This is a genomic window from Rhizobium sp. 42MFCr.1 (assembly GCF_000377185.1).
Classification (GTDB): Bacteria; Pseudomonadota; Alphaproteobacteria; order Rhizobiales; family Rhizobiaceae; genus Rhizobium; species Rhizobium altiplani.
The window spans coordinates 56,529-111,600 of sequence record NZ_KB897830.1 but is presented as its reverse complement, the minus strand read 5'-3'; the positions used below and the strand labels follow the sequence as shown (position 1 = coordinate 111,600).

At 59.4% G+C, this 55,072-nt stretch carries 61 protein-coding genes and 1 tRNA gene (2 of these 62 only partly in view); 28 read left to right on the top strand and 34 right to left on the bottom strand.

The window, feature by feature from the left end; translation table 11 throughout:
* Positions 1-176 carry the start of a DMT family transporter gene (locus C934_RS0114960; protein ID WP_018857468.1) on the bottom strand. Its footprint begins 730 nt before the window's first position, so the window shows 176 of its 906 coding nt (coding positions 1-176); it begins with the start codon at positions 174-176; its stop codon lies off the left edge, out of view.
* 146 nt (positions 177-322) lie between these two features.
* Between C934_RS0114960 and C934_RS0114955 the strand changes: the two genes are divergently transcribed.
* Positions 323-796 carry an Lrp/AsnC family transcriptional regulator gene (locus C934_RS0114955; RefSeq protein ID WP_018857467.1) on the top strand — a complete coding sequence of 158 codons (474 nt, stop codon included), beginning with the start codon at positions 323-325 and terminating at the stop codon, positions 794-796.
* A 30-nt stretch (positions 797-826) separates the two neighbouring features.
* Here C934_RS0114955 and mgtE read toward each other — a convergent pair whose 3' ends face one another.
* Together mgtE and C934_RS0114945 are read right to left on the bottom strand one after the other, a co-directional pair.
* Positions 827-2,203 carry a magnesium transporter gene (gene mgtE / locus C934_RS0114950; protein ID WP_018857466.1) on the bottom strand — a complete coding sequence of 459 codons (1,377 nt, stop codon included), beginning with the start codon at positions 2,201-2,203 and terminating at the stop codon, positions 827-829.
* Between the two features lie 319 nt (positions 2,204-2,522).
* Positions 2,523-3,743, bottom strand: coding sequence for an MFS transporter (locus C934_RS0114945; protein WP_018857465.1), 1,221 nt, complete (start codon positions 3,741-3,743; stop codon positions 2,523-2,525).
* Between the two features lie 315 nt (positions 3,744-4,058).
* On the opposite strand from C934_RS0114945, the gene C934_RS0114940 reads away from it, so the two are divergent.
* Positions 4,059-5,003 (top strand): diacylglycerol/lipid kinase family protein, encoded by a 945-nt coding sequence (locus C934_RS0114940; protein ID WP_026371815.1) that lies wholly within the window; start codon positions 4,059-4,061, stop codon positions 5,001-5,003.
* A gap of 70 nt (positions 5,004-5,073) precedes the next feature.
* Here C934_RS0114940 and C934_RS0114935 read toward each other — a convergent pair whose 3' ends face one another.
* Positions 5,074-6,570, bottom strand: a complete 1,497-nt coding sequence (locus C934_RS0114935; protein ID WP_018857463.1) for a glycosyltransferase family 39 protein — start codon at positions 6,568-6,570, stop codon at positions 5,074-5,076.
* Complete coding sequence (locus C934_RS0114930; RefSeq protein WP_026371814.1) at positions 6,563-7,579, bottom strand: glycosyltransferase family 2 protein; 1,017 nt, start codon at positions 7,577-7,579, stop codon at positions 6,563-6,565. Before C934_RS0114930 ends, C934_RS0114935 begins: the two co-directional genes overlap by 8 nt.
* Before the next feature lie 69 nt (positions 7,580-7,648).
* Here C934_RS0114930 and C934_RS0114925 point away from each other — a divergent pair, with 69 nt between their 5' ends.
* On the top strand, positions 7,649-8,611 hold the full coding sequence (locus C934_RS0114925) for a lysylphosphatidylglycerol synthase domain-containing protein (RefSeq protein WP_018857461.1): 963 nt from the start codon (positions 7,649-7,651) through the stop codon (positions 8,609-8,611).
* Here C934_RS0114925 and C934_RS0114920 read toward each other — a convergent pair.
* The 6 genes from C934_RS0114920 to C934_RS35170 all read right to left on the bottom strand — a co-directional run bounded on the left by C934_RS0114920 (position 8,579) and on the right by C934_RS35170 (position 13,069).
* Positions 8,579-9,823, bottom strand: a complete 1,245-nt coding sequence (locus tag C934_RS0114920; protein ID WP_018857460.1) for an RNA polymerase sigma factor — start codon at positions 9,821-9,823, stop codon at positions 8,579-8,581. The two genes, C934_RS0114925 and C934_RS0114920, sit on opposite strands and share 33 nt — an antisense overlap.
* Before the next feature lie 3 nt (positions 9,824-9,826).
* The gene (locus tag C934_RS0114915) at positions 9,827-10,186 is read right to left on the bottom strand and encodes a YciI family protein (RefSeq protein ID WP_018116256.1); all 360 of its coding nucleotides are present in this window, start codon (positions 10,184-10,186) and stop codon (positions 9,827-9,829) included.
* A gap of 4 nt (positions 10,187-10,190) precedes the next feature.
* A complete protein-coding gene (locus C934_RS0114910) occupies positions 10,191-10,550 on the bottom strand; it encodes a YciI family protein (protein ID WP_018857459.1) in 360 nt (119 codons plus the stop codon).
* A 10-nt stretch (positions 10,551-10,560) separates the two neighbouring features.
* Complete coding sequence (locus C934_RS0114905; RefSeq protein WP_018857458.1) at positions 10,561-10,920, bottom strand: YciI family protein; 360 nt, start codon at positions 10,918-10,920, stop codon at positions 10,561-10,563.
* Positions 10,921-11,302: 382 nt separating this feature from the next.
* Positions 11,303-12,799 (bottom strand): AMP nucleosidase, encoded by a 1,497-nt coding sequence (locus C934_RS0114895; protein ID WP_018857456.1) that lies wholly within the window; start codon positions 12,797-12,799, stop codon positions 11,303-11,305.
* A 93-nt stretch (positions 12,800-12,892) separates the two neighbouring features.
* On the bottom strand, positions 12,893-13,069 hold the full coding sequence (locus tag C934_RS35170; RefSeq protein ID WP_018116339.1) for a hypothetical protein: 177 nt from the start codon (positions 13,067-13,069) through the stop codon (positions 12,893-12,895).
* Positions 13,070-13,221: 152 nt separating this feature from the next.
* Here C934_RS35170 and C934_RS0114885 point away from each other — a divergent pair, with 152 nt between their 5' ends.
* Positions 13,222-13,920, top strand: a complete 699-nt coding sequence (locus C934_RS0114885) for a glutathione S-transferase N-terminal domain-containing protein (protein WP_018857455.1) — start codon at positions 13,222-13,224, stop codon at positions 13,918-13,920.
* Positions 13,921-13,992: 72 nt separating this feature from the next.
* On the opposite strand, the gene C934_RS0114880 is transcribed toward C934_RS0114885, so the two are convergent.
* Complete coding sequence (locus C934_RS0114880; protein WP_018116338.1) at positions 13,993-14,331, bottom strand: DUF2147 domain-containing protein; 339 nt, start codon at positions 14,329-14,331, stop codon at positions 13,993-13,995.
* 436 nt (positions 14,332-14,767) lie between these two features.
* On the opposite strand from C934_RS0114880, the gene C934_RS0114875 reads away from it, so the two are divergent.
* A complete protein-coding gene (locus tag C934_RS0114875; protein WP_018857454.1) occupies positions 14,768-15,034 on the top strand; it encodes a sel1 repeat family protein in 267 nt (88 codons plus the stop codon).
* Positions 15,035-15,167: 133 nt separating this feature from the next.
* Here the strand turns inward: C934_RS0114875 and C934_RS0114870 are convergent, their stop codons facing one another.
* The gene (locus C934_RS0114870) at positions 15,168-16,280 is read right to left on the bottom strand and encodes a pyridoxal phosphate-dependent aminotransferase (RefSeq protein WP_018857453.1); all 1,113 of its coding nucleotides are present in this window, start codon (positions 16,278-16,280) and stop codon (positions 15,168-15,170) included.
* Positions 16,281-16,374: 94 nt separating this feature from the next.
* Entirely contained in the window at positions 16,375-16,770 is a 396-nt protein-coding gene (locus C934_RS0114865; protein ID WP_018116335.1) for a hypothetical protein, read from the bottom strand.
* Positions 16,771-17,046: 276 nt separating this feature from the next.
* On the opposite strand from C934_RS0114865, the gene C934_RS0114860 reads away from it, so the two are divergent.
* Positions 17,047-17,493 (top strand): baeRF12 domain-containing protein, encoded by a 447-nt coding sequence (locus tag C934_RS0114860; protein WP_018857452.1) that lies wholly within the window; start codon positions 17,047-17,049, stop codon positions 17,491-17,493.
* A gap of 81 nt (positions 17,494-17,574) precedes the next feature.
* Here the strand turns inward: C934_RS0114860 and C934_RS0114855 are convergent, their stop codons facing one another.
* Positions 17,575-17,901, bottom strand: a complete 327-nt coding sequence (locus C934_RS0114855) for a hypothetical protein (protein ID WP_026371813.1) — start codon at positions 17,899-17,901, stop codon at positions 17,575-17,577.
* A 146-nt stretch (positions 17,902-18,047) separates the two neighbouring features.
* On the opposite strand from C934_RS0114855, the gene C934_RS0114850 reads away from it, so the two are divergent.
* Both C934_RS0114850 and C934_RS0114845 read left to right on the top strand, forming a co-directional pair.
* A complete protein-coding gene (locus tag C934_RS0114850) occupies positions 18,048-18,236 on the top strand; it encodes a hypothetical protein (RefSeq protein ID WP_018857450.1) in 189 nt (62 codons plus the stop codon).
* A gap of 4 nt (positions 18,237-18,240) precedes the next feature.
* Positions 18,241-18,681, top strand: a complete 441-nt coding sequence (locus C934_RS0114845) for a glyoxalase superfamily protein (RefSeq protein WP_018857449.1) — start codon at positions 18,241-18,243, stop codon at positions 18,679-18,681.
* A gap of 99 nt (positions 18,682-18,780) precedes the next feature.
* Here the strand turns inward: C934_RS0114845 and iolB are convergent, their stop codons facing one another.
* From iolB to C934_RS0114820, 5 genes are all read right to left on the bottom strand, one after another.
* Positions 18,781-19,578, bottom strand: coding sequence for a 5-deoxy-glucuronate isomerase (gene iolB, locus C934_RS0114840; protein ID WP_026371812.1), 798 nt, complete (start codon positions 19,576-19,578; stop codon positions 18,781-18,783).
* Positions 19,579-19,623: 45 nt separating this feature from the next.
* Complete coding sequence (gene iolE, locus C934_RS0114835) at positions 19,624-20,541, bottom strand: myo-inosose-2 dehydratase (protein ID WP_018857447.1); 918 nt, start codon at positions 20,539-20,541, stop codon at positions 19,624-19,626.
* A gap of 65 nt (positions 20,542-20,606) precedes the next feature.
* Positions 20,607-22,457, bottom strand: coding sequence for a 3D-(3,5/4)-trihydroxycyclohexane-1,2-dione acylhydrolase (decyclizing) (gene iolD, locus C934_RS0114830; protein WP_018857446.1), 1,851 nt, complete (start codon positions 22,455-22,457; stop codon positions 20,607-20,609).
* A 23-nt stretch (positions 22,458-22,480) separates the two neighbouring features.
* Positions 22,481-24,415 carry a bifunctional 5-dehydro-2-deoxygluconokinase/5-dehydro-2-deoxyphosphogluconate aldolase gene (locus tag C934_RS0114825; RefSeq protein ID WP_018857445.1) on the bottom strand — a complete coding sequence of 645 codons (1,935 nt, stop codon included), beginning with the start codon at positions 24,413-24,415 and terminating at the stop codon, positions 22,481-22,483.
* Positions 24,416-24,521: 106 nt separating this feature from the next.
* Complete coding sequence (locus tag C934_RS0114820; RefSeq protein WP_018857444.1) at positions 24,522-25,385, bottom strand: MurR/RpiR family transcriptional regulator; 864 nt, start codon at positions 25,383-25,385, stop codon at positions 24,522-24,524.
* A 205-nt stretch (positions 25,386-25,590) separates the two neighbouring features.
* Between C934_RS0114820 and C934_RS0114815 the strand changes: the two genes are divergently transcribed.
* From C934_RS0114815 to C934_RS0114800, 4 genes are all read left to right on the top strand, one after another.
* On the top strand, positions 25,591-26,706 hold the full coding sequence (locus C934_RS0114815; RefSeq protein WP_018857443.1) for a Gfo/Idh/MocA family protein: 1,116 nt from the start codon (positions 25,591-25,593) through the stop codon (positions 26,704-26,706).
* Positions 26,707-26,790: 84 nt separating this feature from the next.
* Positions 26,791-28,008 (top strand): NAD(P)/FAD-dependent oxidoreductase, encoded by a 1,218-nt coding sequence (locus C934_RS0114810; protein WP_018857442.1) that lies wholly within the window; start codon positions 26,791-26,793, stop codon positions 28,006-28,008.
* Positions 28,009-28,088: 80 nt separating this feature from the next.
* A tRNA-Ser gene (locus C934_RS0114805) sits at positions 28,089-28,179 on the top strand.
* A gap of 568 nt (positions 28,180-28,747) precedes the next feature.
* Positions 28,748-29,797, top strand: coding sequence for a porin (locus C934_RS0114800; protein WP_018857441.1), 1,050 nt, complete (start codon positions 28,748-28,750; stop codon positions 29,795-29,797).
* 90 nt (positions 29,798-29,887) lie between these two features.
* Here the strand turns inward: C934_RS0114800 and C934_RS0114795 are convergent, their stop codons facing one another.
* Both C934_RS0114795 and C934_RS0114790 read right to left on the bottom strand, forming a co-directional pair.
* Entirely contained in the window at positions 29,888-30,775 is an 888-nt protein-coding gene (locus C934_RS0114795) for an alpha/beta fold hydrolase (protein WP_018857440.1), read from the bottom strand.
* A gap of 63 nt (positions 30,776-30,838) precedes the next feature.
* Entirely contained in the window at positions 30,839-32,911 is a 2,073-nt protein-coding gene (locus C934_RS0114790) for a lytic transglycosylase domain-containing protein (protein ID WP_018857439.1), read from the bottom strand.
* A 213-nt stretch (positions 32,912-33,124) separates the two neighbouring features.
* Between C934_RS0114790 and dapA the strand changes: the two genes are divergently transcribed.
* On the top strand, positions 33,125-34,009 hold the full coding sequence (gene dapA / locus C934_RS0114785) for a 4-hydroxy-tetrahydrodipicolinate synthase (protein ID WP_018857438.1): 885 nt from the start codon (positions 33,125-33,127) through the stop codon (positions 34,007-34,009).
* 103 nt (positions 34,010-34,112) lie between these two features.
* Positions 34,113-34,592, top strand: a complete 480-nt coding sequence (gene smpB / locus C934_RS0114780) for an SsrA-binding protein SmpB (protein WP_018857437.1) — start codon at positions 34,113-34,115, stop codon at positions 34,590-34,592.
* A gap of 32 nt (positions 34,593-34,624) precedes the next feature.
* Here the strand turns inward: smpB and C934_RS0114775 are convergent, their stop codons facing one another.
* Entirely contained in the window at positions 34,625-35,206 is a 582-nt protein-coding gene (locus tag C934_RS0114775; protein ID WP_018857436.1) for a LabA-like NYN domain-containing protein, read from the bottom strand.
* Positions 35,207-35,491: 285 nt separating this feature from the next.
* Between C934_RS0114775 and rpoZ the strand changes: the two genes are divergently transcribed.
* The 12 genes from rpoZ (at position 35,492) to C934_RS0114715 (ending at position 45,629) form a co-directional block, all read left to right on the top strand.
* The gene (gene rpoZ / locus C934_RS0114770; RefSeq protein ID WP_018857435.1) at positions 35,492-35,896 is read left to right on the top strand and encodes a DNA-directed RNA polymerase subunit omega; all 405 of its coding nucleotides are present in this window, start codon (positions 35,492-35,494) and stop codon (positions 35,894-35,896) included.
* A gap of 100 nt (positions 35,897-35,996) precedes the next feature.
* Positions 35,997-38,237 (top strand): RelA/SpoT family protein, encoded by a 2,241-nt coding sequence (locus C934_RS0114765; protein WP_018857434.1) that lies wholly within the window; start codon positions 35,997-35,999, stop codon positions 38,235-38,237.
* 180 nt (positions 38,238-38,417) lie between these two features.
* Entirely contained in the window at positions 38,418-38,567 is a 150-nt protein-coding gene (locus C934_RS33670) for a hypothetical protein (RefSeq protein ID WP_018857433.1), read from the top strand.
* A 141-nt stretch (positions 38,568-38,708) separates the two neighbouring features.
* Positions 38,709-39,293: a DUF2062 domain-containing protein gene (locus C934_RS0114755; protein WP_025659865.1), complete on the top strand. Its 585-nt coding sequence runs from the start codon at positions 38,709-38,711 to the stop codon at positions 39,291-39,293.
* Entirely contained in the window at positions 39,290-39,694 is a 405-nt protein-coding gene (gene acpS / locus C934_RS0114750) for a holo-ACP synthase (protein ID WP_018857431.1), read from the top strand. Before C934_RS0114755 ends, acpS begins: the two co-directional genes overlap by 4 nt.
* 114 nt (positions 39,695-39,808) lie before the next feature.
* Positions 39,809-40,552: a signal peptidase I gene (gene lepB, locus C934_RS0114745; RefSeq protein ID WP_018857430.1), complete on the top strand. Its 744-nt coding sequence runs from the start codon at positions 39,809-39,811 to the stop codon at positions 40,550-40,552.
* A complete protein-coding gene (gene rnc / locus C934_RS0114740) occupies positions 40,549-41,268 on the top strand; it encodes a ribonuclease III (RefSeq protein WP_018857429.1) in 720 nt (239 codons plus the stop codon). The genes lepB and rnc overlap by 4 nt, the downstream gene beginning before the upstream one ends.
* Positions 41,269-41,276: 8 nt before the next feature.
* Positions 41,277-42,215, top strand: coding sequence for a GTPase Era (era, locus tag C934_RS0114735; protein ID WP_018857428.1), 939 nt, complete (start codon positions 41,277-41,279; stop codon positions 42,213-42,215).
* Positions 42,216-42,348: 133 nt separating this feature from the next.
* Positions 42,349-43,101, top strand: coding sequence for a Crp/Fnr family transcriptional regulator (locus C934_RS0114730; protein ID WP_018857427.1), 753 nt, complete (start codon positions 42,349-42,351; stop codon positions 43,099-43,101).
* Positions 43,102-43,332: 231 nt separating this feature from the next.
* Positions 43,333-43,695: a response regulator gene (locus tag C934_RS0114725; RefSeq protein WP_018857426.1), complete on the top strand. Its 363-nt coding sequence runs from the start codon at positions 43,333-43,335 to the stop codon at positions 43,693-43,695.
* A gap of 67 nt (positions 43,696-43,762) precedes the next feature.
* Positions 43,763-44,521 carry a DNA repair protein RecO gene (gene recO / locus C934_RS0114720; protein WP_018857425.1) on the top strand — a complete coding sequence of 253 codons (759 nt, stop codon included), beginning with the start codon at positions 43,763-43,765 and terminating at the stop codon, positions 44,519-44,521.
* A gap of 106 nt (positions 44,522-44,627) precedes the next feature.
* Positions 44,628-45,629, top strand: coding sequence for an aldo/keto reductase (locus C934_RS0114715; RefSeq protein ID WP_018857424.1), 1,002 nt, complete (start codon positions 44,628-44,630; stop codon positions 45,627-45,629).
* Here the strand turns inward: C934_RS0114715 and C934_RS0114710 are convergent.
* The 3 genes from C934_RS0114710 to C934_RS0114700 form a co-directional block, all read right to left on the bottom strand.
* A complete protein-coding gene (locus C934_RS0114710; RefSeq protein WP_018857423.1) occupies positions 45,626-46,480 on the bottom strand; it encodes an MOSC domain-containing protein in 855 nt (284 codons plus the stop codon). The genes C934_RS0114715 and C934_RS0114710 overlap by 4 nt on opposite strands.
* A 9-nt stretch (positions 46,481-46,489) precedes the next feature.
* Positions 46,490-47,134 carry an HD domain-containing protein gene (locus C934_RS0114705; protein WP_018857422.1) on the bottom strand — a complete coding sequence of 215 codons (645 nt, stop codon included), beginning with the start codon at positions 47,132-47,134 and terminating at the stop codon, positions 46,490-46,492.
* A gap of 69 nt (positions 47,135-47,203) precedes the next feature.
* Entirely contained in the window at positions 47,204-49,075 is a 1,872-nt protein-coding gene (locus C934_RS0114700; RefSeq protein ID WP_018857421.1) for a putative bifunctional diguanylate cyclase/phosphodiesterase, read from the bottom strand.
* A gap of 454 nt (positions 49,076-49,529) precedes the next feature.
* On the opposite strand from C934_RS0114700, the gene C934_RS0114695 reads away from it, so the two are divergent.
* Together C934_RS0114695 and C934_RS0114690 are read left to right on the top strand one after the other, a co-directional pair.
* A complete protein-coding gene (locus C934_RS0114695) occupies positions 49,530-49,847 on the top strand; it encodes a hypothetical protein (protein WP_018857420.1) in 318 nt (105 codons plus the stop codon).
* 117 nt (positions 49,848-49,964) lie between these two features.
* Entirely contained in the window at positions 49,965-50,480 is a 516-nt protein-coding gene (locus C934_RS0114690) for a superoxide dismutase family protein (RefSeq protein WP_018857419.1), read from the top strand.
* A gap of 13 nt (positions 50,481-50,493) precedes the next feature.
* Here C934_RS0114690 and C934_RS0114685 read toward each other — a convergent pair whose 3' ends face one another.
* The 8 genes from C934_RS0114685 to C934_RS0114650 all read right to left on the bottom strand — a co-directional run.
* Positions 50,494-51,069, bottom strand: coding sequence for a hypothetical protein (locus C934_RS0114685; RefSeq protein WP_018857418.1), 576 nt, complete (start codon positions 51,067-51,069; stop codon positions 50,494-50,496).
* A 34-nt stretch (positions 51,070-51,103) separates the two neighbouring features.
* Positions 51,104-51,640: a tyrosine phosphatase family protein gene (locus tag C934_RS0114680; protein ID WP_018857417.1), complete on the bottom strand. Its 537-nt coding sequence runs from the start codon at positions 51,638-51,640 to the stop codon at positions 51,104-51,106.
* Entirely contained in the window at positions 51,637-52,242 is a 606-nt protein-coding gene (locus tag C934_RS0114675) for a YfbR-like 5'-deoxynucleotidase (protein WP_018857416.1), read from the bottom strand. Before C934_RS0114675 ends, C934_RS0114680 begins: the two co-directional genes overlap by 4 nt.
* Complete coding sequence (gene ygfZ / locus C934_RS0114670; protein WP_018857415.1) at positions 52,239-53,072, bottom strand: CAF17-like 4Fe-4S cluster assembly/insertion protein YgfZ; 834 nt, start codon at positions 53,070-53,072, stop codon at positions 52,239-52,241. The genes C934_RS0114675 and ygfZ overlap by 4 nt, the downstream gene beginning before the upstream one ends.
* A gap of 61 nt (positions 53,073-53,133) precedes the next feature.
* On the bottom strand, positions 53,134-53,880 hold the full coding sequence (locus C934_RS0114665) for a hypothetical protein (protein WP_018857414.1): 747 nt from the start codon (positions 53,878-53,880) through the stop codon (positions 53,134-53,136).
* Positions 53,881-53,897: 17 nt separating this feature from the next.
* Positions 53,898-54,155 carry a hypothetical protein gene (locus tag C934_RS0114660; protein WP_018857413.1) on the bottom strand — a complete coding sequence of 86 codons (258 nt, stop codon included), beginning with the start codon at positions 54,153-54,155 and terminating at the stop codon, positions 53,898-53,900.
* A gap of 100 nt (positions 54,156-54,255) precedes the next feature.
* Complete coding sequence (locus C934_RS0114655) at positions 54,256-54,687, bottom strand: TIGR02301 family protein (protein WP_026371811.1); 432 nt, start codon at positions 54,685-54,687, stop codon at positions 54,256-54,258.
* A gap of 60 nt (positions 54,688-54,747) precedes the next feature.
* Positions 54,748-55,072 carry the 3' portion of an NUDIX hydrolase gene (locus C934_RS0114650; protein ID WP_018857411.1) on the bottom strand. It continues 95 nt past the right edge of the window, so only the last 325 of its 420 coding nucleotides appear in the window; its start codon lies off the right edge, out of view; the stop codon is at positions 54,748-54,750.

Sequence of the window (55,072 nt, the reverse complement as noted above, 5' to 3'; positions counted from 1 at the left end):
AGCATCGGAATACCGTAGCGGATCAGGCCGATATCGATCGTGCCAAGCTGCGTCGCCGCGCTGTGACGCGTCGCCAGGATCCACGCTGCCCAAATGAGGACGGTGACGACGGCGCCGGCATATCCGACAGATGTCGACGTGGACTTTTCATTGTTCGTGAAGGTAACGGCGCTCATCGATCTCTCCTCTCGTGATCGTCCGGATTGCTGTCCGGTTGAGAGAAGAATAAGCGGAAACGGCGAGGCATGTCCTTGCTATCTATGCCGCCAAAATACTGGTATGAGCAATTATCTGCCAATCACGCCAAAGGATTTTATCGAACATGCCAAATCTTGATAAATTCGATCTGGCGATATTGGAATGCCTCCAGGAGGATGCCCGGGCGACCAACGTGGAGATTGCCGAAAAGGTCAATTTGTCGCCGTCCCCCTGTCTGCGGCGTATCCGCAATCTGGAAAAGACCGGCGTAATACGCGGCTACCGCGCCGATATCGACCGCAAGGAAGTCGGTCTCGGCCTGACGGTTTTCGTCGAGCTCAAGGTCGCCCATCACAGCCGCGAGAACGCGCAGGCGCAGGAGGCGGCATTGCTCGCCATTCCCGAGGTGGTGTCGTGTTTTCTAATATCGGGAACGGCCGACTTTCTTGCGGAGGTGGTGGTCGAGGATCTCGCAGCCTATGAGCGGCTGCTGACGGACACGCTGCTGACCCTGCCGAATGTCAGCGATATCCGCTCGAACTTTGCCATTCGCAGCATGAAAACCCACGGAGCGCTGAAGCTGCCGGAACTGAAATAGAAACGGGGCCAATCGGCCCCGTTTTCTTGCTTAGAGCAGCGTGCCACTGAGGATCAGCAGCGCGACCGAGAAGTAGATCACCAGCCCGCTCACATCGACGAGCGTGGCGACCAACGGGGCGGAGGCGCTTGCCGGATCAAGCCGCAGCCTCTGCAGGATGAACGGCAGCATGGAGCCCGCCAGCGAACCAAACGTGACAATGCCGATCAGTGCGGTAAAGATCGTGACGCCGACCAGGACCCAGTGCTCGCCGTAGTCATAGAGCCCGATTTTTTGCCAGAGCACGATGCGGGCGAAACCGACCAATCCCAGGATCGTGCCGAGCACGATACCCGTCGGCAGCTCGCGCATCAGCACGCGCCACCAGTCGGAGAGCTTGAGCTCGCCGAGCGCCAGCGCCCGGATGATCAGCGATGTCGCCTGCGACCCGCTGTTGCCGCCAGAGCTCATGATCAGCGGCACGAACAGCGTCAGCACGATCGCCTTCTCAACCTCGCCTTCGAAATGCTGCATGGCGCTTGCCGTCAGCATTTCGCCGAGGAAGAGGGCGCACAGCCAACCAGCACGCTTGCGGATCATGCCGGCAAAGCTGATCTTGGTGTAGGGCTTGCCGAGGGCTTCCATACCACCGAATTTCTGGGCGTCTTCGGTCTGGTCGGCGATCATCGTGTCGATGACGTCGTCGACCGTGACGATGCCGAGCATGTGGCCGTCCTCGCTGACGACGGGCAGGGCGAGCAGATTATGCTTGCGGATCAGCCGGGCGACATCTTCCTGCGTCATCAGCGGATCGGCACGCACAACCCCTTCCTTCTGCGCAACGGTCAGGACCGATTCGCCGGGCTCGCCGGTGATGAGGCGGCGGAGTGTGACGACGCTCGTCAGCGCGCGGCTGACCGCATCGAGGACGTAGATCGCATAGACCGTCTCGCGCGAACGCTCGACTTTGCGCACGTGCTCCAGCGTCTGTTCGACAGTCCAGGTGTCGGGCACGCTGACGAATTCGGTCGTCATGATGCTGCCGGCCGTGCGGGGCGGATACCCCATCAGGTGCTGGACGGCGAGACAGGTCGTGCGGTCCAGCCGCGAGAAGAGGTGTGCACGAACCTCCTCGTTCATTTCCTGAAAGAGGTCGGCGACACGGTCGTTTGCCACGGCGTTCAACAGCCGTGCGGCATGCTCGACCGGCATGTCTGCAAGGATCGCGGCGGCGTGATGCAACTCGGGACGTCCGAGAATGCGTACGGCCTTTTGCTGCGGCAGCGTAACCAGGATTGCTGCGGCTTCGGAAATTTCAAGTGTGTTCAGCTGTTCGACGCGCTCGGCCGTGGTGATCGGGCCGAGGTGGTCGCTGCTGAAGAAACGAGCGGCATGGCCCGCCCGCAGTGGGAAGCGATTGATGTTCATAGGCTCGCCTTTCCGTCGATCCGCCGTAGCGTCCGACGGGCGAGCCCGACGGAGTCAGGTCAGCGCACGAGGGCCGCGTACGGCAAAGGCAATCGACTGCTACTGTCGCTTGGCATCGTGATGATGGCTCCGTTGATATCCGCGGAAAATGGAGGTGATCCGCGTAAGGCTCTAGGTGGTCTCAATTGTCAAAAAAGTCAAGCGCTTGAGGTGCTTGATGCCAGAATGCCGCACCTTCCGGCGCGGCATATCGTTCGAGCAGCGTTCTTTCGAATTTGCGGGCCGCTGTCGACTGTGCGTTGGCGCCGGGGCGGCCGCGTCAGGCGCTCCGGTCTCGGCGATCGAGGCTTCGAGACGCCACGAACACAAAGATGCCGATAAACGACAGGATCGCGCCGACATAGCCTGTGGCGGCGAAGCCATAGCCCCGTGCGATAACCAGGCCGCCGAGCCAGGCGCCCAGCGCATTCGCAATATTGAATGCCGAGTGGTGAGATGCGGCAGCAAGCGTCTGCGCATCCGCCGCGACATCCATCAATCGGGTCTGGACAGCGGGACCGGCAGCAAAGCCGCAACCGATGCAGAATACGCAAAGCGCCAGCATGAACGGATTGGCAGCCGTCAGGGAAAACAGCGTCAGCACGACGATGTTGAACACAAGGCAACCACCGATCGTTCCCATCAGCGATTTGTCGGCAAACCAGGAGCCGACGACATTGCCGACGTTCATGCCGATGCCGAAGATGATCAGCATCACGGCGACCATACTCTCCGGCAGCATTGCGACCTCGGTCGTGGTTGGTGCGATATAGCTAAACATGGCGAACATGCCACCGAAGCCGACGGATGCCGTGGCGAGCGTCAACAGGACCTGCGGACGCTTGAATGCGCCGAGCTCCCGCTTAAAGCTTGCGCCCTCGGCAACTCGGTCGCATGGCACGTAGTACCAGATCAGGGCGACCGTCAGCAGGCCGATGATTCCAACGATCGTAAAGGCAAGCCGCCAGTTGAGAGACTGCCCGAAAACGGTGGCGAGCGGAGTTCCCAGGAGGGTCGCGACCGTCAACCCGAGCATCACGCGGCCGACGGCGCGAGCGCGCTTGTGCATCGGCACCATGGATGCCGCGACGATTGCGGCAACGCCGAAGTAGGCGCCATGCGGCAACCCCGTGATGAAGCGCATCAACGTGAAGCTCTCGAAGGTCGGTGCCATCGCGCTCAACAGGTTGCCGACGGCAAAGATGCCCATGACGAGGAGGAGCAGCAAGCGGCGCGCCATCTTTGCGGCGAGAACCGCGATGATTGGAGCGCCGATAACGACGCCGAGCGCATAGGCGCTGATCACGTAGCCGGCCTGCGGCGTCGTCACCGAGAAGGTATCGGCGACGTTAGGCAAAAGACCCATGATCGCGAATTCGCCGGTGCCTATGCCGAAGCCGCCGCAGGCAAGCGCCAGTTGTACGAGCGCAATTGCCGCCGGAGACGGGGCCTCTTCTGCCGCCATCGTTTCTATGGAATCGTTTACGGCGACCTGGCTCAAGAGGCACTCCTTGGCGTTCGATAGGTGACATACGGGACGGGACGCAAGATGCGGCGTGACCAGTAGGCCGAAGATGAAGGGAGATGAAGACGATGCTCCACTGTCCAATCTATCAACGATAGATTGCTGCAGGTCGAGTGCGTTTTCTGCAGTGCAGCGTCCCCCGATTTGCATACGTCCCTTGCAAATTTGGGGGCTCCGTCGCCGCTCGCGGCGGCCGTGAGGCGCGCTTCAGCTTGAAATTGCCGCTGCGGGAACCATCTGCTTTGCAGCGCCAACAGACTTTGCCTGTCGGGATGGATCAACGGGAGCCTGATGAAACTAGTTGGCTTTTTCAATCGAGATGGTGGAACGTTCAGGACCACCGACATGGAAGCCTATGAAAGGCGGGCCGAGGCGATCTTCAGGGAAGCGGGTCACGATTTCGATGCAATCGTCTTTTCCGGCAAGGAGATTGTACCCGCGATGGAGCGGGCGGCCCGCTGGGGAAACATCGATGGCATCGTCGCTGGCGGTGGCGACGGGACGATATCGGCGGCAGCGTCCATAGCCTGGAGAAACGGTATTGCACTCGGCGTTGTGCCGGCCGGGACAATGAACCTTTTCGCCCGTTCCTTGCGCGTTCCACTCGATATCTGGCAAGCGCTTGAAACACTCGCCTTTGGCGAAGTCGATCGTGTGGATATCGCTAGCGCCAACGGCAGGCCGTTCATTCACCAATTCTCGGCCGGGCTGCATGCGCGCATGGTGCGCTATCGAAATACCTACTCGTACCGCTCCCGACTTGGAAAGATGGGGGCAAGCGCGCGGGCCGCATTTGGTGTCGTGTTGAATCCACCCGAATTCGAGGTCGAGTTCGAAGCGGGGGGAGTTTATGAGAGGCGCCGGGTCTCCGCGGTCTCGGTTTCAAACAACCCTTTCGGCCAGAATGCCTTGCTTTATGCAGACAGCCTCACAGGTGGCGAACTAGGCTTCTATACCGCCAATCCACTAAAGCCGCTCGGCGTCGCGCGTCTGGCGATCGATCTCTTGCGAGGCAAGGTGAGGGAGAATGCGGACGTGATGATCATGCATCCGGCAGAAGTGCATCTGCACTTTCCAAAGCTGCCGTCAAAGGCGAATTGCGTGATGGATGGCGAGCTGCGTCCTCTGGAGCGAGACGTTGCATTGAAATTGCATCCAGGCGAACTCAAGGTATTGGTCCAGCAAGGACTTGCAGCGCAAGTTGACGAAGCGGAGCGGCGCGAAGTCGCTCCCTAGCAGCTCCTGCTGGTGGCGCATCCCAGAAATCGCTCTGGATCGGTCGGACGAGCTGAGGGGGACGCCGGAGCTAGCGCGGATATATCCAGGCGTAGCCGAAGAGCCGTTGATCCTCCGGTCGCCCGCCGATGTAACCGATGCTTGTGTACTTGGTCGCCACTGCGGAGTATTGCGGGCCGAGGTTCTGTTCAATCCAGTTAACCAGTACCGGCGGTAGCGCCGTTCGATCCTTGGAGGGAAGCCAAACCACCAGGATCGGCTTCTCCGCGGTCCAATCGTAATCGATAGCCAGGTTGCCGAAGAACGTGGACATCGTTGGAACATCAGGCAACTGCATATGCATATTTCCCGACGCCGGCCAGCTGTCGGTGAGCACCAGCCCAGGACGCTTGCCTTCCTCAGCAATGATCTTGCCGGCAAACTCCTCATAAGGCGCGTTGTAGGCCTCAGGCCGGCCGAAGAGTGACGGCGCGTGCGCGAGAACCAGACTCAGCGACGGGACGATGATCATGACCGCGAGAGGTGCGATAAAGAAGCGCCGCGCAAAATCCTGCGGTTGAATGCCTCGGGCCTGTATCTTCAGGCAAAACGCAATCGGCATCAGGAACAGGAGGGGCAGCACCCATCGGTCGCGCATGGATGTTATGCCGATGGCGAAAACCAGCACGAGAACCTGCACGCCAATCGCCAGAAATATCGTGTCGAAAAAGTGAGCCCAGATGGTCGTCGGTCGCAGACTGCGGAGGAACTTCTTGCCGAAAACGATTGCATAAACCGCAACAAGAGGCGCCATGATCACGAGCACCTGACCGAAGAACTCGGTCGGCCCCTTGATCAGTTTCGCGAGTACGCTGGTCGGCGCTTCCTGCGCCATGGTATTCAGCGTGCGGGTTGCGGCCAGGCCGATATTGTTAAGGAGCCAAAGGCCGTGCGGCGCGAAGATGAGGACCGCGACGGCAAGTGAAAGCAAGAAGCGACGGTCGAACAGGCGCTTCTGTCCCTCCGGATGCAGAAACACTGCAATGAGCGCTGCAAACACGACGAGAGTGAAGTTGTACTTCGACAGCATGCCCAGTCCCAGCGTGACGCCGATTGCCGCGTAGGAGAACAGGGATGGGGCCTTCAGCGTTTTGATGATGCTGTAGACGAAGAGGTTGATCATCAGCATCTGGGCGACTGTATGGGTCAGGTCCCTTTGTGCCTGCCAGAAAACCTGTGGAATCGTGAACAGCGAAAGCGTCGCGATGGCAGCAAACAGGCGATCATCGAGCACCAGTTTGGCCAGCTTGTAGTAGCTCAGGAAAAGAAGAAACAGCACCAGGTTCTTGGTTGCGGCAATCGTTGCGATCGACAATCCGAAGCCGGACACCACCATCGCCTGCAGCCAGTTGTAGAGCGGCGGCTGGGTGTCGTAGCCGGCCACAAGCCATTGCGAGAAGAACGCCTGCTGGGACTCATCGACCCGCAGGCCGTTTGGCACGAGGAGGCGAACGACAAAGCTGACGACAAAATATGCCGCGAGCAGCAGGACAACCGCGTCCGGCTTGCCAGCCAGCAGATTACGCATTCTCACTTCCGTCGAAGACCTGGCGGACGATGTAGTTCGGCGAGGTGTCGTCGCGATAATAGGTACGGGCAATCATCTCGGCAAGAATGCCGGTCGTGATCAACTGCACGGAGGACAGCATGAAAACGATGCCGACCATCAGCATCGGGCGGGTGCCGATGTCGTTGCCCAAGACGAACTTGTCGACGAACAGATAGAGCATCACCAGAGCGGAGATCCCACCCAGTCCCAGGCCCAGTGAGCCGAAGAAATGGCCTGGCCGTGCCTTGTAGCGCATGAAGAACATGACGGAAAGCAGGTCGAGGATCACGCGAAAAGTACGCGAGATGCCATACTTGGACTGTCCGTGCTGGCGGGCATGGTGGGTCACGACCATTTCGCCGATGCGCGAGCTTGGCACGACGCCGGCGACCCAGGCGGGGATGAAGCGGTGCATTTCGCCCATCAGCTTCACCTGCTTGATGATCGAGGCGCGGTAGATCTTCAGGCTGCAGCCATAGTCGTGCAGCTTCACGCCGGTAATGCGCCCGATCAAGTAATTGGCACACCATGAGGGAATCTTGCGTAGCAGGAGACCGTCTTGGCGGTTCCTGCGCCAGCCAACCAAAAGATCGAGCTCACGCCGCTCCAGTTCGGCGACCATGGACGGAATGTCTTTCGGGTCGTTCTGCAGATCGCCATCCATTGTGGCGATCAACCGGCCGGTCGCGGCGTCGATGCCTGCCTGCATCGCGGCCGTCTGGCCGAAATTGCGCTGCAGTTCGACGATCCTCAGCGTAAGGCCCTCGCGGCCGATGTGCTTGCGCGCATTTACCAGCGTGGCATCGGTGCTGCCATCGTCGATCAGGATAAGCTCCCAGCGATCGGAGTAGCCGGCCATGGCCAAGCAGATGCGATCGACAAGCGGGCCGACGCTCTCTTCCTCGTTGAAGACAGGCACAACGAGCGACAATTCGACCGGCCGCATCGCTTCCACGAGGCCCTGACGTGGGTCTACTGTTGTCTGCACGTTTGAATTCTCCTACAAGGCGCACGGCCAAAAGCGGCATTCGCCGCGATAGTCAGGAAAGCCTACTATATGAAGTTTCCGGTTGTTGCCAGCCGACAATCCTGGTTTATCCGCAATCGGATGACGCTGCTGACGATTGTGATCGTGGCGACTTACGCGCTTTTCATCCAGTGGTTTTGGGGCTGGCCGGTCATTCTCGGACAATGGGCCGAGGTCGGTGCTATCCCGATTATTGCCGCTCTCGCACTTCTGACCAGCACCTACTTTCTCAGGACCTGGCGCATCTACGATTATTTTCCGAGAGAAACTGCGGGACGCTTCAAGGTGCTTTTTCGCGTCACGCAGATTCACAATCTCCTGAATATCATGCTGCCGTTTCGAACGGGGGAGACAAGCTTTCCGGTGTTGATGCGCACCGAGTTCGGTATTCCGCTTGCGCGCGCCACGTCGGCGCTGTTCGTCATGCGCCTGCTTGATCTGCACGCCTTGCTGGCTGCCGCCGGCATAGGCTTCGCGATCGCGTCACCACACAACATCGTTGCATGGATCGTCTGGGTGTCCTTCCTGTCACTTCCGGTAGTCGCTTTTGCTCTGAGGCGACCGCTGTTGCGGCTTGCCGGCACGATGCTGCCGGTAAAAGCGAAGAAGCTGGTGGTTGAGGTTGAGAGGGGACTTCCGGTCGATGCCGCCGCTTTCACGCGCGCCTGGGCGATGACCGTCATCAACTGGCTCGTCAAGGTTCTGGTGCTCGCCTGGGCCCTCAACCTGATGGGCGTATTGCCGATGGCCGCAAGTTTCGGCGGGGCGCTTGGCGGCGAGCTCTCCTCTGTGCTTCCGGTGCACGCGCCGGGTGGCGTCGGCACTTATCCGGCCGGGATCACTGCCGGCGCCGTTGCCCTAGGCGCATCCAGCGAGAAGACGGCCCTTGCTGCCTTGGCGCAAGCAAGCATCAATGCGCATTTGCTGATCATCGTCTCGGCACTGACGGGCACTGCGATATCACTGCCGCTCGGCCGCAGCCGTAAGCTCTGAAATCCGTTCTCTCAGGAATGTCTGCTCTGGCGCCTGTTGACACAGCCTCAAGGCTGTCTCGTAGGCTGCAATCGCCTCGGCCTTCTGTCCCAATTGCCTCAGAAAATCGGCACGGGCCGAATGCGCAAGATGATAACTCTCCAATTCTCCTGCCTGCAGGATGGCGTCAACGAGCTGCAAACCTCTTTCTGCTCCCTCCACCATCGCCAAGGCGACGGCCCTGTTGAGTTCGGCAATCGGCGACCACTGGGCCGACAGCAGGAGATCATAGAAGCTGACGATGCGGCGCCAATCCGTACTCTCAGGCGTCTCGGCTCGCGCGTGCTCCGCAGCGATGGCCGCCTGCAGCGTGTAGATACCGACCTCGCCATTCCGCAGGGCGCCGTCGAGGCGCCCGAGACCTTCGCGAATCTTTTCACGGTCCCAAAGCCCGCGATCCTGATCGGCCAGGAGAATGAGACCTCCCTGCGAACTCCGCCTGGCGGCGCGACGCGAATCCTGAAGGAGTAGGAGTGCAAGCAGCCCCGAGACATCGGGGTGCGGCAGAAGGCGCGCGAGCAGCCGTGTCAGGCGGATGGCCTCCGAAGTGAGATCCGCTCGGACGACCTCCTCGCCGGACGAAGCGGAGTATCCCTCGTTGAAGACCAGATAGATCACATGCAGCACCCGGTCGAGCCGCTCCGGCAATTCGTCCCGCTCAGGGACCTCGTAGGGAATCTTCGCTGTGCGGATCTTGTTCTTCGCGCGTACGATGCGCTGTGCCACAGTTGGGGCGGGGACTAGAAATGCATGGGCGATCTCTTCAGTCGTAAGTCCGCATATCTCTCTAAGCGCCATCGCCATTTGCGCGTCGGCGGGTATGATCGGATGACAGCAGGTGAAGATCAACCGGAGCATGTCGTCTTGGATCAGGTCCACGTCGCCAATCTCCGTTTCATCGAAAGACCCGTATAGACTTTCCTCGATGTCCTTCGCCGACATATCGAAACGCGACCGGCGCCTGATGTGGTCGATCGCGCGAAATCGCCCGGCGGAAACGAGCCAGCCGAACGGGTTTGCCGGAACACCATCGCGGGGCCACGTCCGCGCGGCGGCTGCAAACGCGTCGTGCAGGGCTTCTTCGGCCCTGTCGAAGTCTCCAAGGAGACGGATGAGTGTCGCAAGCACCCGGCGAGACTGCGATCGGTAGATATCCTCGATCAGACGTTCCAAGGTCTACTCCGGCAATGTCAGGATCCGCACCGGGCGGATTTCCACAGCGCCAATTCGCGCACATGGAATTCCAGCGGCGATTGCCTTTGCCTCATCCATATCGGAGGCATCGATAACATACAGGCCGGCCAGATGCTCCTTCGTCTCGACGTAAGGGCCATCAGTCATGCTAAGCTCGTTGTTGCGCACCCGCAGGACGACAGCCTTATCGGGCGTTTCGAGCGCATCGGCATGAATCAGCGTGCCTCGTTCGCGCAACCCTTCGTCGAAGCCGAAATGCGCGCGAACGACAGCTTCGGTTTCTGCAGGGGCCTGACGACCGTCGACATCGGCCGAATTGTAGATCAGGCAAACATAGCGCATCGCATTATCTCCCGTCTTTGATGGAATAGGCCGGCCGTATCTCGATCGAAGCGTATTTCAATATGGGGAACGTCGAGGCGATCCTCTCGGCTTCTTCCATGTCGGCGGCGTCGATCAATACGAAGCCACCAAGATGTTCCTTGATTTCGGCGAAGGGACCGTCGGTTGCCGTCGTGACGCCCTGCCTCACTCGAAGAGTAACTGCAGATTCGGGCTCGTGCAGCGCAAGAGCGACTTGCAGGACGCCGCGGTCATGCCAGTGATCGTCGCTTGCGATGCATTCCTGCGTGACCACATCCCACTCTTCCTGCGGGACGAGCTTGCTCTTCTCGGTGTCGAACCAGACCTGGCAGAGATATTTCATGACGTCTCCCTCAACTATAAACCGGAATATCGTAGATCGGCCGGACTTCGATTGACCCTAGTCTTGCAAGCGGGATACCGGCCGCAACGCGAATGGCATCGTTCAGATCTTTTGCGTCGATAAGAATGAAGCCGCCGAGTTGTTCTTTTGTTTCTGCAAAAGGGCCGTCCGTCACTGACATTTCATCATTTCGAACGCGGACGGTCACGGCATTCTTTGGCGATTGCAGCGCCTGCGCGGCGATCATGTGCCCGCTGGCGATCAGATCATCGTCGTAAGCGAGGGACGCTCTGTCGAGGTTCCTTTTTTCCTCCTCGGTCATGGCTTCAAGCGTCGCCGGCTCGAACCAGACCTGGCAGAGATATTTCATCGTTCGCTCTCCCTGGCTGTCACGATCATTGGACGCTGAGCCTAGGGTGATTTCGACAGGAAGCGAAAAAATCTTTTTACGGAAATTTGGGTCGAAACGAGCACACTGGCTTCGACCAAGTGTCGTCAACAATATGGAGTGACGACGATGGGTTTTTTCGAGATCGTGCTGGCGAACGCCATCCGCGCAAGTCGCCAACAGAACAAACAGCCCTATCAGGCTGATACGGAACTGCCAATGATGCGGGCCACAATCGCACGCCTCGTTGCCGTCGCAGCCCTTTTTGCGATTACGATTGTGGTGCTGGATGCCGCGGGCGAGCACTATGAGCGCCAACTTGCGACTAGCGCGGTCGCAGCCACTCGCCAATAAGGGAAACGGCCTATTGGAAGGCCGTTTCGAAGAAGCTTCTGAGCTTGCGCGAATGCAGTGCTTCCGGCGGCATTGCTGCGAGTTTCTGGATCGCACGGATACCAATTTGCAGATGCTGGTTGACCTGCGTCCTGTAAAAGGCGGTCGCCATGCCGGGCAGCTTCAATTCGCCATGCAACGGCTTGTCCGATACGCAGAGCAGGGTGCCGTAGGGCACGCGGAAGCGGAAGCCGTTTGCGGCGATCGTCGCCGATTCCATGTCGAGCGCGATGGCACGAGCCTGGGACAGACGTTTGACCGGACCGCGTTGGTCGCGCAACTCCCAGTTCCTGTTGTCGATCGTGCCGACTGTGCCGGTGCGCATGATGCGCTTCAGCTCGAAGCCTTCGTAGCCGGTGATCTCTGCCACGGCGCCCTCCAGGGCGACCTGCACTTCCGCCAGTGCCGGGATCGGCACCCAGACAGGCAGATCGTCGTCAAGGACGTGGTCTTCGCGCATGTACGCGTGAGCAAGGACATAATCACCCAGGCGCTGGCTGTTGCGCAGGCCGGCGCAGTGGCCGAGCATCAGCCAGGCATGCGGGCGAAGGACGGCCACGTGGTCGGTGATCGTCTTGGCATTGGATGGGCCGACGCCGATATTGATCATGGTGATCCCGGCATGCCCTTTCTTTTTCAGATGGTAGGCCGGCATCTGCGGGAGGCGCGAAAGCGTAACGTCGGTCTCTGGCTGATTGGAGCCGGCATGCGTGATGATATTGCCCGGCTCGACAAAGGCCGTGTAGCCATCTCCGCCTTCCGCCATCAGCTTGCGTGCCCAGATGCAGAATTCGTCGATGTAGAATTGGTAGTTCGTAAACAGCACGAAGTTCTGAAAATGCTGCGCGCCGGTCGCGGTGTAATGGGCAAGACGGGCAAGCGAGTAGTCGATGCGCTGAGCCGTAAAGGCGGCAAGCGGCGAAGGTTCACCTGGCGGCGGAATGTATTCGCCGTTGGCAATCTCGTCGTCCGTTGTGTTCAGGTCCGGCGTGTCAAACAGATCACGCATCGGAATGTCCATGAACGCCGCGGCGGATGCCTCGACATGGGCACCCTCACCGAACGCAAAGTGCAGTGGAATAGGCGTCGTCGATTCTGAAACGACGACCGGCACGTTATGATTTCTCATCAACAGGCCAAGCTGCTGCTTCAGATAGTGCCGAAACAGCTGCGGCCGAGTAATCGTCGTCGTGTAAATGCCGGGAGCGGTAACGTGCCCGTAGGACAGACGAGTATCGATGTGGCCGTAACTCGTCGTCTCGATGCTAACTTGTGGGTAGAAGGCACGATAGCGCGATGTAATTGGTGCGCCCTTGGCTAGCGTTGCGAAGCTCTCAACCAGGAAATGGGTGTTGCGTTCGTAGAGTTCTGTCAGCGCGTCGACTGCCTCGACGGGATCGTCAAAGGTTTGCGGCGCGAAAGGTGACGGAGACGAAATGTCGAGAGGGGAAGAGATTCGTTTGTTCATGCGGCATTATAGGGTGTTGTTCCTAACAAGCAAACGACGCGTCTAAAGGGATTGCAGAGATTTTTGGGGGCAGCGATGTGCCGCCGCAGCCAGTCAGTTGCTTGTTCTGCAGAACGGGCGGCTGGCGTCGAAGCACGTATAGTTGGCCCCGAAGTGTGACTGCGCACCGCCACCGGCATTGCGGTTGACCGCAACCGAAAAGCTGACGGCGAAGACTGCTGCAAACAGCGTGATGATGGTGAAACGTCTTGCCAAAATGAGCATATCCATGCCTTTGCCCCGGTATCGCCTTAGCGTTGAGACAGTTTTGCCACGTTGTGGCTGAACCGGTGCTGAGATCATGGTTCATCAGGCGTTCAGGAAGCCGGGCAGCTTGAAGCGCGGCTGCTGCTTATCTCTTTGGTCCCGCAAAGGAGATTTTCATGACGGCACCGATTGAGCTTTATTACTGGCCCACCCCCAACGGCTGGAAGATCAGCATCATGCTCGAGGAACTCGGCGTTCCCTACGAGGTCAAGTATATCAATATCGGCAAGGGGGAGCAGTTCACGTCGGAATTCCCGAAGATCGCCCCGAACAACCGTATGCCGGCAATTGTCGATCCGGATGGCCCCGGCGGCGAACCGATCTCGGTGTTTGAGTCCGGCGCCATCCTCCAATATCTCGGTCGCAAGTTCGGGAAGTTCTATTCGACGGACGAGCGCACACGCGTCCAGATCGAGGAATGGCTCTTTTGGCAGGTGGGTGGCTTGGGCCCCATGGCTGGACAGGCGCATCACTTCCGCGGTTATGCACCGGAGAAGATCGAATACGGCATCAACCGCTATACCAATGAAGTGAACCGCTTATACGGCGTGATGAACAAGCTGTTGGCAGAGCGCGAATATCTCGCCGGGGACTACTCGATTGCCGACATGGCTTGCATCGGCTGGGTCGTTCCATACGAGAAGCAGGGACAGGACCTCAACGAGTTTCCCAACCTCAAGCGCTGGTTCGAGACGATGATGGCGCGCCCGGCCGTGGTCCGTGGCACGGCAATCGGCAAGGAAGAGCGCGAACGCAGCAATCTTGCCGATGACAAGGAAGCGCAGAAGATCCTTTTCAAGCAGCGCGCCCGCTGACAATTGACGCAGAAAAGCGCCCGGCTTTCGGGAGCCCGGCTTTCCGGGCGCTTCCTTTTGGAAAGCCGTTTCTTACAGGCGTGTCCAGGTCTGCGATTTGCAGAGCACGTTGAGGACGCAGCCTTTCATCTTCAGTGAATTTCCGAAAATATTGCCGGATCCGCTATAGGTTTTGTCGTTGGCTGGATCGGTGATCTGGCCGGTATAGGTAACACCGCTTCCTGCGAGAATGCCGATCTTCTTGCCGGCATACTTGCCGGATTTCAGCACGATGCAGTAGCTGCCGCCGCAAGATGCAATCTGGGCCGTATCGCCCGCAGCTGTCTTCCAGTTGCCGACGATCGGTTCGTCAGCAGAAGCTGCCCCGGCGGCAAACATCAATGCGCCAGAGAGAATAAGTGTTCGGATCATTCGTTCCTCCCTAATGTCCAGGCGCGAAAATATATGACGCGAACGTAAACGTAAATGTGTTTTTCACTGCTTCAGGCGAGCGTTTTTGCAGACCGACAGCGGCGAAATCTTCCGTTCTGGGCATTTGATGCTGATTTCGTGGTGAACGGAAGGTTGATTTTCAGATCTGAATATTCCGTAAAATTGTGTCGAAAATCCTTAATCCGCAAGGGATCCGATGTTTAACAAAAATCCAATTTTACCAAGCGTTTGCACTTTGTTTGTCTCAAATTAATCATGCATTTTAGGCGTTTTTTGAAAGCGCATCGGCATAGTGGATCCATCAAACGAGCGGGGCAAACCCGCCGAACCGAAGGGTACTTAGAACCGCGATAGACGGCAGGTCTCCGGAGGTAAAACAGGGCAAGTCGATAACAGGCAAAACAGGGATAAACCGATGGCACGTTTTGAAATGCACAATGCTGAAATGGCCACCATGGGTGGCGAGAACAACGCCGACATCTTCTGCGAAATGGGTCTGATGTATGCGACCGGCCGCGGCTGCGCTGTCGATCTGGTCGCCGCTCACAAGTGGCTGAACATCGCAGCGATCAAAGGCAACGACCGCGCCGCCGAGCTTCGGGCTGACGTTGCCGCAGGCATGGACAAGATGCAGATCGTGGAAGCGCTGCGCGCTGCCCGCGAATGGATGACGATCCACTGAGAACCGTTTGCCCGCAAAGGCGCGGGCAAGATCGATAACAACCTCAAAAGGGGGCTGGCGCGGTGCTCGGACGCGCCAATGCCAGGACATCAACCGCGACCGGCAGGAACAAGGCTGGCGCGGTTCCTTGCGTTTAACCTAATGTCTTGAGTACCTGCGGCAGGGCTTCCTCGAGAAGCGCCATGTCAGCTTCCGGTCCAACGCTGACGCGGATGCAGCGGTTGAGCGGGGCAGCGCCGGGCATGCGAATGAAGACGCCGTGCTGCATCAGGCCATCGACAATGGCACGGGCATAGGTGCCGTCACGTCCGGCGTCGATCGCAACGAAATTTGTGGCGGAGGCGAGCGGAACGAGGTTGTTGGCCTTGGCGATGGCGGCGATCCGGTCGCGCGCGCCGTGGATGCTGGCCACGACCTCGGCGAGATAGGCTTGGTCCTTGAGTGCCGCCAGTGCAGCGATCGTGGCCAGTCGATTCATGCCGAAATGATTGCGGATCTTGTCGAATGCGCGCGCCGTACCTGCTGTCGAGATGACATAGCCGACCCTGGCGCCCGCCAGGCCATAGGCTTTCGAGAAGGTGCGCGTGCGCACAACATTCGGCAAGTCGATCAGCGCGCTGATGGGGGGCAGCGATCCCACCGGGCCGGTTTCGCTGTAGGCCTCGTCGAGAATGAGCATCGTGGTTTCCGGTAGCGCACGGGCAAAGGCGACGGCACTGTCGGCATCCCACCAGCTTCCCATCGGATTGTCCGGATTGGCGAAATAGACCAGCGGCGCGTTCTCGCGTTTGACGGCTGCGAGGAGGCCGTCGAGATCTTCGCGATCGCTGGCATAGGGCACGGTCACGAGCCGCCCGCCGAAGCCGGCAACGTGGAAATTGAACGTTGGATAGCCGCCGAGCGATGTCACGACGGGTGCGCCCGGCTCAATGACGAGCCGTACGATCTGGCCGAGCAGTTCGTCGATGCCGCCCCCTATCGCGATGGAGTCGATTCCGACGCCCAGATGGTTGGCAAGTGCTTCTCTGAGCTCGTAGTTTTCAGGATCGTTGTACTTCCATATCTCGCCAGCCTGGAAGCGCATGGCTGCGAGTACGGATGGGGCAGGGCCAAAGCCATTCTCGTTGGCGCCGATACGCGCCTTGACCTGAAGGCCGCGCTGACGCTCGATTGCTTCTGGGCCGACGAACGGAACGGTGGAGGGAAGGGCGTTAGCAAGCGGCGTGAAGCGCGAGAAGGCGGACATGCTGGGGCAATTTCCTGGATGCTGTGAAAATTCGGACCGACAATAGGCCCCGCTGCCGCCAAGGCAAGAAACATTATTCCCCGGTATTCACGATTTACATCCGCACGATTCCGCGGGCTTCGATCGCTTCCATGTTGCCAATCATGAAGTCGGCGCGCAAAACGCGGCGCAGCACGTCGGGCTCGATCGTATTGATGAAGCGGACGCCGATACGTTCGTTGTTGCGATAGGTTTCCGCACAACCGATCCGATAGGCAAGGCCGAGAATGTTAAGGTAGTAGTGCTTTGGCAGGCCTGCGGTGGATGACACGACAAACGTAGCGCCACCCTGCGAGATATCGACGATCTCCGCACTCCGGACGGAGATGCCGGTAAGACAGGGCCGAACCGCAACGATCCGGGCAGGGCGCCTTACGTTGAATTTTTCCCAGCGCGTCTCGTAAACCGCGGATTTCACGGTTGCAAGGTGTGTGGCACGAAGCATCGACATTCCGCGTTTCCCTGAACCAAGGTAATCCCGGTTCTCTTCAAATAAAGCCTCACACGAATGCCTTGCACAATTGTGAACGAGGAAAATACAATTTTAGCGATGCGGCCATTTCCGCCCGCTCGGCCAGCTGGGGCGAACATCTTCTCGCGTCGAGTAGCGAATGGATCGCCGGACCGTAGTTGTCGCGAATTGTCATCGAACTCTTTGTCGATTTGCACGTTTGCCTAATTGTCGGCGGCGCATAGCGCTTCAAAATTGCAAAGCGAGGAAATCACAATGGTTGATGTCAGAGTTCCGTCGAAGTCGTGGGTCGTTGTTTGCGATGGTGCCAAGGCATTGATCCTGCGGAACGCAGGCGATGCGGAATTGATGAACCTCAAGGTTGAAGAAACCCTGAGTCAGCCCAACGAACCGGACCGCGAAATAGGCGCAGACAAACCGGGTCGAACGCACGCGGCCGATGGGCAGAGTGCCAGTGCCGTTGAGCAGACGGACTGGCACGAGCAGGCCGAGGCAGAGTTCCTGAAGCTGGTAGCCGCAAAGATGGAGGTGCTGGTGCGTGAAAAAAACGCGCGTCGCATCATTTTGGTTGCGCCGCCAAAGGCGCTCGGTACGCTGCGAGCCAACCTATCGGCCGATGTTCAGGCTGCAGTTTCGGCTGAGGTGCCGAAGGATTACATTAATCTGCCGGTCGACCAAATAGAGCGGCACCTAGCTTCTTGACGCAACCTCCTACGGCCGCGGCGCACCGCCACCAGGGAACCGGCGGTTTCGCAGACAAGATGCAAGAGCAATACATCGAGGCTAAGATTCGAAATTCAGCCTTAAGACGTGATGCAGGAATTCCGGGTTGATCAGCATGTTGAAGCTGATCGTCACGAGGTCGCCCTCGCGCTTGACCACCGTCGAGCCGATCTCGTCGTGGATGCCGAGGATTTCGAGGAAGAAGTGGTTCGGGACCTCGAGGCTCGGATTGACCTCCAGCACCGCGCCGGCAAGCGTGATCGTGCGGATCAGGCAGCGGACTTGCGTTCCCGTGCTGAGGTGATGCCCAACGAAGATGATCTTTCCGGGGCGGTCGAGCGAAAACTCCCGGTAAACCTGCTCGGGCTGCTCTGTGTCGAGGTGCATCTGAAAGGCCATGGTAGCCTCCGCTTGTTGTACGCTTCGAGATTAGCGCAAGATTGCTGACAACTTCTGAATGATCTCCCTACAATCCGAAGCTTATGCCTGTGTGGAGATCAAAATGGCTCGTTATTAGACAGGGATGGGCCTCCGTGGCATCGCTTGACAGTTCGCCGCCGTTCAAGCATATCGAGCTTGGCTCGAGGCGCCTGCCGCTCGCGGACGACAAGTCCATGGTGAAGTACTCGATAGGATCAGTCGCAGCCAATTGGTGCATGCTGACTGCAGGCAATGCGAGCACCCTTGTACAGGTCGAAATGGCATGCCTTCCGAAAGGCTGAATCCGTGACCACCGCATATCCGACAATCGAAGAATTGAAATCGCAAGCCAAGCGCCTCCGCCAGGCCATGGAAGCGCGCGGCACCGCGATCTCTCATAGTGCCGCGCTGGAACTCATTGCCCAGCAGCATGGCGTGCGTGATTGGAACACGCTCTCCGCACTCGCCACCCGGCCGAACGAGGAACCAATCGCCGCCATCTCCGTAGGCTCCCTGGTGCGCGGCCGCTATTTAAACCAGCCGTTCACCGGCAAGGTCCTGGCGCTTGCCGCTCAACCGGGCGGCGGGCTCCACAAGATCACCATCCACTTCGACGAACCGGTGGATGTCGTGACCTTCGAGAGCTTCTCCGCCTTCCGGCAGCGCATCAACGCGCAGGTCGACAGCAATGGCGAATCTCCGCGCAAGACCTCGAACGGCGTCCCACATCTCGTGCTCGAGATTTAAGTGGCCACTTAGTGTGCGCAGTGTTGGTGGCAGTTGATGGAGGATTGGACCATCAACACGCTGCCGCGCTGTCAGGCTATTTGCCGATCGTGATTTCGCCTACGCCTTCAGCAGCCATTCGTGCTCTGGCTGGTTGTGGAACTTCCATACCCGCTTCGGGCCGGCCATGACGTTAAGATAGTAGAGATCATAGCCGTGGACGGTGGCGCACGGGTGGTAACCCTTCGGCACCAGCGTCACGTCGCCATTCTCCACCGCCATCGCCTCATCGAGCGACCGATCATCGGTATAGACGCGTTGGAAGGCGAAGCCCTGCGGCGGGTTCATTCGGTGGTAATAGGTCTCCTCCAGCAGGCTCTCGTTCGGCAGATTGTCCTGATCATGCTTGTGAGAAGGGTAGGAGGATGTATTGCCGTTCGGCGTGATGACCTCGACAACCAGCAGCGAATGAGCGGAGTTGTCGTCCTCGGGCATGATGTTGGTCACGAGGCGAACATTCGAGCCCTTGCCGCGCTGGAATTGCGGGTGCACGCCGGGCGGGATGAGCTTCGCCTTGTAATCGCCGCCGCCAGGCGCCGAGCAGGCGGCAAGTTCGAGATCGGTTTCCGCCGTCACCGACCAGCTTGTGCCAGCCGGAACATAGAGCGAGTGCGGCGCACCCTCGAATGGGCTCATGCGCCCGCCGACCGAACCGAAATCCTCTCCAGCGGCGGTCGCCTTGCCTTTGCCGGCCACCCAGACGAGGCAGACTTCACGGTCGCTTGCGGCGCCGGAGACGGTCTCACCCGGCTTCAGCCGATGCATGTCGAAGCCGACATAAGTCCAGCCGGCGGTGTCGGGCGTGACGTGGGTGACGCGACCGCTGTCACCCTTGGGCTTTACGAGAAGGTTCGGCATGAACGTTTGTCCTTCATTCCACATCAATGCGCTTCAACGGGCGTGTTATCCCTTCGGAAATCCTTCGGTTTCCACCGTGTAGCCAGCGGCCGTCATCACCCGCATCAATTCGGCGTGACCGATCTCCGCCATCTTCTGCGGCGGCGCCTTGCGCGGATCCTGTTCTGCCTCGACGACGAACCATCCCTCATACCCGTAACCGGCGAACCGCTTGACAATGGCGCCGAAATCAAGCGAGCCATCGCCGGGTACCGTGAAGGCGCCGAGCGCTACCGCATCGAGGAATGACTGCTTGCTGCGGTCGAGCCCGTCGACAACGGCCTTGCGGATGTCCTTGACGTGGACGTGGTTGATGCGGGCGTGGTGGTTATCGATGGCGCGCAAGACGTCGCCGCCGGCGAAAGCCAGGTGCCCGGCGTCGAGCAGAAGGGGAATGCCTTCGCCCGAATTGCGCATGAAGGCATCGAGCTCCGGCTCGGTCTCGACGACGGCCGCCATGTGGTGGTGATAGGAAAGCGGCATGCCCTGCTCGGCGCACCATTCGCCAAACTGCGTGACCTTGCGGGCATAAGCCTTCATCTCGTCGTCGGAGAGGCGCGGCTTGGTGGCAAGCGGCTTGGAGCGGTCCCCCTGAATTGAACGGCCAACCTCGCCATAGACGATGCAAGGCGCGTTGACGGCTTTGAACAGCTCGATCATCGGCGCAATGCGCTCCTTGTTGGCGGAAAGGTCCTCGTCGACAAGCGTGCCGGAGAACCAGCCGCCGCAGAGCGTCACGTCGGCGGCGCGCAGGATCGGCAGCATCTCGGCCGGATTGTTCGGAAAGCGGCGGCCCTGTTCCATGCCGGTGAAGCCGGCGCTGCGCGACTGGCGCAGGCATTCTTCCAGGGATACGTCGTCGCTGAGCTCAGGAAGATCGTCGTTCCACCAGGCGATCGGCGACATGCCAAGTTTGGCCTTCATCAATAGTCTCCTCAAAGGCATTGCTGGAAGAGCGGGACCGCTCTTCCGAAAATTAAAACAGCCGGTTAGGCGATACGCTGGTCGGCGCGCGCCTTGACGTAAGCCGCATGCGCCTTGTTGACCTGTTCACGCGGGCTGACTTCAGGGACAGCAACGTCCCACCAATAGCCCCCAGCTTCCGTCGTGATCAGCGGATCGGTGTCGATGACGAAAACCGACGTACGGTCGTTCTTTTTTGCGTCCGCGATCGCCTTCTCGAGCTCGGCGATCGATGCGACTTTCACCGCGACGGCGCCCATACTCTCGGCATGCGCCCGGAAGTCGATCTCGGGCATCACCTCGTAGTGCGCGTCCCTCAGCAGGTTGTTGAAGTTCGCGCCACCGGTCGCCATCTGCAGCCGGTTGATGCAGCCGTAGCCACGGTTGTCGAGCACGACGATGTTGAGCTTCAGGCCGAGCATGACCGACGTCGCGAGCTCGGAATTCAGCATCATGTAGGAGCCGTCGCCGACGAGGACGAAGACTTCCTTCTCGGGCTGCGCCATCTTGGCGCCAAGGCCGCCGGCGATCTCGTAGCCCATGCAGGAGAAGCCGTATTCCATGTGGTAGCTGCCGGGTGCCGTCGCCGGCCAGAGCTTATGCATCTCGCCCGGCAGACCGCCGGCGGCGCAAAGGCCGATTGCCTTTTCGAGGTCGATCGTGCGCGTAACGGCGCCGACCACCTGGGCGTCGGAGGGCAGGGCGGCATTGGTGCTCGCCATCGCCTTGGCGGCCGCCTCCACCCAGACCTTCTTTTCCCGTTCGGCCTTTTCCGCCAGCACGGTCGGTGCTTTCCAGTCGGTAAGCCCGCTCGAGACCGCCTTCAGACCTTCGCGCGCATCGGCCACCAATGTCTGGCCGTCGTGCTTTGCGGCATCGTAGGCGGCAATGTTCACGCCGAGAATTTTCAGCTTCTCGTTCTGAAACAGTGCCCAGGAGCCGGTCGTGAAATCCTGGCAGCGAGTGCCGACAGCGATGATCAGATCTGTTTCCGCTGCAATCGCATTGGCCGCCGATGTCCCTGTGACACCGACCGAGCCAAGCGCCAGCGGATGCCGCTCGTCGATCGCCGACTTTCCGGCCTGCGTGACCACGACGGGGATCCGGTGTTCCTCCGCAAATGCCGTCAGTTCCTTGGTTGCTTGGGAGTAAAGCACGCCACCGCCCGCGATGATGACCGGCTTTTCGGATTTCTTGATGAGAGCGATAGCGTTCGCCAACTCATCGGCATCCGGGCGCGGACGACGCATGGTCCAGACGCGCTCCTGGAAGAAGCTTTCGGGATAATCGAAGGCTTCCGCCTGCACGTCCTGGCACAGCGACAGCGTAACTGGGCCGCAATCGAGCGGATCAGTCAGCACCTGCATGGCACGCTTCAGCGCCGAGATGATCTGCTCGGGGCGCGTGATGCGATCGAAATAGCGGGAGACCGGGCGGAAAGCGTCGTTGGCTGAAACGGTGCCGTCGCCAAAATCCTCGATCTGCTGCAGCACCGGATCCGGTACACGGTTGGCAAAGACGTCGCCCGGCAGGAAGAGAACCGGAATGCGGTTGACGTGGGCGACACCGGCGGCCGTCACCATGTTGAGTGCACCGGGGCCGATCGAGGTCGTGCAGGCCATGAAGCGTTGGCGGAAATTCGCCTTGGCATAGGCAATCGCCGCATGGGCCATGCCCTGTTCGTTATGGGCGCGATAGGTCGGCAATTCGCCACGCACTTGGTATAGGGCCTCGCCAATGCCGGCGACGTTGCCGTGCCCGAAGATCGCCCAGACGCCGCCGAAGATCGGCACCTTCTTCCCGTCGACTACTGTCATCTGCTTCTTGAGAAAATGCGCAACGGCCTGCGCCATCGTCAATCGTACAGTCTTGCCCATGGGGCACCTCCCAAATGCTCTAATTAATGTAGGCCGCGGGTTTTCAACCAGGCCTCGGTCAATTGGCGGAAGCGTCCGGCCATATCTGCGATCGCTTCTTCATCATTCAACTTGCCGGAAAGCCAGCCGCGGGCTGCCTCGGCAAAAATCGTGCGGCCGACGGCGAATCCCTTCACGGAAGGAGCTGCCAGCGTCGCCTCGAAGCCTTTCACCAGCTCGTTGGCCGGCGCTTCAAGGCCGAGCAACACGATGCCACGGCACCAGGGGTCGTTCTTGGCGATCACGGCATCGATTTTCTTCCAGGCGGCCGTCGAAGCTTGAGGCTCGAGCTTCCACCAATCCGGTTTGATGCCGAGCGCATAGAGTTCTTCCAGCGCCGTCGAGATCGTATCATCGGTCAGCGGTCCGTTCTTGCTTGCGATGATTTCGACGAGCAATTCGCGGCCAACCTTGCGGGCGGCTTCAAAGAGCGTCCGCAGCTTTTCCTGCTGCTCGGTCTTCAGGGCTGCCGGATCGTCCGGATGGTAGAAGCACAGGCACTTGATGCAATGATCGAGAGGCCATTCCGCAAGCTGCGAGCCGATGTCCTGGCTGAACTCGAAGCGAAGCGGTTTGGAACCCGGCAATTCCACCGGGCGACCGATCCATGCGAAGTTCTTGGTTGCCGCATCGAAGAAGGCGTCGCGTCCGAAGCGCTCGTCGATCAGCATGCCGTAACCGTTGCGGCCATCCGCGACACGGGCGGCGGCTTCTACCGCAAGGCGCTTGAAGGCGACGATCTTCTTGTAATCTACGCCGAGTTCGTCGCAGACGCTGGTGAGCTGCGACCGGTGGTCGATGGCAAGCGCCATGAGAAGCGGAATGTCGCCCTTGCGCGTCGAGGCCCAGTGAATGTGATTGATCGCTTCGTCCTTGCGCAGCGCGCGATGCTTGCTGCCGTGCTTCAGAAAGTAGTCGAGCTCCGCCCAGGTCGGATATTCCGGCGAGCAGAGCAGGCGGGAGACGGCGAAGGCGCCGCAGGCGTTGGCCCAGGTGGCGCAGGTCTTCAGCGGCTTGTTCTTCAGCCAGCCGCGCAGCAGGCCTGACATGAAGGCGTCGCCGGCGCCGAGCACGTTGAACACCTCGATGGGGAAGCCTTCGCCGACGATGCCGTCTTCCAGATTGTCGCTGATCGGACCGTCATAGACGATGCAACCCATCGCACCGCGCTTGAGAACGATCGTTGCCGGCGACAGGCGGCGAATTTCCTTGAGTGCGCCAAGGACGTCGTCGGCGCCTGACGCAATCAGGATTTCCTCTTCCGTTCCGACAATCAGGTCGCAGTCTGGAAGCGTTTCCTTCATCTTGGAGGAGACACGGTCCGACTTCACATAGCGCTCAAAGCCCTCGGCATGGCCTGCGAGGCCCCAGAGATTCGGCCGATAATCAATGTCGAAGATTACCTTTCGGCCATTGGCCTTGGCGATGCGGATGGCCTTGCGCTGTGCGGCTTCCGTGTTCGGCCGGGAAAAATGCGTGCCCGACACCAGCACGGCGCGCGACGACTTGATGAAGCTTTCGTCGATATCACCTTCATCGAGCGCCATGTCGGCACAGTCCGCGCGATAGAAGATCATCGGCGATACGCCTTCGGCTTCGACGGCGAGGAGCACCAGCGCCGTCAGGCGCTCCTTGTCGGTCTTGATGCCTTTCGTCTCGACCCCTTCGCGCGCAGATTGCTCAATGATGAACCGGCCCATCTGCTCGTCGCCGACGCGGGTGATCAGGCCCGACTTGAGCCCGAGACGGGCTGTCCCGATGGCGATGTTCGCAGGGCAACCGCCGACAGACTTGGCAAAAGAACCGATATCCTCAAGGCGCGAGCCGATCTGTTGCCCATAGAGGTCGACCGAGGAACGCCCGATCGTGATCACGTCAAGCGACGGTTCTGGCTGCGAGCCCGGGTTCGGTTGTGCCATGATGTCCTCCCGCTAGATTTTTGGCTACGGCTTGACGCCTGCTGATTTGCGAGCAATGAAACATCGGTTCCGTATTGTTGTCAATTCGGAATGTTTGTTCCATTTTTCATTTAGTCGATTTTGCGTGGGCTCGCTTGCGCCGCCGCTCGGCGATCGCCACCGGAATTGCCATTGTCAGGGCCATCGAAGCAGAAAGCGAGCGGAAGCCGGCAAAGTCTGCCTCCGCCACCTCGAACCAGCAGGTGGCGCGGGCGGCGAGGGGCGAAAAGGCCGAATCGGTGATGGCAACGACAGGCACGCCACGATCCGCCAACGCTTCCGCCTGGCTGAGGCTGTCGGCGGCATAGGGAGAGAAGCTCGCTGCGATTGCTGCATCCTTCCCCGTCGCGAACTGCACCATTTCCGGATCGACGCCATTTGGCGATGCGACGATCTGGTGCCGAATGTTCAGCTTCGAGAAGGCGTAGGTCATATGCGCCGTCAGCGGATAGGAGCGTCGCTTGGCGATCAGGTAAATCGTCTCGGCAGCCGCGAGGATATCGACTGCCTTGGTAAAGGTATCCGTCTGGACGGTAGCCGCCAGCCTGTTGACCGATTGGCTCGCAGCCGAAATGAAACCGGAAAGCAGGTTGGCGTCCTCGTCCTCGCCGCTTGCCTGCTCCAGCGTCACCAGTCGCTCTTCATATGTCAGCGTTCGGTCACGCAGGCGTTCGCGAAAGATGCTCTGCAGGTCCGAAAAGCCCTCGTAGCCAAGATGATGGGCCAGACGCACCAGGGTCGACGGTTGCACGTCGGATGCCGCAGCGATGCTTGCCGTCGTGCCGAAGGCGATTTCGTCCGGGTTGCCGAGTGCGAAAGCTGCGACCTGCGCAAGCCGCTTCGGCATGTTTGCTTTCCGTTCGATGATGATGCTGCGCAGGCTCTCGAAGTCGCGAGGAACCCTGGCGGGCGTTTTGCTGTCACTGTCCATCCACGCTGTCCATTGAACGAAATAAACATTCCATATTTATGAGCATAGATGATTTTCATTCGGGAGCCCAATTGTTTTTATTCTATTGAAATCAAAGTGTTTTGAACAGTTTTTTGAGCCGGGGCGGCAAAAGTGCGCGAGAAAGGCCGCTTGTCAAAATGATCTAAATATTCCAAAAATCCGCCCGACATCTGGAGGAGATACAATGAAAGCACTGGGAATCGGCCTGATCGGCACTGGCTATATGGGCAAGTGCCACGCACTCGCATGGAATGCGGTCAAGACCGTATTCGGCGACGTCGAACGCCCGCGCCTGGTCCATCTGGCCGAAGCCAATGCCGAGCTTGCCGAGAAGCGCGCCTCCGAGTTCGGCTTCGAAAAGGCAACCGCCGATTGGCGCAGGCTGATCGCCGATCCCGAAGTTGATGTCGTTTCCGTCACCACGCCGAACCAGTTCCACGCCGAGATGGCGATTGCCGCGCTTGAAGCGGGGAAGCACGTCTGGTGCGAAAAGCCGATGGCACCGGCTTATGCCGATGCCGAACGCATGCTGAAGACGGCAAAGGCCTCGGGCAAGATCGCCGTTCTCGGCTACAATTATATCCAGAACCCCGTCATGCGGCATATCAAGGCACTGATCGAGGAGGGGGCGATCGGTGCGGTCAATCACATCCGCGTCGAGATGGACGAGGACTTCATGGCCGATCCCGATGTCTTCTTCTATTGGAAGAGCGAGCTTTCCGCCGGCTACGGCGCGCTTGATGATTTCGCCGTGCACCCGCTGTCGCTGCTCTGGCATCTGTTCGGTCACGTTGAGGCTGTCATCACCGACATGGTAAAGCCCTACGCCAGCCGGCCGTTGAAGGAAGGCGGTCGCCGCGATGTCGAGAATCACGATGCGGCCAATGTCCTGATGCGACTTGGCGGTGGGATCTCTGCGGTGCTGATGGCAAACCGCGCCGCTTGGGGGCGGAAAGGGCGAATCGCGCTGCAGATCTTCGGCTCGAATGGCGCCATTACTTACGATCAAGAGCGCATGAACGAATTCGAACTCTATCAGGCCGAAGGGCGCGGCTCGGAGCAGGGCTTCCGCAAGATACTCGCCGGCCCGGCGCATCTCCCCTACGATCGCTTCATCCCGGCGCCTGGCCACGGGCTCGGCTTCAACGATCTGAAAATCATCGAATGCCGCGAACTGATCCGGGCAATTTCCGGTGAGCCGTCGTCGATCGTGACATTCGAAGACGGTCTTAGGATAGAGAAGTCCGTTCACGCCATGGCACAGTCATTCCACGAGCGCCGCTGGATCGAGATCGATTGAGGTCTGTCCGCTTCCGGTTGACGGCGCTGGAGGCAGGGGATACCCCTTTTCTGGAACACGCGGCTGCATGCTGGGAGTGAAAACGTGACGGACAGACTGGTGATCATCGGCGCGGGGCAGGCGGGCTTTGCATTGGCCGCGAAACTGCGTGCGCTCAAGGATATGCGCCCAATCACCATCATCGGTGCGGAAGACGCGCTGCCCTACCAGCGGCCGCCACTCACGAAGAAGTACCTGCTTGGCGAGATGACCTTCGATCGACTGCTGTTCCGGCCGGAACACTGGTACCCCGACAACAATGTCGAGATCAGGCTTTCCACCTGGGCGGAGCAGATCGTGCGTGACAAGAAGCAGGTCCTGCTACAGGATGGTTCAGCGCTCGACTACGGCACGCTGGCGTTGACGACCGGCTCCACGCCGCGCGCACTGCCTGCGTCGATCGGCGGGAATCTCGAGGGCGTTTATGTGGCGCGTGACAAACGTGACGCTGATCTGCTTGCTGATGAAATGCGGCCCGGTCGCCGAGTCCTCATTATTGGTGGTGGCTATATCGGACTTGAGGCAGCTGCTGTCGCCCGTCACCGCGGTCTCGAGGTTACCGTGATCGAGATGGCTGACCGAATCCTGCAGCGTGTCGCTGCCAGGGAGACGGCCGACATCATGCGGGTGATTCATGAGACACATGACGTTGTCATCCGGGAGAAGACCGGGCTCAAGCATCTTGTCGGCCATGAAGGCAGGGTTGTCGCTGCCGAACTCTCCGACGGATCCACGATCGAGGTCGATTTCGTCATTGTCGGCATCGGCGTCGTCCCGAACGATCAACTCGCCAAGGAGGCGGGTCTCGAGGTCGCCAACGGAATCATCGTGGATGAATTCGCCCGCACGTCCGATCCGTCGATTTTTGCCGCGGGTGACTGTGCGGCCCTGCCGTGGCACGGCGGACGCATCCGTCTCGAATCGGTGCAGAACGCCGTCGACCAGGCAGAAGCCGTCGCCGCCATCATCGCCGGCGGCAACGAAGCATACGATCCCAAGCCTTGGTTCTGGTCGGATCAGTATGACGTGAAGCTGCAGATCGCCGGCTTCAACATGGGCTATGACGATACAGTCCTGCGTCCAGGCTCGCGCGACGGCGCCCACTCGATCTGGTATTTCAAGAATGGGGCGTTCATCGCCGTGGATGCCATCAATGACGCCAGGGCCTACGTCAGCGGCAAGAAGATGCTGGAATCCGGGATCAATCCCGACAGGGCGATCATTGCGGACGCATCTACCGATCTCAAGCAACTGCTGAGCTGAGGCCGGCGGCCTCGGCATCAGGTGAAAAAGCCGAAAAAGCGCTTGCGTCACCTGTCGAATGACTCTATCAGGCTCCCACCGGAGAGGTGGCCGAGTGGTCGAAGGCGCTCCCCTGCTAAGGGAGTATACGTCAAAAGCGTATCGAGGGTTCGAATCCCTTCCTCTCCGCCACCATGATCATCGCACAAACTGTTTCGACGAATGACCGCTCTTCGAGTGCGTCGTCTTTCGGTGCGCTGTCCACGACCTCCGCGTTTGGCGTCCCGAATCTCGCGTCAGCAGAATCGAACCGAGAATCATCCTTCGTCAACAAAGCTGATTCTGCTGCGATAGCACATGAGGCCGAGGGCAGGCGCCAACACGCTGTCTCCCTCATCTCCTGTAAAAGACGCGAATCCGGCAGGAAACTGGTTCCAATGTGGCACAATCCACAGCCGCACACCCCAGCTCAGCGGCGGCAAACTCCCGCAAAATCAGGGGTTTCTTAATAAAGTATAAAGAAACGAGAGGGGCGGATGCCGCATTTGTGACCTTTCAGCAACAGCGTATGCGGAAGGCTGTCGCAAACACCCCAAACGGGCAAGTTGGTGATTGCGTGACAGTCCCGGTCTTGTATTTTCAACCTCGGAAGCAAGGGCGGTTGATCGTCCGACTTCTTGAAACATGGGGATGGGGCAGGGAACGCTGCTCTAACGGCGAAAAACCCAGACCCGATCGAAACTTTGAATTGGAGGTCAATATGAACATCAAGAGCCTTCTTCTCGGCTCCGCTGCTGCTCTCGCAGTAGTTTCCGGTGCTCAGGCTGCTGACGCTATCGTTGCTGCTGAGCCGGAACCGGTTGAATACGTCCGCGTCTGCGACGCTTACGGCACCGGCTACTTCTACATCCCGGGCACGGAAACCTGCCTGAAGATCGAAGGTTACATCCGTTTCCAGGTTAACGTAGGCAAGGACGTATCGAACGACGGCCCGATCGGCGCTCTGGAAGGCACGTCCGACTGGGACGCATTTACCCGCGGTCAGGTTCAGTTCACGGCCAAGAGCGACACCGAGTATGGTCCGCTCACCGGCGTGATCGTTCTGCAGCACAATGCTGATGCCGCCAACGCTGGTTACCAGAACTCGATCCTCGACTCGGCTTACATCGACATCGCTGGCATCCGCGCCGGTCTGTTCTACAGCTGGTGGGATGACGGCCTCTCGGGCGAAACGGACGTTCTCGCAAGCCACGAAACGCTGCACAACTCCCTCCGTTACCAGTATGAGTCTGGCGACTTCTACGCCGGTATCTCGGTTGACGAGCTGGAAGACGGTCACTTTAACTCCGACGAAAACCCGAACAACGTTGGCGTTGCTCTCGGCCTCGGCGGCAAGGCTGGCGCGTTTACCTACCAGGTTATCGGTGGCTATGACACCGACAACGAAGAAGGTGCGATCCGTGCCATGGGTACGGTTGCCGTTGGTCCGGGCACGCTCGGCCTCGCAGCTGTCTGGGCGTCTGGCGGCAACTCCTACTACGACGCTTCCGAGTGGACGATCGCAGCTGAGTACGCCATCCAGGCTACTGACAAGCTGAAGATCACCCCCGGTGCTCAGTACTTCTTCAACTATGGCATTGACGCTGACAGCGACAATGACTTCACCAACGACGACGCCTGGAAGGTTGGTGTGACGGTTGATTACCAGATCACTGACAACTTCTACGCCAAGGCTTCGGTCCAGTACCTCGATGGCGATGGCATCGACGACCAGACGCAGGGTTACTTCCGTCTGCAGCGTGCATTCTAAACTGATCTGACTTTGGTCAATCAGGAGAGCCCGGCTTTCGAGCCGGGCTTTTTGTTGTGGGGCACTGCACGCGACGTGCGTGAAGGAGTCCTACGCCTCCGCAACGAACCGTCTGATACCCGGGATCACCGGCTGCACATGCAGCAGCGGTGCGTGTCCCTGGCCAGGCGCCTCCAGAATTACGATGGCCGGACTCCGCGCGCGCATCTCGGCAAGCGTCTTGTCGGAGATCAGATCGGAGTTGTCGCCCTTGACGACCATGAGAGGTATCGTTGCGAGCCTGTCGTAATAGTGCCAGAGATCAGGCAGCGGCTGATCGAAGTCGATCATCTGTAAGTGAGCGGCAATGGCCGGATCGAAGTCCGCGATCGGCTTCCCGTCGAGTTCCCGATAGATGGCCGCTGCCATCTCCTGCCAGTCGCGCTCCTCAAGGGCGGTGAAGGAGGAGCCATGGCAGGCCTTGAGGAATGCGACTGCTTCCGGCCAGTTGCGCGGCGGCGCGGCAGAATTGAGATAGTCGCGGATGCGCTTGAGGCCGCTGGGTTCAATCTCCGGTCCGATGTCGTTGAGAATGACGGCGGCGATCAGATCCGGCCCCATCTCAGCCAGCAGATGAAGAATCAGCCCGCCCCGCGAGGTGCCGATGAAGATGGCGCGTTCAATGGCGAAATGCCGGCAGGCCGAAATGACATCCCGCGTCTCGACGCCGAGATTGTAGTTCGCCTTGTTGGCATCCCAATCGGACAGGCCGCGCCCGCGATAGTCGAGCGTGATGACGCGTCTCGGCATCGCTCGATCGGTCGACAGGAGCAGCGCCAGTTGGTGAAAGTCACGCGAGTTCCGGGTCAATCCCGGCAAACAGATGATCGGCAGCCGCTCAGTGATGTCAGGGCCACCGTAGTCTCGCGCATGGAGCGTGAGTCCGTCATCGCTCTGATAGGTTGTCGCTCGGAACCCGTCGTCTCTTGCCTCGTCCACGCTTGGTCGTCCCCCGTTGCATGGGAACAGATTAGCGAGGCCAGCAATGTTCGCCAATGGTGATCAGGAGGAGCGGCCGTAGGTCAGGTCACGAACGATGTCGCTCGGCTGACCCAACCTTGCCTTGTACACTTCGAAGTTCTCAATCACCCGCTGAACATAGTTGCGCGTCTCGGGAAAGGGGATGCGCTCAATCCAGTCGACGATGGCGTCGATCGATTGGCCGCGCGGGTCGCCATAGCGGCCGATCCATTCGGGCACCCGCTTGGGACCGGCATTATAGGCAATGAAGGTCATGATGTAGGAGCCGCCAAAGGCGTCGATCTGTTCGCCGAGATAATGCGCCCCAAGGGTCGCGTTATAGCCGGCGTCGGCGGTCAGTCGCTCCTTCGAATAGGCGATGTTGTGACGCTTGGCGACGGCCTTTGCCGTGCCCGGCAATATCTGCAGCAATCCGCGAGCATCGGCTGCCGAAACGGCCGCGGGATTGAAGGCGCTCTCTTGCCGGGCAATCGCGTAGGCGAGGGCCTTCCCGGAGCCGGAGATGTTGGCGTTCGTCGGAATGACGCCGAGTGGGAAGGCCAGCGCCGCGACATCCACGCCGTGGGAGTAAGCAATCTTCCCGATCTGCAGCGACAGATGGTGGTCGCCGGACCGTTCGGCCTGCGCGCTCAGAACCGCAAGTTCTCCAGGGCTTTGCAGTTGCTCGGCGAGCGCGAGGTAGAGGCTATTGGCCCGCCAGCCATGCCCGGCCGCGTCGAGACGGGCGATGGCCTGCACGGCCTCACGCGCCAGATAGCGCTGGCGATCCGCAGCAGTCGGAGACGGGTACGCCACGTTCAGTGTCTTGCTGCCGAGCTTGTCGCCGGCGAGCTGCCCATAGAAGGTGGTCGGATAGCTTGCGGCCTTGGCGTAAGATTCCGAGGCCTTGCCAGGCCCACCCGCCTCGGCGGATCGACCCATCCAGTACCAGGCGCGCGATACGGATATCGGCCCATTGGAGAAATCGAGAATCTTCCGGAAATGGGCCTGTGCCGCCGCAGGATCCTGCAGCCCGCGCAGCGCGTACCAGCCTGCGTGGAATTCGGCCTCGACGATGTCGGTCGGCGTCGTCGCAGCATAATTGGCAACGATTCCGTAGGCCGCCTTGAATTCCCCTTGATCGACGAGGCCGCGGCTCACGATCCGCTGCTCGTTCCACCACTCGCCGGCATTGACCAGTTCATCCCGATTGCGTGGGGCCTGCCGCAGCAACTTGGCGGCTTCCGTATACTTGTCCTGTTTTCGCAGATGCTCGATGCGCGCAAAGAGGTAACCGGCATCGCCTTTCCACTGGCCATCGACCGCGGCAAGAAGCGCACCGGCGTTGGGTGCCTTGCTCATCACAGCGGCCCATGCCTTGTAGAGGGATTGGGCCTGACCCATGTCGCCAAAGCGCTTGGCCTGCTCAGTGCGATTGCGGTACATCAGGTAGTCCATTCGCGCCTTGTGATCGGCCGAGGTCAGCAAGCCGGAGAACTCAGCCAAAATCTTGTCTTCGGTCGGTTTGTCCAGCATCTCGCCGCGCCAGACCTTGCGAATGGTCTTCGCCGCCTGGCTCTGTTTACCCGTCGCGACAAGCGCACGCGAAAGGATCATCGCGCCCGGCGTGGTCTCCGGCGCGGTCTGGCCGAAGGCCGCCAGGACAGCGGTCGGGTTAGGGTTTTCATCGTAAAGTGCCCGCTCCGAATAAGCCCGCAGCTTTGCGAGCCCGGGCCATCCCTGCAACTCCTGCGCCGCAGCCGCGATCTCTGTCGAGGGAATCCCCTTCTGCCCCGAGACCGCAATCGCCCAGGTCAGGATATGCCGGTCAAGCGTCCCACGTCCCATGCCGTCGCGAATGGATAGCGCTTGCAGGGGATTGTTGTCCGAAAGCGCGTCCAGGCCGGATTTCAAATCACTGTTAACGGGTGCAATTGCCTGGCCGCGCGGAATTGAGCCGGTAACGATCGATTCCGGTATTGTCGTCTGGGGGACGAAACCAATCGGCTTCACGTCCGGAACGGGCGCGCCCTCATTCGGAAGCGACGACGCGGCGCTGCTCCACGCGGCGACGGTAAAGCCGAGGGCGGACACGATCAGGACTGCTCTCTTCATGGGACACTCACAACGAAAACACGCCCGACCATTTGGCGGGAGCCATCTTAACGAAAGCTTACTAACGTCAGTAAACTTCGTTCACATTTGCTATCGGAATTTGCCCTAAACCGATCCATGCGCGCTTGTCGCGGCGATTTCACCGCACTATGGTGCCCCACCAATATTCAAGGAATGCGGCCGAAGCGTGGATTTGGCCATGAGGAGTTCTGCATGTTCCAGGGATCCATTCCCGCTCTCGTCACTCCCTTCACCGATGCCGGCCTAGTGGATGAAGCTTCGTTCGCGAACCACGTCGACTGGCAGATCAAGGAAGGCAGCAGCGGTCTCGTTCCGGTTGGGACGACCGGCGAATCTCCGACGCTGTCGCATGCCGAGCATAAGCGGGTTGTGGAACTCTGTATTGAAGCCGCAGCCAAGCGCGTGCCTGTCATGGCCGGCGCCGGCTCGAACAACACGCGTGAAGCAATCGAACTTGCTCAGCACGCCGAGAGGGCCGGGGCAGATGCGGTCCTCGTGGTCACGCCCTATTACAACAAGCCCACACAGAAGGGGCTGGTCGCGCATTTCTCCGCGATCGCCGAGGCAGTGAAGCTGCCGATCTACATCTACAACATCCCGGGTCGCTCCGTTATCGACATGGCGCCGGAGACGATGGGTGCGCTTGCCAAGGCGCACTCGAATATCGTCGGCGTCAAGGATGCGACGGGCAAGATCGAGCGCGTGTCCGAGCAGCGTCTTACCTGCGGCAAGGAATTCAAGCAGTTGTCGGGTGAAGATGCCACGGCACTCGGGTTTAATGCCCACGGTGGCGTCGGGTGCATCTCGGTGACCGCCAACGTGGCGGCGCGCCTTTGCGCCGAGTTCCAGGCTGCGACGCTTGCAGGTGATTATGCGAAGGCGCTGGAATATCAGGACCGCTTGATGCCGCTACACAAGGCCATCTTCATGGAGCCCGGCCTCTGCGGAGCGAAGTATGGCTTGTCGAAGCTTGGGCGGATGAGCCGCAACGTGCGTTCGCCGCTGATTTCGACACTGGAACCTGCGACGGAAGCGGCGATTGACGCAGCCATGCGCCATGCCGGCCTGCTGAACTGAGGCAAGCCATTCGGCCCGCCTTCACAGGCGGTCGATGTTCCCCTACATAGGGGAGAAGAGAGAAGGGCGCGGTCGTCGCGCCCCTAAGCATTTGGAATGTGTCATGGCCCCCAAAGGCAGCGAGCGCGTGATCAAGAAGATCGTGGCGGAAAACCGCAAGGCGCGCTTCAACTACGAGATCATCGATACCTACGAAGCTGGGCTCGTGCTCAAGGGCACCGAGGTCAAGTCGTTGCGCGAGGGCAAGGCCAATATCGCAGAATCCTATGCCTCGGATGAGGATGGTGAGATCTGGCTGATCAATTCCTATCTGCCGGAATATCTGCAGGCGAACCGTTTCAATCATGAGCCGCGCCGCCGCCGCAAGCTCCTGCTTTCCGGCCGCGAGATCAACCGTCTGCGAGCGGGGATCAATCGCGAAGGCATGACCCTGATACCGCTGAAGATCTATTTCAACGATCGCGGCCGCGCCAAAATGGAACTGGCGCTCGCCAAGGGCAAGAAGCTGCACGACAAGCGCGAATCCGAGAAGGAACGCGATTGGAACCGGCAGAAGAGCCGTCTTCTCAAGGATAACGGCTAGTCAAAGGCATAGCCGGCGGTGAATTGCTGGCTTCAAGCTTCCAGATCGGTTGGCGTTGCCGTTTCGGTTGGCCGCGGTGGTCGCTCTGAAGGATCACGCCCGATTTCGCTCTTCAGCGATAGAAGGTCGATGAAGTGATCTGCCTGGCGACGCAGATCGTCGGCAATCATTGGAGGTTGTGTCGCCATCGTTGAGATGACCGAGACCTTTCGGCCCCGCCGCTGCAGCGCCTCGACGAGCGTCGTGAAATCTCCGTCGCCGGAGAAGATGACGAGATGATCGACGGTTTCCGACTGCTCCATGGCATCGATCGCAAGCTCGATATCCATGTTGCCCTTGATCTTGCGGCGACCCATCGAATCCGTGAATTCCTTTGCCGGCTTCGTCACGACCTTGTAGCCGTTGTAATCCAGCCAGTCGATCAGCGGGCGAATGGAGGAGTATTCCTGGTCCTCGATGAGGGCCGTATAGTAGTAGGCGCGCAGGAGATAGCCACGTTTCTGGAACGCCTTCAACAGCTTGCGGTAGTCGATATCGAAACCCAAACTTTTGGACGCAGCGTAGAGATTGGCGCCATCGATAAAAAGAGCAATTTTTTCGCGTGGATCAAACATCCCGTACCAATCCAATGTGAGCAATCGTCGTGCTTCCGTCAAAAACCCAACAAAACAATGAGTTATGAGGTCGCCTGGAACAAATCGTACTTTATGAACTTTTCATATAAGAAAGATTTAGGGCACGATTCGTGATATTCCAAGCAACTTCTGGTCGAAATCCGCTTTAGTTCCAAAATTCGTCACATTCGCCCGCAGAGGCGTCGTGCAATGAAAACTTGAATTTGCCCGGTTTTAATTGTATCGGGCGTGTTAATCCCGAGATCACGACGTAAAGGACAGGCAATGGCCCGTGTCACCGTAGAAGACTGCATTGATAAAGTTGAGAACCGCTTCGAGCTGGTTCTGCTTGCCAGCCACCGTGCCCGGCTGATTTCCCAGGGCGCCTCGATCACGATCGATCGCGACAACGACAAGAACCCGGTCGTGGCGTTGCGCGAGATCGCGGACGAGATGCTCTCGCCGGACGATCTCAAGGAAGACCTGATCCACTCGCTGCAGAAGCATGTCGAAATCGACGAGCCCGAGCCCGATCCGGCGAGCCTCATCGCAGCCGGCGGCGTCGCTGCGGCCGACAGCGAAGAGCAGGAAGACCTGCCGGAAACGATCACCTTCGACCAGATGTCGGAAGAGGAGCTTTTGGCTGGCATCGAAGGCCTGGTGCCACCGGAAAAGAGCGACGATTACTAATCGTCAACCTTGCACGATTATAGCTTCGGCATATTATCGCATATCATGTGCGCCAATCCGTGATTGGCGCGCTTTTCGTTTGTAATGGAGTGGTTTCGGGATGATGCGGCAGTACGAGCTCGTGGAGCGGGTTCAGAAATATAAGCCCGACGCCAACGAAGCCCTGCTGAACAAAGCCTATGTCTATGCAATGCAAAAGCATGGGCAACAGAAGCGTGCCAGCGGCGATCCCTATATCTCGCATCCGCTGGAAGTCGCCGCCATTCTGACGGACATGCATCTCGATGAGTCGACGATCGCCGTCGCGCTGCTTCACGACACCATTGAGGACACGACGGCCACCCGCGCCGAAATCGATGAGCTCTTTGGCGAGGATATTGGTCGGCTGGTCGAAGGGCTGACGAAGATCAAGAAGCTCGACCTCGTCACCAAGAAGGCGAAACAGGCGGAAAACCTGCGCAAGCTGCTGCTTGCCATCTCCGACGACGTACGCGTGCTGCTCGTCAAGCTGGCAGATCGCCTGCACAACATGCGCACCCTCGACCACATGTCGCCGGAAAAGCGCGCGCGCATTTCCGAGGAGACGATGGACATCTATGCGCCGCTGGCCGGGCGCATGGGTATGCAGGACATGCGCGAGGAGCTGGAAGACCTTTCCTTCCGCCACATCAATCCCGAAGCCTATGAGACCGTAACCAGGCGGCTCGAGGAGCTTTCCAAGCGCAACGAGGGTCTGGTCAAGAAGATCGAGACCGAATTGGGCGATCTGCTGGTTACGAACGGGCTGACGGGCGCCATCGTCAAGGGACGCCAGAAAAAGCCTTACTCCGTGTTCCGCAAGATGCAGTCGAAGTCGCTGTCCTTCGAACAGCTCTCTGACGTCTACGGTTTCCGTATCATCGTTGAAGATATCTCGGCCTGCTATAGGGCTCTCGGCATCGTCCACACCCGCTGGCGCGTGGTTCCCGGGCGCTTCAAGGACTATATCTCGACGCCGAAGCAGAACGACTACCGTTCGCTGCACACGACGATCGTCGGCCCATCCAGGCAGCGTATCGAGCTGCAGATCCGCACCAAGCGCATGCACGAGATCGCGGAATTCGGTATTGCCGCCCATACGCTCTACAAGGACGGGGCTTCGACGTCCGACAACGATATCCTCTCGCGCGAGTCCAACGCCTACTCATGGCTGCGGCACACGATCGAGGCGCTGGCGGAAGGGGACAGTCCTGAAGAATTCCTGGAGCACACGAAGCTTGAGTTGTTCCAGGATCAGGTCTTCTGCTTCACGCCGAAGGGCAAGCTGATCGCGCTGCCGCGGGGTGCGACGCCGATCGACTTTGCCTATGCCGTTCACACCAATATCGGCGACACGACCGTGGGCGCCAAGATCAACGGGCGCATCATGCCTCTCGTGACACGACTGGCGAATGGCGACGAGGTCGAGATCATTCGCTCCGGCGTGCAGGTGCCGCCTGCTGCCTGGGAAGAGATCGTGGTAACGGGCAAGGCGCGTGCGGCGATCCGCCGGGCCACTCGACTTGCAATCCGCAAACAATATGCCGGTCTCGGCCATCGCATCCTGGAGCGCACCTTCGAGCGAGCCGGCAAGATCTTCTCCCGTGAAGCGATGAAGCCCGCGCTCCATCGCCTTGGCCAGAAGGATGTGGAAGACGCCATCGCTGCGGTCGGTCGCGGTGAAATGTCGTCGCTCGACGTATTGCGCGCCGTCTATCCGGATCATCTCGAAGAACGCGTGACGGCCAAGCCGAGCGGTGACGACGGTTGGTTCAACGTTCGCAGCGCCTCCGGCATGATCTTCAAGATCCCGGGCAAGCCGAAGTCCGGCATCGATGGTGCAGATCTCAGTGCTCTGGAAATGGACACGGTGCCGATCCGCGGCATTTCGAGCAATGTTGATGTGCAGTTTGCGCCGACGGGCGCCGTACCCGGTGACCGCATCGTCGGGATCATGAATACGACGGAAAAAGGCAACGGCATTACGATCTATCCGATCCAGTCACCGACGCTGCAACGTTTCGACGATCAGCCGGACCGCTGGATTGATGTTCGCTGGGATCTCGACGAGGCCAACAAGTCGCGTTTCATGGCGCGCATCATGGTCAATGCGTTGAATGAGCCCGGTACGTTGGCAAAGCTTGCCCAGACCGTTGCCGGCGTCGACGTCAATATTCGGGTGTTCAATACGGTGCGCGTCGCAACCGACTTCACCGAAATGACGCTCGACGTCGAAGTGTGGGACCTTCGGCAGTTGAACCAGCTGCTTGCCCAGCTGAAGGACCTCGAATGCGTCGCGACGGTTCGCCGGCTTTACGAGTAAGTCGGCAACCGCCACTTGGCATTTGCACATTTTGTGATCGCTTCATGACGGAAAACGCACTGATATAAGGCTAGGTATGCGTCAATTGCATGGCTGTGCCCTTGTTAGAGCGTTGGTAATTGCTGCTGCGAGCGCCTATATTCCAGTCCTCAGGAAACGAACAGAAGATGAGGCAAAGAAATGTTTAAACCGATCAAGAAGATTGCCCGCGCATTGCGCGCTCCGACCGCTGAAGAACGCGAAATGGACTATCTGAACGGCTCGTTTGACCGTATCGATCTTGAATATCGTCAGCGTCAGGTTGACCGCGGTATGTTTCGCACCCGTTAATATCGGTTCTATACTTGAAGAATGAAAGGGGCGTATTGCATATCGCGCCCCTGGTGAGTGCTCAGTCTGCAGTGATCAAATAATGACTGAGATAGTTTGACGCTCTTGTAACGCTGGTGCGAGTTGCACTACATACGCGCCATGCTGTTCAGACGTCGAAAACCTGCCGGATTTCGTGAAAAGATGCGCGAGTTGTTGTGGCCTCGCAAGGGATTCTTGCGGCCGCTCCGCTATCTCACGATGCGTGTTCTGCGCTTGACGGCGTCGCCGCACGCCGTCGCCATGGGCGTAGCCGCAGGGATCTTCGTGTCCTGGACGCCCTTTATCGGCGTTCATTTTATCATGGCCTTCGTACTCAGCTATCTATTCGCGGGCAATATGGTCGCCGCTGCTCTTGGCTGTGCGGCCTTCGGCAATCCGCTGACCTATCCGTTCATCTGGGGCGCGACCTGGGAGATCGGTCACCTGCTGCTTGCGCGTCAGGATACGATGCAAGGGCATTCGATCGACCTTGGGGCGCTGTTTCATGAGCTGCATTTCAGCGAACTCTGGCAACCGGTGCTCGAACCGATGCTTGTCGGCTCCATCCCGCCGGCGCTCTTGACCTCCGTCATCGTTTATTTCGGAACCTTTTATGCCGTGAAGGGCTTTCAGACGCGCCGCCGCGAACGCCTTATGACGCGTGCCCGCGTGCGGCTGTCCAATCCAGTGCAGGAAACCGTATGATCATCGGTATCGGCAGCGATCTCATTGATATCAGGCGCGTCGAGAAATCCCTCGAACGCTTCGGCGAGCGCTTCACCAATCGCTGCTTCACCGAGATTGAGCGGGCAAAGTCCGATCGGCGCGCCAATCGCGCCGCCTCCTATGCCAAGCGTTTCGCCGCCAAGGAAGCCTGCTCCAAGGCTCTCGGGACGGGCATGGCGCAAGGTGTGTTCTGGAAGGATCTCGGCGTTGTGAACCTGCCGAGCGGCAAGCCGACGATGCGGCTGACGGGCGGCGCGGCCGATGTGCTGAAGTCGCTGCTGCCGGCTGGCCACAAGGCTGCCATTCATTTGACGATAACGGATGATTATCCCTTGGCGCAAGCGTTCGTCATCATTGAGGCCCTGCCGGAAGATGTCTGAGCAGCGACGTAGAGTCGCTTTTAATGTTGGCGCCATTGCCGCAATCGGTCGAAGCCGCTAGAGAGAAGCAAACAAGAGTTGCGCCCTGGCGGTGCATTGAAGGAACAAGACTGCGTGTCCGAAAAAGTCGAAACCAAGCCGAACGCCCTATGGGAAAACATCAAGGTCATCGCCCAGGCGCTGATTTTGGCGATGGTTATCCGAACGGTGCTTTTTCAGCCGTTCACCATTCCGTCCGGCTCCATGATGCCGACACTGCTTGTCGGTGACTACATCTTCGTCAACAAGTTTGCCTACGGCTATTCGAGGTTCTCGCTGCCGTTCTCGCCGAACCTCTTCAGCGGTCGCATTTTCGAGAGCGAGCCGAAGCGCGGTGACATCGTTGTCTTCCGGTTCCCGCCGAATCCCGACGTTGATTACATCAAGCGGCTGGTTGGTCTTCCCGGTGATCGCATTCAGGTCAAGGAAGGCGTCCTCTACGTGAACGGCACGGCGGTTCCGAGGGTGCCGAATGGCACGTTCAATTCCGACTACGCGCAGGATCCGGGCCAGGATGTGCCGGTGTATCGCGAGACGCTGGATAACGGCGTCAGCTTTGACACGCTGGATCAGTCCCCGGTTTCGCGTGGCGACAACACCCGCGAGTTTATCGTTCCGGAAGGCCATTACTTCATGATGGGCGATAATCGCGATAATTCGCTCGACAGCCGCTTCGACGTTGGCTTTGTGCCTGCGGAAAATCTGGTCGGTCGCGCCAGCGTCATCTTCTTCTCGCTCGGCAACGACACCTCGTTCCGCGAGATCTGGAAGTGGCCGACGAACATGCGGTGGGATCGTCTGTTCAAGGGCGTTGAATGAGCAAGTCACAGACGCTTTCGGCGGCGGATCGAACACGGCTTGAAGCCCTGATCGGTCACGAGTTCGCCGAAAAGGAGCGGCTGGATCGGGCACTGACGCATGCAAGTGCCCGCACGCAGAAGGGCGGCAACTACGAGAGGCTGGAGTTCCTCGGTGACCGAGTCCTCGGCCTCTGCGTTGCCGAACTGCTCTTCCGGACGTTCGGTACGGCGACCGAGGGCGAACTTTCGGTGCGCCTCAATCAGCTCGTCAGTGCCGACACCTGTGCTGAGGTCGCTGATGAACTCGGCCTGCATCTCTTCATCCGGACTGGCGCCGACGTCAAGAAGCTGACCGGCAAGCGTATGATGAACGTGCGAGCCGACGTCGTCGAAAGCCTTATTGCGGCGATCTACCTCGATGGCGGCCTGGAGGTCGCCCGGTGTTTCATCCTGAAGTTCTGGGAAAAGCGGGCAGCGCGCGCCGACGGCGCGCGGCGCGACGCGAAGACCGAATTGCAGGAGTGGTCGCACGCCAAATTCGGCATCACGCCGATCTACCGGGTTGAAGAACGCACCGGACCGGATCATGATCCGCGTTTCACGGTGACGGTAGAGGTCACAGGTGTTAAGCCCGAAACGGGCATCGAACGCTCAAAGCGGGCCGCGGAACAGGTCGCAGCCACGCGAATGCTGGAACGCGAAGGCATTTGGCAGAAGTCCTCTGCCGGAAACTGACGGGACAAATGACGGAAGAACACGATATGGCGGACGACGCCCCTGAAACTGCGGGTGCCACACGGTCAGGCTTTGTCGCGTTGATTGGAGCGACCAACGCCGGCAAGTCCACGCTGGTCAATCGCCTCGTCGGCGCCAAGGTTTCGATTGTCAGCCATAAGGTGCAGACGACGCGTGCCATCGTGCGCGGCATCGCGATTCACAACAATGCGCAGGTCGTGTTCATGGATACGCCCGGCATTTTCAAGCCGCGTCGGCGGCTCGACCGCGCGATGGTGACATCAGCCTGGGGCGGCGCAAAGGATGCTGACCTGATCATGCTGCTGATCGACAGCGAACGTGGTCTGCGCGGCGATGCGGAAGCCATTCTTGAGGGCCTCAAGGAGGTGCATCAGCCAAAGATTCTCGTCTTGAACAAGATCGATCGGGTCAAACGCGAAGATCTGCTGGCGCTTGCGGCGGCGGCCAACCAGAAGATCGACTTCACGCATACCTTCATGATCTCGGCCGAGAACGGCTCCGGCTGTGACGACGTCATGGATTATCTGGCAAAGACGCTGCCAGAAGGCCCCTGGTACTATCCCGAAGACCAGATCTCCGACCTTCCGATGCGCCAGCTGGCTGCGGAGATCACCCGCGAGAAGCTGTTCCTGCGTCTGCATCAGGAGCTTCCATATTCGTCGCATGTCGAGACGGAAAAGTGGGAAGAACGCAAGGACGGCTCGGTTCGAATCGAGCAGGTAATCTACGTCGAACGGGATAGCCAGAAGAAGATCGCGCTCGGCAAGGGTGGCGAAACGATCAAGGCGATTTCGTCGGCGTCCCGACGAGAGCTCTCCGAAATCCTCGAGCAGCCGGTTCATCTCTTCCTGTTCGTGAAGGTTCGTGAAAATTGGGGCGATGACCCCGAGCGCTTCCGCGAAATGGGTCTGGATTTTCCGACGTAAGTTGACGGCTTCTACCGCGTTGTTTCTGCGTTAAAAATTCCCGCGCGGGTGGAACAACCCTTGCCATTTGCGTGTTCTCGTAGGAAGCGCCGCCAATTCCGGCAGCGTCCTTCATTCGAGCACAAGGGCCTGTATGCCGACCGCGCGTCCCACCCACTCGTTCAAAACGCCCTGCGAGCACTGTCCGCTGCGTGCCAACCGGGTCTTCCGGGAGTTCACCGCCGATGAACTCGACTTCGTTTCGAAATTCAAGAGAGGCGAGCTGGCCGCGGATGCTGGTGCCACGATCATAGTCGAGGGTGCGCACAGCGCTCACCTGTTCACCGTCCTTTCCGGCTGGGGTTTTCGCTACAAGACGCTGGAGGACGGACGCCGGCAAATCCTGAACTACGTGATGCCGGGTGATCTGATCGGTCTTCAGGGAACGATTATGGGGGAGATGCAGCACTCCGTCGAGGCGTTGTCGCCTGTATCGCTTTGCGTTTTCGAGCGCGACAAGCTGATGACCCTCTACAACAAGCATTCGTCCCTGGCCTTCGACATCACCTGGATTGCCGCCCAGGAAGAACGTATCCTTGACGAACACCTATTGAGCATTGGTCGCCGGACAGCGCTCGAGCGCGCCGCCTATCTCATCGCTTTCCTGTTCGAGCGCGGCAGGCAGCTGAAGCTCTTCAACGGCCACGCATCGATTCCAATCACGCAGCAACACGTTGCGGATACATTGGGACTTTCGATCGTGCATACAAACAAGACATTGAAAAAGCTCGCCAATCGCAACCTCATCCGCTGGCAGGAGCGTGCCTGCGAGGTGCTTGATGGGGAGGGGCTCAAGGCCGCTGCCGGTTGGGAGGGGCTTGGAGAGAGGGGCCGTCCGTTCATATAATAGCTGTAAGCGACATGTCTTATTTAAATGCCTTCTGAGCGGCGCGACCGTAAGGTCACCCTGCCATCTTTCTTCCTGCCCTGCTTTTTATCGACCCGAAACGAAAAAGCGGCTATGCAAGCTAGGCGGTATATAGTCGTCGCCAATGAGCCATGGGGCGTCAGAGGTTGAAATCCGGGAAATGCAGGTGCCGAGCATCTTAGTTGATACTCAGCGAGGGGCGTATTGGGTATGAAGGCAAACCGTGTTCTTGTCCTCGAGGACAGTTTGATCATCGCGATGGAGGCGGAGGATATTCTCCGCCAGGTGGGCGTGGAAACGATTGGAATCGTCAGCAGCCTTGAACAGGCGATGGAGGCGACCAAGACCGCGACCTTCGATTTCGCGCTGCTGGACGTCAATCTTGGCGAAGTCATGAGCTTCGACTTTGCCCGTCATCTGGCCAACAGCAACATCCCCTTTGGGTTTGTGAGCGGTTATTCCGATACAAAGGACTTCCCCGAAGACCTTCGGAACGTGCCGCTGCTCGTCAAGCCGTTTGGAGAATCGGCGATGCGCGACTTCCTCCAGAAACTGTTCCCAGCCAGCGCCTGAATGCCTTTTTATGACAGGGCAACGGTCTTGCGTTAGGATCGAATCGTAAGTTTAGGGTTCGCTTCCGATGCAGTGGCATGACCGGGCAATCATCTTGGGCGTCAAGCGCCATGGCGAGACCAGCGTCATCGCCGAGGTGATGACGCGCGAGCGCGGACGCCATCTTGGCATGGTCCGCTCTGGTCGGTCTCGTGCCATGCAACCGGTTCTTCAACCCGGCAACGAGGTCGAGGTTACGTGGCGTGCGCGCCTAGACGAGCACCTTGGCGAATTCCGTATAGAGCCATTGACGTTACGGGCCGCGCGGCTGATGGAAACGGCGACTGCCGTCTATGGCGTGCAGGCGATGGGCGCACTGCTGCGCTTGCTGCCGGAGCGCGATCCGCATCCGCATCTCTTCGAAGCGCTCGAAGTCATCCTCGACAATCTCCACAATCCGGCGGATGCCGGTGAGCTCTTCGTCCGTTTCGAGCTTGCCGTTCTGAACGACCTCGGCTTTGGTCTCGATTTGACCGAGTGCGCCGCGACGGGCAGTCGTTCCGACCTTGCTTATGTGTCGCCGAAGTCGGGCAGGGCGGTCAGCCGGACTGCCGGTGCTCCCTGGGCGGACAAGATGTTGCTCCTGCCACCATTCCTGAACAGTGAGGAAAACCGCGCGGCTGATATCGACGGCCTCAGCGCCGCGTTCCGCCTGACGGCATTCTTTCTCCATCGCCATGTCTATGAGCCGCGCGGCGTGGAAGCGGCAGCTGCGCGCGAGGGCTTCGTACAGGCAGCTCTGAAAGCACTCAAGGCGGCCGCACCGCAGGACGAATTGTCCGCCTGACCGACCGTTTTTCATTGGCGAAAAACATCATTCGGATCAGGCGCTTTACGTGTCTCACGCATCTTCCTATTTCGATCGCATGCAGCCCAGCGATTGGAGGAATGCGATGCTGACCAAACCGGGTGCGATGACGACGATAAATCTCTGGAACGATTATGAAATACCCCGGTTGGGTATGGGCTGCTGGGCGATCGGCGGTCCCTTCTATGCCGGCGACACGCCGCTCGGCTGGGGCGAGGTCGATGACGACGAGTCCGTCGCCGCCATTCATCGCGCGATCGAACTCGGCATCCGTTTCTTCGATACGGCTTCGAACTATGGGGCCGGGCATTCAGAGGAAGTTCTCGGGCGTGCGATCGGTAGTCGCAGCGACATTGTCATCGCGACCAAGTTCGGCTTTGCCACCGATCCGTATACGAAGCAGGCAACCGGCGCCTTCGCCGATGCTGTCTTCATCCGCCGCTCGGCCGAGACGTCGCTGCGCAGGTTGAAACGGGATCGCCTCGATCTGCTTCAATTTCATCTGAACGACTTTCCGCTTGAACAGTCGGACGAGGTTTTCGAAATCCTTGAGACGCTCCGCGACGAGGGGAAGATCGACGCCTTCGGTTGGAGCACGGATTATCCCGATCGTGCCGCGCGACATGCCGGCCGCCCTGGTTTTGTTTCCGTCCAGCACACGATGAACGTCTTCGAGCCGGTGCCTGACATGATCTCGGTGATCGAACGGCATGGCCTGATTTCGATCAACCGCGGGCCGCTCGCGATGGGCTTGCTCAGCGGAAAATTCCGCGCCGACACGAAAATCGGTGACAAGGATGTTCGCGGCGCGAGCCTTGACTGGATGGTCTACTTCAAGGACGGCCGGATCGCGCCGGAATTTGCAGCGCGATTGGAAGCGGTTCGCGAGTTGCTGAAGTCCGATGGTCGAACTCTCACACAAGGCGCCCTGGCGTGGCTGTGGGCGCGCTCGCCCCGAACCCTGCCGATCCCGGGCTTTCGCACCGTTGCCCAGGTTGAAGAAAACGCCGGCGCGCTGGCCAAAGGCCCGTTATCGCCGGCTATCACGGATGAAATCGATGAGGCACTCGCGCAGCTTCGCGCCTAGCCGCGGTTGCGGACCTTGAAGGCCCAGCCTTCGGGCCTCTCCTCGATGACTTTGGCTGTATCGCCGACCGCAATCCGACCGGTCCCGCGAGGCGTGACATTCCAGCCGAAGAGCGGACCGGGTACACGCCGGTCCGCAGACATCCGAATGCGCCCCATGGCGGGCATCGGACTAGGAACGTCGCGCGATCCGGTCGATTGGTCCTGGGTGGTCATGATGCAACGTGCGCAAGGTTTGACGAGATCGAAACGAATGCCGCCGATCTCAATCGCAGCCCACCGGTCTTCCTGCCAACCTTCCTCGGTATCAAGGCTGATATTGGGCCGGAACCGCTCCATGCCCACTTGCCCTTCGCCGTGCGCCTCGAGATCGGCATTCAGTGCCCGCAGGGAGCCTGTCGTGGTGACAAGGATCTGGTAGCCATCGGCGAATGTGACCGGTGTGCCTTCGCCGGCCCATTCCGCACTGGCGGAACGCTTGGCATCCTGATCGAAGAACACCAGTCTCACCTCTCGCCCGAGCCAGGCCGAAAGTTCAGCATTCGCAGCATCATCGGCAACCGCCGCATTGACGATGGACTTCCAGATCGAGACGTCCATCCGTTTTGAGGCCGTTCGAATCTGCGCGTCAATCTTCTTGTCGCCCATGGTGAGATGGAGGCCCGACGGTCCCGCCTGCACGGCGATGCGAGCGAGATCGGGCAACTCCCGCTGGGTGATGAAGTGTCCGTCCCGATCGGTGATCATGGCGCGCCGGTCGCCCGGCAACCCGAATGCATCGATCTCCGAGGACTGCAGCGCGATACCCCGAGCACTTTTGAGCGGATAGATGAAAAGGCCTGTAATACGCATCAAGTGCTCCTAGATTTCGTCCATGAAAGCCGCAAGGAAGTCGCGCAGGCGCTGGTCGCGTGTGGCCGCGAGCGCCCGCCCGGCCTTCGTCTGAAAGCCGTCCGCGAGTTTGAACAATTTTGTCTGGAAGTGGTCAATGACATAGCGCTTGTCGTCAAGCTCGCGGTTGCTGCCTGCCGGATCGAACGGATCGTAGAGCGCGGAGGACATTCGGCCGCCAATGTAGAAGCAGCGTCCCGCGCCGACCATGCCGATCGCATCCAGGCGATCGGCATCCTGCAAGATCCTTGCCTCCAGGGTCTCGGGCGTAACATTGGCGGAAAAGCTATGCGCGACAATCGCATGCGCAACGGCGGTGATGTCGTCACTGGCCCAGCCAAGCTTCGCGAGAACGGCCGAGGCCTTCGCTGCTGCCAAAGCGGACGCCTTTGAGCGCATGGGGGAGTTCTTCTCCACGGCGACGCAATCGTGCAGGAGGACGGAAGCCGCAAGGATCCTGGCATCGCCACCCTCGACAGCCTGAATGCGCATGGCGTTCTTGAAAACGCGCAAGACATGCGCCACGTCATGCGAGCCGTCATCGCCTTCCGACGAATGCGGTACGAGCGCGGCGGCAAGCTTTTCAAATGGAGCGAAGGCCTTCGCCTGGAACATGGGATCACCGCGTGGGAAGAGGGTGTCCTTCCATAAACGCAGGAACCACGAGTCGCAACGAAGAGCGTACTAGCTGGCGCGGGCGCTCGGGTGCGCCTGCGGCCAAGCCAACAGGTAAGGTACGTCCACGGCCGGCCGTGGCGGGCTGATATGGTAGCCCTGGATTTCATCGCAGGCTTCGCGCTGGAGCATGGCCAACTGCTCGGCCGTTTCGACGCCTTCCACGGTCACGCGCATGCCGAGCGCATCGCCGAGAAGGATGATGGCACGCATGATCGCAAAGGCTTCTTTGTCTTCAACGATACCGTTGACGAACGACTTGTCGATCTTGATCTTGTCGAAGGGGAACCGTCGGAGATAGCTCAGCGACGAATAGCCGGTGCCGAAGTCGTCCATGCCGATCCGGATGCCGCTCTGCTTGAGCGCGTGCAGTACAGGCAGGGCCTCATCGAGGTTTTCCATCAGCACGCTTTCGGTGATCTCGATTTCTAAACGGTTAGCTGGCAGCCCCGCTTCGGCCAGCGACGCGGCGACATCGCTCGGCAAATCACTGTTCGTAAACTGGATCGCCGATACGTTGACCGCAACCTTGATATCTTCTGGCCAATCCATGGCATCGCGGCAGGCGCGGCGTATGACCCAGCGTCCGATATCGACCACGAGGCCAACCTCCTCGGCAAGGGGAATGAACTCCATGGGCGGCACCCGTCCGCGCGTCGGGTGGTTCCATCGCAGAAGCGCCTCGAAACCGCAGATCTTCTGTTGGCCGAGGTCATAGAGCGGTTGATAGTGAAGCTCGAACTCCTCGCGTTCGATCGCCTTGCGCAAATCCGCTTCCAGTGTATGCCGTGCTTCGATCTGCGCTTCCATTTCGGCCGTGAAGAAGCGCTCGCCCTTTCCACCGCTGCACTTGGCATGCGACAGTGCGACGCCGGCGTGTTTCAGCAGGGTGTCCGTTTCAATTCCGTCCTGCGGACTGATTGCGATCCCCATCGACACGCTGAGTTCAACGGCCTTGTCTCCACGAAAGAACGGCTCCGAGAGTTCGCGGCGAATCTGGTCGGCCAGAGCCGTGACGTTCCATGGCTGCTGCCGTCCGGATTGAAGAATCGCGAATTCGTCCGAGCCGAGGCGCGCCAGCACATTACCGCCTGCCGACATGCGGATGCGCTCAGCCACCTGCCGCAGGATCTTGTCACCGGCCAAAACGCCGAGGGTGTTATTGATCGATTTGAAGCGGTCAAGATTAAGGTGCACAAGGGCAATCTGCTCGTCCGGCTTACAGGCGGCCAACGCGGCGTCGATGCGCTCCCTGAGGCTGATGCGGTTCGGCAGTCCGGTCAGCGGGTCGTGATGAGCGAGATAAGCTATGCGCTCGGCCGCCTTTCGGTCTTCGGTAACGTCCGCATGAATGGAAATGTTGCTGCCATCGGGGAGGACGGTGATGACGCTCTGGATGGTGCGCCCGTCTTCCATGATCCATTCGCGGTGGCGGATGTGTCCACCTTCGGTGGCGGCGCGCAGACGGGAGACCTTTTTCTCGATCCGCTCGGTGCCGCGGATCATCGAGATGAGTGTTTTCAGCGAGGCGCCGGGAGAGGCAGCTTCGACGCTGAAGCCGAAAACTTGTCGGAAGCGAGCGTTGCAGACGATCAATCGCTGCTCAGCGTCGAAGACACTCAGACCTTGCGGCAGGTTGTCGAGAACGATCCCGAACAGGCGTTGCTGTTCCGCGAGATCTTCTTTCGTGGCAACGAGGCTGCCTTTAAGCGTGGTGTTTTCTTCGCTCAGCAGGTGAGAATGGTCTTCCGCGGCGCGCTTCTTTCCTGCCTGCAGTCGATATGTCTCGACGACAAGATTCATCAGGCGCTCAGCGTTGGCGGAGCCATCCTCATTGAGGGCGGTCGTGCACTGTTGCCGGAAAAGGGCTTCAGCGTCCATTTTCGGCAATCTTTGTTTCGGGAGCGAGGGGAGGGTGAGCGGAGCCCTGTGAGCGTGCTGCCAGCCTGCAGTTTCGACGCGGCGCGCCAGACATGAAAAGACCTTCTGAAACAATCCAAAATTATCGTCTAGGCAATCTCAAATTCGACCGGCCCCTATGCTGACGTGGCGAAGATAATCCATCGGTCGCATTAAAATTCTATTGCAACGCAAACGAATATATTGCTGGCATTATATTTGACTGCTGGTCACGAACTGCCTGGAAATGTGGCGATTTGAGCCCAGACCGCGCGCGGCTGATGCGCTGAAATCACACTTTGTCAATCATGGTTAATGGCGTGTTAACAGCTTATTGACGCAGTGCGCAAATCAGTTTAACGACCGTTTAGTCTTAGATTTTCCCATTTCGTATTGCGTACAAACATCACCGAAACAGCGGTGAATGGAGGTTTGTATGAGCCAAGTTTCATCGGTTAGTGATACATCCTATGCGTATCTCGCGACCCTGTCACGATTGGACACAAATGGCGACGGCGTGCTGAGCCGTGGCGAGCGGGCGGCTGATGACAAGCCGGGCATTCTGAAGCAGTTGGGCTCAGAAGGGAGCAATGCTCAGGACTTTGCACCAAAGCTCTCGGATGGCGTGCTTGCCTTCATGATGGCTGCAAGTGAAACGGGTAGCCGTAATTTCTATCCGCAGTCCCAGCAGAACGCCTCTTACGATCTGTATAAGAGCACATACGGTCAGTATGATCTCGACACTGTCGCCTGATCACGTGGTGCGCTGAATTTGCGAAGCCGGCCTCAGAGCCGGCTTTTTCGTTGCCGCCGCTTTGGGAACTGCTTCGTGCCTCGCACGTTGGGAAACGACGATGCAAAGGAAGCTCCAATGAAAACAATCCTCTCGTTCGCGGCTCTGACGCTCTTGGCCGTTTCCTCCGCTGCGATGGCTCAGGACAAGCAAACGGCCACGGCGGACTTTATCGGGCGTGACGGAAAGGCAAGCGGTCGGGCCACGCTAACGGCGGCGGCAACTGGGGGCGTATTGATCGAAGCCGAAGTGGCTGGGCTGCCTGCCAACAAATGGGTCGCATTCCATGTCCACGAGACCGGCAGTTGCGATGCAGCCGGCCATCACGAGTTAGCCGGAAAGCACTTCAATCCGACCAATGCCGAACACGGCCTGCTGTCCGCAATGGGACCCCATGCCGGCGACATGCCCAACCAGTATGTTGATCAGGATGGCGTTCTGCGAGCGCAGGTGTTTGACGGCATGGTCACACTCGACGGCAAGACTGATGGCGTCCGCGGCCGAGCGCTGATCGTTCATGCCAATTCTGATGACTATCGCAGCCAACCTGCAGGCGATGCGGGTGAGCGCCTTGCCTGCGGCGTCATCAAGTAGGCAGTCTTTCCGGTCAGTGATAGTAGTATCGCTCCGCATACCACTCGCTTGATGCAACCGGCCTATCCGTCGCGACCCATTGCCCGACGCGACTTGTTTCGAGCAGGTCGGCCGTCGCGTGATCTTCCAGCCCGACGAATATGATATTCGTGTTTTCACGCAGTCTGGGATCGGTGCCGAAACCCGTGCGGCTGTCATCGGCCGAGTAGAGCAGCCGCATCCTGACATAGAAGAACTCGGCCTGGTAATCTGCAGCGCCGTTTTCGCTGAAGGCATGCGCAACGTCGATAACAGACTTCTGAGGCCCGCGATAAGCAGTGATTGCCTCATTCAGGCCGAATGTTGCCCCGTACAGCGCAATCGAACGTATCGGAACCGAGCTGGTGGCGCCGGTGGTCAAATCTATCTGTTGGCCGAGGAAGCGGACTTTGACACCATCCAGATCGCCGCGAAAGAAGTAGGAAAATCGATCACGTGTGAGATAGATCGCTTGCCACCGGAACCACGCATATTCGTCGCGCGCGCTTGTCAGGCTCCTGAGTGTAGCCAAGCATCGCACAAACGTATCGCGATAGTTCTGCAGCGACATCGATCAACCTCCTCGAGGGATAACCGGTATCGACTCAAAACGTTCCAGCGGTCGGCTCGTCCAAAGCCAGTGTGAAAGGTGCGTTTCCATCCGCGTCCGCGCCACGGCCGATGGTTCGAACCGCATCGACCAGCCGCCCTCCGCGGCCGAGCAGGTCATCGCCGATCTGGATCAGCCGCGCATTCGGCGTGGCAAAAGGCGATGCAGTGCGCAGCCGGCGAACGAGCGCCGCATCCTCCTGCTCCGGCGACACGGAAAGGGCGGTAATCAAGGCCGCCGCCGGCGACCGGGAGACGCCCATCCAACAGTGGATCAAGAGTGGCGCAGCGCGATCCCACTCGCGGGCAAAACCGATGATCTCCCGCGCATGCGTTTCATCCGGCGCGACAAGGTTACCGGTTCCCTTGAACGCGATGTCGTTCATATGGAGGAGAAGATGCCGGTGCGCCTGAATCACGGCAGGCCGGTGGAAAGCCTGTTCCTTCGCCATCAGGCTGATCATCTCACGGGCGCCATGCCGGACTGCCATTTCGGCGATCCGGGCAAGCGGAGCGACAATGATGACAGTCATGCTTTGCTGCTCCGCATGGCCTCAATTGTCTCGAAGCGCTCGCAAAACAGGCGCTGCGCCTCGACTGCCGGCAGTGGCGTCATCAGCAACATGTCTTTTGTGATTCCGCGCGGCTGGCCGAAGAATTTCTTTGCCTCAATGGACGTAAACCCGGCAAGCTGAGTTGCCTCGAAATACGCAGCGATGGTGTCAGCCTTCTTGATCTTCTCCTTGAGTTCGCGCGTAGGGTGGGGCGGCAGGCCAAACCGAATGTGGACGGCCGCTTCCAACCGCTTTTCGACGGCCTTGTATCCGCCGCCGACGACCGACTTGAACGGCGAGATCATGTCGCCGATGACATACTCCGGCGCATCATGCAGCAGCGCCATCAGGCGCTGATCGGCTGTCGCCTCGTTGAGGTGGCGGAAAATATCCTCCACGACAAGGCAATGCTGGGCGACGGAGAAGGCGTGATCTCCCGAGGTCTGCCCGTTCCAGCGGGCAACGCGCGCAAGCCCATGCGCAATATCGCTCACCTCGACGTCGAGAGGAGAGGGGTCGAGCAGATCAAGCCGGCGGCCCGAGAGCATGCGCTGCCACGCGCGCGGCGCCTTTGTCGTCACGCGCTGGCCTCGTCCGCCGTCGACGGGAACGTCAACCCTGTCCAGGCGGGTAGTTCGAGAATGACGGCCGTCTCGCCTGCCAATAGAGGCGTCGCTGTCGCAATGGCCTCACCGGCACGGTCGATGCGAACGATCGCGAGGCCGCCTTTTCCGACGACCGATCCGAGCGTGCCGACCGGCTTGCCCCCGGCGGTGATCTCCGTCCCGGAGGGCGGCAGCGCCGTCTCGGCTTTCACGGTGACGACACGGCGGCGCGCCGTGCCGCGATGCTGCATGCGCGAGACGACCTCCTGGCCGACATAGCAGCCCTTCTTGAAGGAGAGGCCGCCGTTGAAGTCCATCAGGACATCGTGCGGGAAGGCATCCTGCAGCGCATAGTCCTGCCCGGATACGGCAACGCCGCTCGCGATGCGCAATGCGTCATAGATTTCGCGGTCATTGGCACCGTGCTGCCCCGCCTGGCGGACGAGCGCCACGCCAGCTTTGGCAAAGCGGCTATCGGCTGGACCCGTATTTGCGCCGTCCCAAGAAACCGTGACGCCCTCGCCGGCAGGCGAAAGGTCGACGGCGGCTCTGAGCTTGTACATCCCCAGTCGCTTAAGCAGCGCATCCCGCTGATCATCGTCCGTATCGATGATGAACCCATCGCCGTCCTGCCAGATCATGAAATCGAACAGGATTTTGCCCTGCGGCGTCAACAGCGCGCCCGGCCGTGCTTCATCCGCTGCGAGCGCGGCAAGATCGGTCGTGATCAGGTTCTGCAGAAAGGATTGGGCCTCCGGCCCGCTCACCCGTATAAGCGAGCGGTTCTTCAGAAATACGGCTGGCATGGCGCACCTGTCGCGTTCGTTATCGCTCAGATGTATGTCCTCGGTGAGGGGATCGCAAGCCTCAGTCGCCGGCGGTGAAGTACTTCCATTTGCCGTCGGGGGTGATGCCCAATCGATAGAAATTATAACCGCCGAACTCCTGCATGTCGGACAGGTCGCCGGCCGTAACGATGCGCAGCAATTCCACTCGCTCGGGGGGAGTCAGAGCCTTCAGGTCCTTCTCGGCGAAATAGGGCCAGACAAACATTTCGTCCGGTGTGCCCTGGCCGACATGAACGAAGCCGGTGGAAATGACATCAAGCAGGATCGCCAGGATCTCATCGCCCTCCGGATCGCCCGAAAGATCCTTGAGCGCGCTGATGGGGTCGTCCGTCGGTTCTCCGACCGTCACCTGTGTCTGAGTGGCGCCGGTGCCGAGCAGCGGGCGCAGCCGCTCGAGATCGCCGGAAGCGGCAGCCTCGACGATCTGCTCACGCATCTTTCGAACGGGCTCGGGAACCTTGCTGATATCGTAGATGACTTCGACTGGCTTCGAGCTGTCCTCGGCGCCGGGCGTCTTGTCGTTGCTTTGGCCCGCCTGCGAATTGACCAGCGGGTCGGGCATCGGAACGCCGGGTGAGGTTGGGGAGGGGGCTGGCTTGTCGCCGCCTTGGCCAGGAGCGCTTTGTTCAACCTGTCCTGGGGTCTTCTGCAGCTCTGAGAGTGCCAGGGCCGAAGTCCCGGTCAGAAAGCTACTGGCGCTAAGGCCGATTGCAAGCAAAAGCGGCGCGATCGCGGGCCGCGAAGCATTGTCCCTAGCGGAATGCATCAAACTCTCTGTGATCGTTATTGCAGGGTGCGGTTCGGAGAAAACTCGCCGGCAAGCATGCGCTCGCGCAAGGAATCCAGAAGCGCTTCGGCACTGTTCTCGCCATGGAGGCGAATGGTTTCCCGTAGCGCATGGATGATTGCTGTATCGGCGATGATCTCGGGTTCGATTCCGTCTGCCATGCCATCAGCCCAGGCTTCGTTATGGTACTCCAAAGCCGCCTGAGTCTTCTCATGAACGATCATGTCGTCGATGTCATTGAGGCTTGGTTCCATTGTCATTTCCTCAAACTGCATGCCTTACTGCCTAGTTAACGACCTTATCAGCCTTTTCCCAAAACGACACGGCCGCCAGTGAAAAGAGGTTAATTAACCGTTAATTTCCGAACCTTGATGTTATTTCTGTGGCGAGTGTTGCACCTTCGGCACGGTATCGCTCTTCTGCCACGATGGCTGCCTGCGTGCAATCCGTGTAAACAGACGCGAAAGCGCGGTACCCGCGATTGAAAGCCGCGGTCAGCTGTTCCTTGCGCTGCGGCTCGTCCTTGGCTTCTGAATCAAGCAATTGCTGCATGCGCCCTCGCCACTCGCTACTGTTTTCCGCCTTGCACAAAGTCCTCAGGTAGTGAACCGAGCCCAACACTTCGGCAAGCCGCGATAGCTTTTCGTCGTATGGCACGGTGACCGCTTTTGGCGCACTCTGCTCTGGCAACACTGGCGGCGTCGTACCCTGTGCCCATACAGGGGCGGGTAGGGCGGCGCTTGCGCACAATGCAAGAAACAGGAACGCGCGTCGAACGGGAATCATGTTGATAGTTGATACCCTGACAGTGACGGGAACAAGGCGCTTGCTTGAGTTTCCACCTGCTTATTCGCTGCCGGACGCCAGGCGCTCGGCACATTCAAGCACGCTTTGAGGCACGGGTAACCGGCGGATCTCCTCAACGGTGAACCAGCCGATATCGGCGGCGTCGTCGGCCGAAAGGCCGATGGCCGTCTCGTCGGCCTCGACCCGAAATACGGAAAGAAAGAAGTGGTTGACGACCGCGCCGTCAGGGGCGTGCGTCTTCAAATCGTATGTAGCGAAGAGGTGAGGGTTGCGAGCTTTTATGCCGGTCTCCTCCTCCAACTCGCGCAACGCCGTTTCCTCTGGCATTTCGCCCGGTTCGGCCCGTCCTCCCGGAAACGCATAC

Excerpts from the sequence above, each read along its gene's own strand:
- C934_RS0114955 (WP_018857467.1), top strand. The coding sequence starts at position 323 with ATGCCAAATCTTGATAAATTCGATCTGGCGATATTGGAATGCCTCCAG.
- mgtE (WP_018857466.1), bottom strand. The coding sequence starts at position 2,203 with ATGAACATCAATCGCTTCCCACTGCGGGCGGGCCATGCCGCTCGTTTC.
- C934_RS0114940 (WP_026371815.1), top strand. The coding sequence starts at position 4,059 with ATGAAACTAGTTGGCTTTTTCAATCGAGATGGTGGAACGTTCAGGACC.
- C934_RS0114935 (WP_018857463.1), bottom strand. The coding sequence starts at position 6,570 with ATGCGTAATCTGCTGGCTGGCAAGCCGGACGCGGTTGTCCTGCTGCTC.
- C934_RS0114925 (WP_018857461.1), top strand. The coding sequence starts at position 7,649 with ATGAAGTTTCCGGTTGTTGCCAGCCGACAATCCTGGTTTATCCGCAAT.
- C934_RS0114915 (WP_018116256.1), bottom strand. The coding sequence starts at position 10,186 with ATGCGCTATGTTTGCCTGATCTACAATTCGGCCGATGTCGACGGTCGT.
- C934_RS0114910 (WP_018857459.1), bottom strand. The coding sequence starts at position 10,550 with ATGAAATATCTCTGCCAGGTCTGGTTCGACACCGAGAAGAGCAAGCTC.
- C934_RS0114905 (WP_018857458.1), bottom strand. The coding sequence starts at position 10,920 with ATGAAATATCTCTGCCAGGTCTGGTTCGAGCCGGCGACGCTTGAAGCC.
- C934_RS0114895 (WP_018857456.1), bottom strand. The coding sequence starts at position 12,799 with ATGAACAAACGAATCTCTTCCCCTCTCGACATTTCGTCTCCGTCACCT.
- C934_RS35170 (WP_018116339.1), bottom strand. The coding sequence starts at position 13,069 with ATGGATATGCTCATTTTGGCAAGACGTTTCACCATCATCACGCTGTTT.
- C934_RS0114885 (WP_018857455.1), top strand. The coding sequence starts at position 13,222 with ATGACGGCACCGATTGAGCTTTATTACTGGCCCACCCCCAACGGCTGG.
- C934_RS0114880 (WP_018116338.1), bottom strand. The coding sequence starts at position 14,331 with ATGATCCGAACACTTATTCTCTCTGGCGCATTGATGTTTGCCGCCGGG.
- C934_RS0114875 (WP_018857454.1), top strand. The coding sequence starts at position 14,768 with ATGGCACGTTTTGAAATGCACAATGCTGAAATGGCCACCATGGGTGGC.
- C934_RS0114870 (WP_018857453.1), bottom strand. The coding sequence starts at position 16,280 with ATGTCCGCCTTCTCGCGCTTCACGCCGCTTGCTAACGCCCTTCCCTCC.
- C934_RS0114865 (WP_018116335.1), bottom strand. The coding sequence starts at position 16,770 with ATGTCGATGCTTCGTGCCACACACCTTGCAACCGTGAAATCCGCGGTT.
- C934_RS0114860 (WP_018857452.1), top strand. The coding sequence starts at position 17,047 with ATGGTTGATGTCAGAGTTCCGTCGAAGTCGTGGGTCGTTGTTTGCGAT.
- C934_RS0114855 (WP_026371813.1), bottom strand. The coding sequence starts at position 17,901 with ATGCACCTCGACACAGAGCAGCCCGAGCAGGTTTACCGGGAGTTTTCG.
- iolB (WP_026371812.1), bottom strand. The coding sequence starts at position 19,578 with ATGCCGAACCTTCTCGTAAAGCCCAAGGGTGACAGCGGTCGCGTCACC.
- iolE (WP_018857447.1), bottom strand. The coding sequence starts at position 20,541 with ATGAAGGCCAAACTTGGCATGTCGCCGATCGCCTGGTGGAACGACGAT.
- iolD (WP_018857446.1), bottom strand. The coding sequence starts at position 22,457 with ATGGGCAAGACTGTACGATTGACGATGGCGCAGGCCGTTGCGCATTTT.
- C934_RS0114825 (WP_018857445.1), bottom strand. The coding sequence starts at position 24,415 with ATGGCACAACCGAACCCGGGCTCGCAGCCAGAACCGTCGCTTGACGTG.
- C934_RS0114820 (WP_018857444.1), bottom strand. The coding sequence starts at position 25,385 with ATGGACAGTGACAGCAAAACGCCCGCCAGGGTTCCTCGCGACTTCGAG.
- C934_RS0114815 (WP_018857443.1), top strand. The coding sequence starts at position 25,591 with ATGAAAGCACTGGGAATCGGCCTGATCGGCACTGGCTATATGGGCAAG.
- C934_RS0114800 (WP_018857441.1), top strand. The coding sequence starts at position 28,748 with ATGAACATCAAGAGCCTTCTTCTCGGCTCCGCTGCTGCTCTCGCAGTA.
- C934_RS0114790 (WP_018857439.1), bottom strand. The coding sequence starts at position 32,911 with ATGAAGAGAGCAGTCCTGATCGTGTCCGCCCTCGGCTTTACCGTCGCC.
- dapA (WP_018857438.1), top strand. The coding sequence starts at position 33,125 with ATGTTCCAGGGATCCATTCCCGCTCTCGTCACTCCCTTCACCGATGCC.
- smpB (WP_018857437.1), top strand. The coding sequence starts at position 34,113 with ATGGCCCCCAAAGGCAGCGAGCGCGTGATCAAGAAGATCGTGGCGGAA.
- C934_RS0114775 (WP_018857436.1), bottom strand. The coding sequence starts at position 35,206 with ATGTTTGATCCACGCGAAAAAATTGCTCTTTTTATCGATGGCGCCAAT.
- rpoZ (WP_018857435.1), top strand. The coding sequence starts at position 35,492 with ATGGCCCGTGTCACCGTAGAAGACTGCATTGATAAAGTTGAGAACCGC.
- C934_RS0114765 (WP_018857434.1), top strand. The coding sequence starts at position 35,997 with ATGATGCGGCAGTACGAGCTCGTGGAGCGGGTTCAGAAATATAAGCCC.
- C934_RS33670 (WP_018857433.1), top strand. The coding sequence starts at position 38,418 with ATGTTTAAACCGATCAAGAAGATTGCCCGCGCATTGCGCGCTCCGACC.
- C934_RS0114755 (WP_025659865.1), top strand. The coding sequence starts at position 38,709 with ATGCTGTTCAGACGTCGAAAACCTGCCGGATTTCGTGAAAAGATGCGC.
- acpS (WP_018857431.1), top strand. The coding sequence starts at position 39,290 with ATGATCATCGGTATCGGCAGCGATCTCATTGATATCAGGCGCGTCGAG.
- rnc (WP_018857429.1), top strand. The coding sequence starts at position 40,549 with ATGAGCAAGTCACAGACGCTTTCGGCGGCGGATCGAACACGGCTTGAA.
- era (WP_018857428.1), top strand. The coding sequence starts at position 41,277 with ATGACGGAAGAACACGATATGGCGGACGACGCCCCTGAAACTGCGGGT.
- C934_RS0114730 (WP_018857427.1), top strand. The coding sequence starts at position 42,349 with ATGCCGACCGCGCGTCCCACCCACTCGTTCAAAACGCCCTGCGAGCAC.
- C934_RS0114725 (WP_018857426.1), top strand. The coding sequence starts at position 43,333 with ATGAAGGCAAACCGTGTTCTTGTCCTCGAGGACAGTTTGATCATCGCG.
- recO (WP_018857425.1), top strand. The coding sequence starts at position 43,763 with ATGCAGTGGCATGACCGGGCAATCATCTTGGGCGTCAAGCGCCATGGC.
- C934_RS0114715 (WP_018857424.1), top strand. The coding sequence starts at position 44,628 with ATGCTGACCAAACCGGGTGCGATGACGACGATAAATCTCTGGAACGAT.
- C934_RS0114710 (WP_018857423.1), bottom strand. The coding sequence starts at position 46,480 with ATGCGTATTACAGGCCTTTTCATCTATCCGCTCAAAAGTGCTCGGGGT.
- C934_RS0114705 (WP_018857422.1), bottom strand. The coding sequence starts at position 47,134 with ATGTTCCAGGCGAAGGCCTTCGCTCCATTTGAAAAGCTTGCCGCCGCG.
- C934_RS0114700 (WP_018857421.1), bottom strand. The coding sequence starts at position 49,075 with ATGGACGCTGAAGCCCTTTTCCGGCAACAGTGCACGACCGCCCTCAAT.
- C934_RS0114695 (WP_018857420.1), top strand. The coding sequence starts at position 49,530 with ATGAGCCAAGTTTCATCGGTTAGTGATACATCCTATGCGTATCTCGCG.
- C934_RS0114690 (WP_018857419.1), top strand. The coding sequence starts at position 49,965 with ATGAAAACAATCCTCTCGTTCGCGGCTCTGACGCTCTTGGCCGTTTCC.
- C934_RS0114685 (WP_018857418.1), bottom strand. The coding sequence starts at position 51,069 with ATGTCGCTGCAGAACTATCGCGATACGTTTGTGCGATGCTTGGCTACA.
- C934_RS0114680 (WP_018857417.1), bottom strand. The coding sequence starts at position 51,640 with ATGACTGTCATCATTGTCGCTCCGCTTGCCCGGATCGCCGAAATGGCA.
- ygfZ (WP_018857415.1), bottom strand. The coding sequence starts at position 53,072 with ATGCCAGCCGTATTTCTGAAGAACCGCTCGCTTATACGGGTGAGCGGG.
- C934_RS0114665 (WP_018857414.1), bottom strand. The coding sequence starts at position 53,880 with ATGCATTCCGCTAGGGACAATGCTTCGCGGCCCGCGATCGCGCCGCTT.
- C934_RS0114660 (WP_018857413.1), bottom strand. The coding sequence starts at position 54,155 with ATGGAACCAAGCCTCAATGACATCGACGACATGATCGTTCATGAGAAG.
- C934_RS0114655 (WP_026371811.1), bottom strand. The coding sequence starts at position 54,687 with ATGATTCCCGTTCGACGCGCGTTCCTGTTTCTTGCATTGTGCGCAAGC.